This is a genomic window from Olivibacter sitiensis DSM 17696, from assembly GCF_000427965.1.
GTDB classification, from domain to species: domain Bacteria; phylum Bacteroidota; class Bacteroidia; order Sphingobacteriales; family Sphingobacteriaceae; genus Olivibacter; species Olivibacter sitiensis.
The window spans coordinates 1-50,514 of sequence record NZ_ATZA01000044.1 but is presented as its reverse complement, the minus strand read 5'-3'; the positions used below and the strand labels follow the sequence as shown (position 1 = coordinate 50,514).

Annotated in this window: 43 protein-coding genes; 23 read left to right on the top strand and 20 right to left on the bottom strand. The window is 46.0% G+C overall.

What is annotated here, in order from left to right; genetic code table 11:
• Positions 1-218 (top strand): transposase (locus A37S_RS0118415; RefSeq protein ID WP_028298265.1); only part of this gene is annotated, 218 nt, incomplete at its 5' end.
• A gap of 106 nt (positions 219-324) precedes the next feature.
• Here A37S_RS0118415 and A37S_RS0118410 read toward each other — a convergent pair.
• Positions 325-2,892, bottom strand: a complete 2,568-nt coding sequence (locus tag A37S_RS0118410) for an ATP-dependent Clp protease ATP-binding subunit (protein WP_028298264.1) — start codon at positions 2,890-2,892, stop codon at positions 325-327.
• Positions 2,893-3,091: 199 nt separating this feature from the next.
• Here A37S_RS0118410 and ettA point away from each other — a divergent pair, with 199 nt between their 5' ends.
• Both ettA and A37S_RS0118400 read left to right on the top strand, forming a co-directional pair.
• Entirely contained in the window at positions 3,092-4,771 is a 1,680-nt protein-coding gene (gene ettA, locus A37S_RS0118405; RefSeq protein WP_028298263.1) for an energy-dependent translational throttle protein EttA, read from the top strand.
• Positions 4,772-4,812: 41 nt separating this feature from the next.
• Positions 4,813-5,379, top strand: a complete 567-nt coding sequence (locus A37S_RS0118400; protein WP_028298262.1) for a helix-turn-helix domain-containing protein — start codon at positions 4,813-4,815, stop codon at positions 5,377-5,379.
• Between the two features lie 8 nt (positions 5,380-5,387).
• Here A37S_RS0118400 and A37S_RS0118395 read toward each other — a convergent pair whose 3' ends face one another.
• Together A37S_RS0118395 and A37S_RS0118390 are read right to left on the bottom strand one after the other, a co-directional pair.
• Positions 5,388-6,023, bottom strand: a complete 636-nt coding sequence (locus A37S_RS0118395; protein ID WP_028298261.1) for a substrate-binding domain-containing protein — start codon at positions 6,021-6,023, stop codon at positions 5,388-5,390.
• Positions 6,024-6,151: 128 nt separating this feature from the next.
• Positions 6,152-6,964: a hypothetical protein gene (locus A37S_RS0118390; RefSeq protein WP_036603135.1), complete on the bottom strand. Its 813-nt coding sequence runs from the start codon at positions 6,962-6,964 to the stop codon at positions 6,152-6,154.
• 244 nt (positions 6,965-7,208) lie between these two features.
• Between A37S_RS0118390 and A37S_RS0118385 the strand changes: the two genes are divergently transcribed.
• Positions 7,209-7,682, top strand: coding sequence for a ribonuclease H-like YkuK family protein (locus tag A37S_RS0118385; protein ID WP_028298259.1), 474 nt, complete (start codon positions 7,209-7,211; stop codon positions 7,680-7,682).
• Between the two features lie 124 nt (positions 7,683-7,806).
• Here the strand turns inward: A37S_RS0118385 and A37S_RS0118380 are convergent, their stop codons facing one another.
• The 5 genes from A37S_RS0118380 to A37S_RS0118360 form a co-directional block, all read right to left on the bottom strand.
• A complete protein-coding gene (locus tag A37S_RS0118380; protein WP_028298258.1) occupies positions 7,807-8,859 on the bottom strand; it encodes an ABC transporter ATP-binding protein in 1,053 nt (350 codons plus the stop codon).
• 74 nt (positions 8,860-8,933) lie between these two features.
• Positions 8,934-11,627, bottom strand: coding sequence for a cation-transporting P-type ATPase (locus A37S_RS0118375; RefSeq protein ID WP_028298257.1), 2,694 nt, complete (start codon positions 11,625-11,627; stop codon positions 8,934-8,936).
• A 163-nt stretch (positions 11,628-11,790) separates the two neighbouring features.
• Positions 11,791-12,723, bottom strand: a complete 933-nt coding sequence (locus A37S_RS25250) for a PorT family protein (protein WP_157278835.1) — start codon at positions 12,721-12,723, stop codon at positions 11,791-11,793.
• A gap of 21 nt (positions 12,724-12,744) precedes the next feature.
• Entirely contained in the window at positions 12,745-13,575 is an 831-nt protein-coding gene (locus A37S_RS0118365; RefSeq protein WP_028298256.1) for a hypothetical protein, read from the bottom strand.
• The gene (locus A37S_RS0118360) at positions 13,556-14,119 is read right to left on the bottom strand and encodes an RNA polymerase sigma factor (protein ID WP_028298255.1); all 564 of its coding nucleotides are present in this window, start codon (positions 14,117-14,119) and stop codon (positions 13,556-13,558) included. Before A37S_RS0118360 ends, A37S_RS0118365 begins: the two co-directional genes overlap by 20 nt.
• Before the next feature lie 160 nt (positions 14,120-14,279).
• Between A37S_RS0118360 and A37S_RS0118355 the strand changes: the two genes are divergently transcribed.
• The 4 genes from A37S_RS0118355 (at position 14,280) to A37S_RS27820 (ending at position 17,250) form a co-directional block, all read left to right on the top strand.
• On the top strand, positions 14,280-14,945 hold the full coding sequence (locus A37S_RS0118355) for a YceH family protein (RefSeq protein ID WP_028298254.1): 666 nt from the start codon (positions 14,280-14,282) through the stop codon (positions 14,943-14,945).
• A 2-nt stretch (positions 14,946-14,947) separates the two neighbouring features.
• Complete coding sequence (locus tag A37S_RS0118350; protein WP_028298253.1) at positions 14,948-16,138, top strand: DUF5009 domain-containing protein; 1,191 nt, start codon at positions 14,948-14,950, stop codon at positions 16,136-16,138.
• A gap of 131 nt (positions 16,139-16,269) precedes the next feature.
• Entirely contained in the window at positions 16,270-16,563 is a 294-nt protein-coding gene (locus tag A37S_RS27825; RefSeq protein WP_211229820.1) for a hypothetical protein, read from the top strand.
• A 6-nt stretch (positions 16,564-16,569) separates the two neighbouring features.
• Positions 16,570-17,250 (top strand): family 20 glycosylhydrolase, encoded by a 681-nt coding sequence (locus A37S_RS27820; RefSeq protein WP_211229819.1) that lies wholly within the window; start codon positions 16,570-16,572, stop codon positions 17,248-17,250.
• 35 nt (positions 17,251-17,285) lie between these two features.
• Here the strand turns inward: A37S_RS27820 and A37S_RS0118340 are convergent, their stop codons facing one another.
• From A37S_RS0118340 to A37S_RS0118330, 3 genes are all read right to left on the bottom strand, one after another.
• Positions 17,286-17,909 (bottom strand): SprT-like domain-containing protein, encoded by a 624-nt coding sequence (locus A37S_RS0118340; protein WP_036603107.1) that lies wholly within the window; start codon positions 17,907-17,909, stop codon positions 17,286-17,288.
• A 16-nt stretch (positions 17,910-17,925) separates the two neighbouring features.
• Positions 17,926-20,034, bottom strand: a complete 2,109-nt coding sequence (gene feoB / locus A37S_RS0118335; RefSeq protein WP_028298251.1) for a ferrous iron transport protein B — start codon at positions 20,032-20,034, stop codon at positions 17,926-17,928.
• Between the two features lie 63 nt (positions 20,035-20,097).
• The gene (locus A37S_RS0118330; protein ID WP_028298250.1) at positions 20,098-20,322 is read right to left on the bottom strand and encodes a FeoA family protein; all 225 of its coding nucleotides are present in this window, start codon (positions 20,320-20,322) and stop codon (positions 20,098-20,100) included.
• 355 nt (positions 20,323-20,677) lie between these two features.
• Between A37S_RS0118330 and A37S_RS27565 the strand changes: the two genes are divergently transcribed.
• A complete protein-coding gene (locus tag A37S_RS27565; protein ID WP_028298249.1) occupies positions 20,678-20,869 on the top strand; it encodes a hypothetical protein in 192 nt (63 codons plus the stop codon).
• Between the two features lie 574 nt (positions 20,870-21,443).
• The gene (locus A37S_RS0118320; RefSeq protein WP_281169878.1) at positions 21,444-21,752 is read left to right on the top strand and encodes a TfoX/Sxy family protein; all 309 of its coding nucleotides are present in this window, start codon (positions 21,444-21,446) and stop codon (positions 21,750-21,752) included.
• A gap of 114 nt (positions 21,753-21,866) precedes the next feature.
• On the opposite strand, the gene A37S_RS0118315 is transcribed toward A37S_RS0118320, so the two are convergent.
• A complete protein-coding gene (locus A37S_RS0118315) occupies positions 21,867-22,166 on the bottom strand; it encodes a winged helix-turn-helix transcriptional regulator (RefSeq protein WP_036603130.1) in 300 nt (99 codons plus the stop codon).
• 143 nt (positions 22,167-22,309) lie between these two features.
• Here A37S_RS0118315 and A37S_RS0118310 point away from each other — a divergent pair, with 143 nt between their 5' ends.
• From A37S_RS0118310 to abc-f, 11 genes are all read left to right on the top strand, one after another.
• The gene (locus A37S_RS0118310) at positions 22,310-22,909 is read left to right on the top strand and encodes a nitroreductase family protein (protein WP_028298246.1); all 600 of its coding nucleotides are present in this window, start codon (positions 22,310-22,312) and stop codon (positions 22,907-22,909) included.
• Positions 22,910-23,173: 264 nt separating this feature from the next.
• Positions 23,174-24,280 (top strand): Fic family protein, encoded by a 1,107-nt coding sequence (locus tag A37S_RS0118300; protein ID WP_028298244.1) that lies wholly within the window; start codon positions 23,174-23,176, stop codon positions 24,278-24,280.
• 156 nt (positions 24,281-24,436) lie between these two features.
• Positions 24,437-24,592 (top strand): helix-turn-helix domain-containing protein, encoded by a 156-nt coding sequence (locus A37S_RS28230; RefSeq protein ID WP_342663611.1) that lies wholly within the window; start codon positions 24,437-24,439, stop codon positions 24,590-24,592.
• A 51-nt stretch (positions 24,593-24,643) separates the two neighbouring features.
• Positions 24,644-25,513, top strand: coding sequence for a helix-turn-helix domain-containing protein (locus A37S_RS0118295; protein WP_028298243.1), 870 nt, complete (start codon positions 24,644-24,646; stop codon positions 25,511-25,513).
• Positions 25,514-25,670: 157 nt separating this feature from the next.
• Entirely contained in the window at positions 25,671-26,717 is a 1,047-nt protein-coding gene (locus A37S_RS0118290) for an NAD(P)-dependent alcohol dehydrogenase (RefSeq protein WP_028298242.1), read from the top strand.
• A gap of 278 nt (positions 26,718-26,995) precedes the next feature.
• Entirely contained in the window at positions 26,996-27,826 is an 831-nt protein-coding gene (locus tag A37S_RS0118285; RefSeq protein WP_028298241.1) for an SDR family oxidoreductase, read from the top strand.
• On the top strand, positions 27,823-28,320 hold the full coding sequence (locus A37S_RS25240) for a nuclear transport factor 2 family protein (protein WP_157278833.1): 498 nt from the start codon (positions 27,823-27,825) through the stop codon (positions 28,318-28,320). The genes A37S_RS0118285 and A37S_RS25240 overlap by 4 nt, the downstream gene beginning before the upstream one ends.
• 111 nt (positions 28,321-28,431) lie before the next feature.
• A complete protein-coding gene (locus tag A37S_RS0118275) occupies positions 28,432-29,334 on the top strand; it encodes a helix-turn-helix domain-containing protein (protein ID WP_028298240.1) in 903 nt (300 codons plus the stop codon).
• Between the two features lie 210 nt (positions 29,335-29,544).
• On the top strand, positions 29,545-29,919 hold the full coding sequence (gene crcB, locus A37S_RS0118270; RefSeq protein ID WP_028298239.1) for a fluoride efflux transporter CrcB: 375 nt from the start codon (positions 29,545-29,547) through the stop codon (positions 29,917-29,919).
• Positions 29,920-30,029: 110 nt separating this feature from the next.
• Complete coding sequence (locus A37S_RS0118265) at positions 30,030-30,584, top strand: GNAT family N-acetyltransferase (RefSeq protein WP_028298238.1); 555 nt, start codon at positions 30,030-30,032, stop codon at positions 30,582-30,584.
• A gap of 275 nt (positions 30,585-30,859) precedes the next feature.
• Positions 30,860-32,461, top strand: coding sequence for a ribosomal protection-like ABC-F family protein (gene abc-f, locus A37S_RS0118260; RefSeq protein WP_028298237.1), 1,602 nt, complete (start codon positions 30,860-30,862; stop codon positions 32,459-32,461).
• A gap of 71 nt (positions 32,462-32,532) precedes the next feature.
• Here abc-f and A37S_RS0118255 read toward each other — a convergent pair whose 3' ends face one another.
• Complete coding sequence (locus tag A37S_RS0118255; protein ID WP_028298236.1) at positions 32,533-33,093, bottom strand: DNA-3-methyladenine glycosylase I; 561 nt, start codon at positions 33,091-33,093, stop codon at positions 32,533-32,535.
• Between the two features lie 330 nt (positions 33,094-33,423).
• Here A37S_RS0118255 and A37S_RS0118250 point away from each other — a divergent pair, with 330 nt between their 5' ends.
• Positions 33,424-34,464 (top strand): MBL fold metallo-hydrolase, encoded by a 1,041-nt coding sequence (locus tag A37S_RS0118250; protein ID WP_211229817.1) that lies wholly within the window; start codon positions 33,424-33,426, stop codon positions 34,462-34,464.
• Between the two features lie 12 nt (positions 34,465-34,476).
• Here the strand turns inward: A37S_RS0118250 and A37S_RS0118245 are convergent, their stop codons facing one another.
• The 7 genes from A37S_RS0118245 to A37S_RS25225 form a co-directional block, all read right to left on the bottom strand.
• The gene (locus A37S_RS0118245; RefSeq protein WP_036603120.1) at positions 34,477-34,881 is read right to left on the bottom strand and encodes a VanZ family protein; all 405 of its coding nucleotides are present in this window, start codon (positions 34,879-34,881) and stop codon (positions 34,477-34,479) included.
• Between the two features lie 72 nt (positions 34,882-34,953).
• A complete protein-coding gene (gene gcvH, locus A37S_RS0118240; RefSeq protein ID WP_028298233.1) occupies positions 34,954-35,334 on the bottom strand; it encodes a glycine cleavage system protein GcvH in 381 nt (126 codons plus the stop codon).
• Positions 35,335-35,511: 177 nt separating this feature from the next.
• Entirely contained in the window at positions 35,512-42,525 is a 7,014-nt protein-coding gene (sov, locus tag A37S_RS0118235; RefSeq protein ID WP_245586422.1) for a T9SS outer membrane translocon Sov/SprA, read from the bottom strand.
• An 89-nt stretch (positions 42,526-42,614) separates the two neighbouring features.
• The gene (locus A37S_RS25235; protein WP_051293282.1) at positions 42,615-42,986 is read right to left on the bottom strand and encodes a response regulator; all 372 of its coding nucleotides are present in this window, start codon (positions 42,984-42,986) and stop codon (positions 42,615-42,617) included.
• Between the two features lie 320 nt (positions 42,987-43,306).
• Positions 43,307-45,760, bottom strand: a complete 2,454-nt coding sequence (locus tag A37S_RS25230; protein ID WP_245586421.1) for an OmpA family protein — start codon at positions 45,758-45,760, stop codon at positions 43,307-43,309.
• A 28-nt stretch (positions 45,761-45,788) separates the two neighbouring features.
• Entirely contained in the window at positions 45,789-46,796 is a 1,008-nt protein-coding gene (locus A37S_RS0118220) for a PorP/SprF family type IX secretion system membrane protein (protein WP_036603101.1), read from the bottom strand.
• Between the two features lie 81 nt (positions 46,797-46,877).
• Positions 46,878-49,913, bottom strand: coding sequence for an Ig-like domain-containing protein (locus tag A37S_RS25225; RefSeq protein ID WP_281169879.1), 3,036 nt, complete (start codon positions 49,911-49,913; stop codon positions 46,878-46,880).
• Between A37S_RS25225 and A37S_RS27230 the strand changes: the two genes are divergently transcribed.
• On the top strand, positions 49,861-50,082 hold the full coding sequence (locus A37S_RS27230; RefSeq protein ID WP_157278829.1) for a hypothetical protein: 222 nt from the start codon (positions 49,861-49,863) through the stop codon (positions 50,080-50,082). The genes A37S_RS25225 and A37S_RS27230 overlap by 53 nt on opposite strands.
• Positions 50,083-50,514: the final 432 nt, after the last annotated feature.

The following is a 50,514-nucleotide window of genomic DNA, read 5'->3' as shown; positions in this document are numbered from 1 at the left end:
TCACCGAGAAATCGGACGCCAAAACCACCAAGGAAACGCTCAAATGGGTACATATCGCTATCAGCAATGCAAAACGGACATTGCTGGGCAACTACCATAAAATCAAAAGGAAGTACCTCCAGCTCTACCTCAACGAGTTCATTTATAAGCTCAATAGACGGTATTTCGGAGACAAACTGTTTGACAGAATGGTCATTGCAAATATAACAGGTGCGTAAACGGAGAATCAGTAAATAGTTAAACAAATCTCAAAAACAAGAAAGCGCCATCCTGCAAATATGCAGAACGGCGCTTTGAGATTTATCAAAAACTAAGACTTAGATCTTACTTTTTCTGTTCTTTGTCACCATTGTCACTTTCTTCCTTTTCTGCCACATCCGTTGGCTTGGAAGCTTGAGCGTGCGAACCATGTATGGTAATTTCCGATTTTTCCTTGTCGAAATCGACAACTAAATCGTCTCCATCCACCAATTCGCCTTTCAGGATTTCTTCCGCAATGGGGTCTTCCAAGTATTTCTGAATGGCACGCTTGAGTGGCCTGGCTCCAAAATTGCTGTCGTACCCTTTCTCTGCGATAAACTCCTTGGCATCATTGGTGAGCTGGATGGTATAGCCCAATCCCTTGATACGTTGGAACAAAGACTTCAATTCGATATCGATAATTTTGAAGATGTCTTCTTTACCGAGCGAGTTGAACACGATGACATCGTCTACCCTATTAAGGAATTCGGGAGCAAAGGCTTTCTTCAAAGCGTTTTCTATCACGCTTCTGGAGTGTGAATCTACTTGATTGCTTCTTGCCGCGGTTGTAAAACCGACGCCTTGACCGAAATCTTTCAATTGTCTAGCACCGATGTTAGACGTCATGATAACGATGGTATTTCTAAAGTCCACCTTACGTCCTAAACTATCGGTCAACTGTCCTTCGTCCAATACCTGAAGCAACAGGTTAAACACGTCCGGATGTGCCTTCTCTATTTCATCAAGCAGAACCACGGAATAAGGCTTACGACGCACTTTTTCTGTCAACTGGCCTCCTTCTTCATATCCAATGTATCCCGGAGGCGCGCCGACCAAACGCGATATGGCAAATTTTTCCATGTACTCGCTCATATCTATTTGGATAAGGGCATCCTCACTATCGAACATGAAACGCGCCAGCTCCTTGGCCAATTCCGTCTTACCTACACCTGTCGGGCCAAGGAATATAAATGACCCAATAGGCTTTTTAGGATCTTTCAAGCCTGCACGTGTCCTTTGGATAGCCTTAACCAATTTTTTTACCGCTTCATCCTGGCCAATAATACGTCCTTTCATAGACTCGGCCATACCCAATAGCTTTTGGCTATCAGATTGCCCTACACGCTGAACAGGGATACCAGTCATCATAGAAACGACCTCTGCTACATCGTTTTCAGTCACGGTATAGCGTTTGGTTTTGGTTTCACTTTCCCAAGCTGCTTTTTCTTTTTCGAGCTCTTCCAGCAATTTTTTCTCCGTGTCACGCAGCCTGGCAGCCTCTTCGTATTTTTGGCTACGCACCACCTTATTTTTCTCTACCTTAATATCCTCTATCTTCTGTTCGATATCGATGATACTTTGAGGCACATGGATATTGGTAAGATGCACGCGAGAGCCTACTTCATCCAAAGCGTCTATAGCCTTATCAGGCAAGAAACGATCGGTGATATAGCGAGTCGTTAAATTCACACATGCCTCGATGGCTTCGTTCGTGTAGGTCACGGCGTGATGCTCTTCGTATTTATCCTTGATACGGTTGAGTATTTCTATTGCTTCATCATGCGTCGCTGGTTCTATCATCACCTTCTGAAACCGACGATCCAAGGCTCCGTCTTTCTCGATATACTGGCGATATTCGTCCAAGGTTGTGGCACCAATACACTGGATTTCTCCACGGGCCAACGCTGGCTTGAACATGTTAGATGCATCCAATGATCCTGAGGCACCGCCAGCTCCCACTATCGTATGTATCTCATCAATAAAAAGAATCACATCTGGAGATTTTTCCAGTTCGTTCATGACGGCTTTCATCCGCTCTTCAAACTGTCCTCGGTATTTAGTGCCTGCTACCAATGAAGCCAAGTCCAAGGTAACTACACGCTTGCCAAAAAGCACCCTAGACACTTTCCGTTGCACAATGCGCAAAGCCAATCCTTCGGCTATTGCCGACTTACCTACACCAGGTTCTCCAATTAGAATTGGATTATTCTTCTTTCTACGAGAGAGTATCTGCGATACCCTTTCTATTTCCTTTTCACGACCTACAATAGGGTCCAAACGACCTTCTTCTGCAGCCTTGGTTAAGTCTCGTCCAAAATTATCCAATACCGGAGTTTTGGATTTGATATCCGATACTTTCTTAGGTTGGCTAAAACTATCGTCTTCCCTATAATCGTCATCTCCTGCCGTGGAACCACTTGCCTGTCCAGTAATTTCCGACTTGCTCTGTTCCACTTCCGATTTGAACACATCATAGTTCACGGAAAACTGTTGTAATATCTGAGATGCTATATTGTCCTCATCTCGCAGAATAGACAATAGCAGATGCTCCGTACCAATGATTTCGCTCTTGAAAATCTTAGCTTCCAAGTAAGTGATCTTAAGCACCTTTTCAGCCTGTTTGGTCAACGGGATATTGCCAAGAGTGGCCGTTGTTGAAGTGGCACCTTTCACCGCATCTTCAATAGCGCGGCGCAAGCTGCCCGTATCCACACCAATCTGTCTCAACAGCTTTATTGCCAAGCCATCGCCTTCCCGGATTAAGCCCAATAAAAGGTGCTCAGTGCCGATATAATCGTGCCCGAGTCGTAACGCTTCTTCTCTACTATAAGAAATAACGTCTTTCACACGTGGCGAGAATTTTGCTTCCATTTAAATCTACCTTTCTTCTTTTAAAGGCTAATGTATAAAAATAAATCTTAAACATTAAACCAATACGTTATCTAAAAATATCAACAATTAAGCCATTTTGCCATTTAAGCGATTTTGACAGTTTCTACACCTTAAAATTAAAGCTTTATAATTAATATTCGCGATATTTGTGGATATTTTTACAAAATTTAACATATTTATGTCGGACGAAAAAGTTATTTTTTCCATGGCGGGAGTCAATAAGATCTACCCTCCACAGAAACAAGTACTCAAGAATATATATCTTTCTTTTTTTTACGGAGCCAAGATAGGCGTCATCGGACTTAACGGTTCTGGCAAATCTTCCTTGTTGAAAATCATTGCTGGAATAGACAAATCCTATCAAGGAGAGGTGGTATTTTCTCCGGGCTATAGTGTAGGTTATTTAGCTCAGGAGCCCGTTCTTGACAATAGCAAGACGGTGCGCGAGGTAGTCGAAGAAGGCCTAGCCAGCACCTTTGCACTACTGAAAGAGTATGAAGAAATCAACGAGAAATTTGCTCTTCCCGAAATATATGAGGATCCCGATGCCATGGACAAACTCATGGCTCGCCAAGGCATCCTCCAAGATGAGATAGACGCTAGCGAAGCTTGGGAAGTAGACAGTAAACTGCAACGCGCAATGGATGCACTCCGTTGTCCTGAGCCCGAAACACCTATTGTCAATTTGTCAGGAGGCGAGCGCAGACGAGTGGCATTATGTCGGCTTTTGCTGCAACAACCCGATGTGCTCCTACTTGACGAGCCAACGAATCACCTCGATGCCGAATCGATCGATTGGCTGGAACAGCACCTACAACATTATAAAGGTACAGTCATAGCGGTAACTCACGACCGCTATTTTCTGGACAACGTAGCTGGATGGATTTTGGAATTGGACCGGGGTGAAGGCATTCCATGGAAAGGCAATTATTCCTCGTGGCTCGACCAAAAGTCCAAACGCTTGGCACAGGAGGAGAAAACCGAGAGCAAAAGACAAAAGACCTTGGAACGCGAACTCGAATGGGCACGCATGGCACCCAAGGCGCGCCACGCCAAGTCCAAAGCCCGACTGGCAAACTACGAAAAGCTGGCTTCCGAAGAGACAAAGGAAAGAGAAGAGCGCCTGGAGCTGTTTATTCCTCCGGGGCCACGTCTGGGCAATACCGTTATCGAAGCGAGCAATGTATCCAAGAGCTACGGTGATAAGGTATTGTTCGATGACCTTAGCTTTTCCCTGCCTCCCGCGGGCATAGTAGGCATCATCGGTCCAAACGGGGCAGGCAAGACTACGCTTTTTAGGCTTATCACCGGACAAGAAAAACCTGACAATGGCAATTTTCGCGTCGGCGAAACCGTAGCGTTGGGATATGTAGACCAGCTGCACCACGACCTCGACCCAGAAAAAACCGTATGGGAAAACGTAACCGGCGGCCATGACAACGTTGTCTTGGGAAACAGAACCGTCAACTCGCGCGCTTATGTTTCCAAATTCAATTTCAATGGTGCGGACCAACAAAAGAAAGTTGGCATACTATCGGGTGGTGAACGCAACCGAGTACACTTGGCCATCACATTGAAGCAAAGTTCCAATGTGCTTTTGCTCGATGAGCCCACTAACGACATCGACGTCAACACCTTGAGGGCACTGGAAGAGGGCCTGGAAAATTTTGGCGGATGTGCTGTAGTCATCTCACACGATCGCTGGTTCCTGGACCGTATCTGTACGCATATCTTGGCGTTTGAAGGAAATTCGCAAGTCTATTTTTTCGAAGGCAACTATAGCGAATATGAGGAGAACAGAAAGAAACGTCTTGGCGATACGGAACCAACACGTATTAGATACAAGAAATTGGTATAAAAATCGCTTATGCTATCTTGTTTGACCAAAAGGATCAAGAAATGAAACTCCATGTCAAAAATATGGTATGCCCACGTTGCATCATGGCAGTGGAACAACTGCTGAGCGAGCAAAACATCGACTTCAGCAAAGTAGATTTGGGCCTAGTGGAGCTTCCCTATGCCGCTATCGAGGATGAAAAAATAAGCCGCTTTCGTGCTGGACTTGTTCAGCTTGGCTTCGATCTGATAGATGACCACAAAACTCAATTGATCAACCAAGTCAAACAATTGGTAATAAAACAATTAAGGGATGACAGTTGGAGAAGTCATAGGATGAATTTTTCCGATGCTATCACCTCTGCCATCCCTTACTCCTACAATTACGTCAGTCAGGTATTTTCCGAAAACGAAGGGCTCACCCTGGAGAAATTCATCATAGCCCAAAAGATAGAAATGGCAAAAGAGCTATTGAGCTATGGAGAGTTGTCTCTCAACCAGATTGCAGACAAGTTGGACTACAGCAGTAGTGCGCATTTGAGTGCGCAATTTAAAAAAGTGACAGGCATAAGCCCCAGCGAGTACAAAAAGCTTGAAAAACCGGACAGAAAGGCTCTGGACAGCCTTTAGAAAGAATCCTATTTCCCAGATAGGTCAAACTGCATCCAGCTATCTCCCGCATCTTCATACACAAAATACTGTGGAAAAATCATTTGCGCTAGCAACTCCACTTGTTCTGCCAAGAATATACTGGGTTGTATGAGACCACGTTCTTCCTCAACCAGGTAAACTTTATTGTTATGCACCGCATCGCTGTCCTTCCATTCGGGAAGTGTCAGAAAAGCGGGTAACTCCCCAAGATAAGAGAACATTGGCTTATCCAAGGCTATGATCAGTAACATGCCTGGCCGAAAACCCTCGCTCCCATCCCATACCAAACCACCAGCCAATTGGATGAGGTTATTAAGGTAATCATTTTCCACAAAACCGTGAGAAGAAAGGGAATTGAGCACAACCACTTGTGGTCGTTGTGACCTGTCAATGAACTTCAACTTGTGGGTGATGATGTCCAACCTTTCTTCCGTACTTTCCCGCCATTGCAGCACAGACTCCTGTCTGTCCAATTGCTCGCCGGCTTGATCCAGCATCGCAAATAGCGCTCCTACCGATCTTATCGGTTTATGGTGTATTGATTTGACAAATTCATCCCAGACAACGCTTTTCTCCTTTGACGCCAGCAATTGTTCCAACTCCCTGATCAGGTCACTTTCCATATTTCTTTTTCCCGTTTTCGACTAGGCGCAAAGGTAAAAAAAATGGGCCAAAGGTTTGGATTACCTTTGGCCCATAACTTCTGTTCGCAAGAACCTATGACTTACTACATATAACTTTAATACGGACGTTACTCTGTTAATGTCACCTTGCGCTCAATAGACACATTGTCGCCAGAAAGCGCATTGCCGTCAGCTCCAAGCAAGGTGAGCTTCACGGTAGTTTCCCCTTTTGGCAAGCCCTTTATTTCATAAGGGCCCCAATTGTCCAAAACAAATTCTTCACCATTGACATCTGCCTTCACTTTATTGCCATCGGCACTCAATGTAGTATTTACTAAGTAGAAGTCCAGCAACAAGTTTTCCGTGTCTTTTCCTTTATATTCCCCTTTTGGCCTGCTATAGAACAAACTTGGTTCTGTAGGCAAAGGCAATTCCTCATATTTACCATCGTCCGTTATCTTAAAATGCTTCAACACGTAGGCTTTTGGTTCTTTGATGGACTCATGATACGAGCGAGAGAGAAAAGACAAGAGGTAGTGTTCTGTGCCTTTCTTTACCGTCGCGCTATTGGTAGGTTTGTACAAAGCTACATAGGGCGTGTTATCCAATATGAAATGGATATGCTGGCCTTCCGCAGAGTTTGCCATATGATCTGCATTGTGGTCATCGGTATGTTCGGTGAGCGTAAAATTCTTCACATCATAGTTTACCGTGAACTTTACCGAATCGTCTCCTACGTTTTCGGTAGTAATACCACTAACGGCCAATTCTGCACCCGGGAAAGCCTTGGAGTCGGCCACGGGAGTGACCGTAATGGCGCTGGCACTATCTACATCTAGGCTATCTGTCGTGTCGCTGGTTTTTTCACCAGATCCGCCACAAGCGGCAAACGAAGCAGCCACTAAAATACCTGCGGCTAACATCCAATTTTTCGATTTCATTATCATTTCTTCTTAATTTTTTTTAAAGCTATAAACATTTACAATACATCGCAATGCCCCATTTGTTCTGTCACATCTTTAAAACAAGATACAAAATGTTGATAACAAACAATTTGTGCATAATTTTTTAACATAAAAACTATTGCTTGTTATCTTCATTAGACCTTATCTTTATGCCAATTGATTTTAATATGACAAACAGAACTATTTACACAACAATAAATTCATCCAAAAATCAAACCTTATGTCTTGGAAAAAGTTCAGTGGCGAACCGATTCGCCAGCCCCTTATCGAGGAGGTGGGAAATGCAATAGCCCGTGAATATAACCTTGGGAACAAGCTGAAAGTATGTATCGGCACCGACTCCCAAGTAAAAGGAGCTATTACCGATTTTGCCACGGTTATCGCCTTTGTGCGAGAAAAAAAAGGAGGGTTTATGTACATCCATCAGGACAAGACTCCCATCAAAATGTCCATCAAAGAAAGGATGCTGGCAGAAGTTCAACGCTCCATAGAAACAGCCTATGCCCTCTGCGACCTATTAGACCGCTACCAAGTAGAACTCGAAGTACACGCCGATATCAACACTAATCCCATGTTTAAATCCAATCAGGCCCTGCACGAAGCAATGGGTTATATCCTTAGCATGGGATTCGTTTTCAAGGCTAAGCCCGAGGCCTTTGCCAGCTCGGCCTGTGCCAATAAGGTGGTTCAGTAGAGGACTAGAGCGGAGAGACTAAAGCTTAACCGCAGTAGCCAGGATGTGAGGAATTGCCTCTTGTCGATTATAAGTTTTAACAGTGCCTTTGGATAGTCATTATGGAATCTCTCACGTCTCTCATCTAGTCCAGTTCCACAAAACGCTCGGCCGTCACCTTTACGGTTTGCCCTAAGGCATATTGCTTAAGGTGTGTGTTGAGTACCCGAAGGGTTAATGGTCCGTGACGCAGAAACAGTTCTTCATAGAATCCCTTAAACGCGATATGTTCTATGACGAATATGGGATCACTCTTATTTGGCTCATGGAGGCTCAACCATTCCGGGTGCACTGCCACCACCTCTTTCTGCCATTGGGCAGACAATAACGAGCCATCTGCTTTATGGAGTATATTGCTTTTGCAAAGGAGGCGTGCAACATAGGTGTTTGGAGGCGACATGTAAATCTCCTCTGGCTTGCCAAAGGCCATCAGCTTGCCCGCTTTGATAACTACTAGGTGCTGCGCCAAGGAGAGGACTTCGCTGGGGTCGTGCGAAACCAAGATGACTGTCAGTCCCGTATTGTCCACAATATGTTTAATATCCTGCTGCAATTGATCCCTGAAGCCGGCATCTACTTGATTGAAAGGCTCATCCATAAGCAAGATAGCAGGTTCGGTGACCAAAGCGCGCGCTATGGCTACCCGTTGCCTTTCGCCCCCACTCAAATCTACTACACGCTGGTCTTTCAGATGACCAATGCTTAATTTTTCTAATGCCCTTTCAGTTTTACTTTTCTTGGCTGCCAGATCCGTATTGGACAGCCTGCTCGCAACATTATCCCACACTTTAGCATAGGTATTCAAATCATCAAAACCCTGCGAGACCATACGCATGGACTCATGTCCAGGAATCAGCCTCTCCTCGGGTCTCGGCACAGGAATGCCATCAACGTAAACCTCGCCATTGTCAGGCCCTAAAAGTCCATAGATTAGGCGCAACAAGGTGCTCTTGCCGCTACCGCTCTCGCCAATAATAGCCGTGATCTCGCCTTTATTGACCCCAAAAGAAAGCTCCGAGATGCCACGATCTGAATTGTCAGAATCGCCAAAACCCTTATAGAGTCTGTCTACAAAAATATAGGGAACACCTTCTTTATGCTCCTTTATAGAAGGAACTACACAACTATTTTCAGCCATATGCTATTCAAATACGGTACACCAAAGTGCAAACGAGAGGGCCAAATTACGTATTTTTTACCGCACCCATACCATCAAGAGCGGTCAATGATTCGCGCGACAGCTTTTTCTATTTCTATGACCACAAAGACGATAATGCCCAAGTAATAGGGGTAGCGCCATTCTGCTACCCTAAGGCCTACCGTTCCAAACACCTCATTCATGAATGGTATATAAGTGATACTGAACTGCAACAGGAAGAGCAGGGCAGCAACCACATAGATAGCCTTATTGGAGAAGAAGTCGTTATTGAATGCATTGCCCCTTATGGTCCTGCAATTGAACAGGTGAAAAAGTTGCGTGATGACAATGGTTTGCAAGGTAATGGTTCTCACCTTGTCATCCGAAAGCCCAATATCTTGCAAGTACAAGCTCAAATAGAGCGTACCTCCTCCTATGAGGACAGAAACAAACAATATACGCCAGATAAAATATCCGCTCAGCAAGGCTTCATTTGGAATACGGGGAGGGCGTTTCATGGCATCTTTTTCAATCGGCTCGAATGCAAGCGCCAGCGACACCGTAACCGAGGTCACCATGTTCACCCAAAGGATCTGTATCGGGGTAAGGGGCATCATGGTGCCAAACAGAATACTCGCTATAATCAAAAAACTTTCCGCCCCATTGGTGGGTAAAATAAATAGAATAGTTTTCTTGAGATTATCGTATATCCTACGCCCCTCTTCCACTGCATCTACTATCGTCCTAAAATTATCATCTGCCAGCACCATTTCGGAGGCATCTTTTGTCACCTCTGTTCCCTTTATCCCCATTGCAACACCCACATCGGCCTTTTTCAGGGCTGGTGCATCGTTTACGCCATCGCCCGTCATGGCGCAAATGGTACCATTGGCCTGTAGGGCGTTTACCAGTCTGAGCTTATGCTCGGGGCTGGTACGGGCAAAAACATGGTATTCTGCCACGGCACCCCGAAGGTCTTCATCGCTCATAAGCTCTAGGTCTTTGCCCTGCAAGGCCCTGCTACCATCTCCGATCCCCATTTGCTTTCCGATGGCTTTTGCAGTATCAGCATGGTCGCCCGTAATCATTTTGACGACGATGCCCGCCTCTTTACAATATCCAATAGCCTGTATTGCTTCTTCCCTCGGTGGGTCGATAATGCCAGCCAACCCCAAGAAGACGACGCCACTTTGGATGTCGCTATGGTCTATGCTCGTCGTCAATTTGTCTACTATCTTAAAACCTCCGCCGATAATCCGCTGGCCCTTGTTGGCCAGCTCCGTAATCTTTGCTTCCCAAAAAGGTCGCTCAAAACCCACTATTCCTTGCCTGCTATATTCTTTGTCGGCCATATCCAACAGGCGATCTGGCGCTCCTTTTATATAAATGATATTGTGATCTTCGGCTTCCACCAATACAGCCATATATTTGTACGCAGAGTCGAAGGGGAGTGTAGCCTTTCGCGGTGCTTTTGTGTGAGGCAAGTTCGATTTATGAAATAAGGTTATCAAGGCGCCCTCCGTAGGCGCCCCCTTTACGGACCATTCCCCTACTTCATTTTGACCTAACGAAGCCTCATTACACTCGTAGAAACAACGTATCAAGCGCTCTAGTACAGGCTCGGAAATTAGGCTTTCCACAAGCATACCCTCTCTAAAAACCTCCCCCGTTGGCGCATAGCCGATGCCAGTAACCATATAGTCGATATCATTCACCACAAGGTGTTGCACGGTCATTTCATTTTTGGTGAGTGTGCCGGTCTTGTCGGAACAAATAACCGATACGGATCCCAATGTCTCCACCGAAGGCAAGTTGCGGATAATAGCGTTACGCCTTGCCATATTTTGTACGCCAACGGCCAATATAATGGACAAGATCGCGGGCAAACCTTCCGGTATGGCCGCCACGGAAAGCCCAATGACGGACATGAGCAGTTCATCGCTATCATAACTTCGGAAAAAAAAGCCGAAAGCATAAGTAGCTACCGCCAAAAAGATGGTGAACACGGCTACCGTTTTGCCAAACTTGGCCGTTTGTCTCAGCAAGGGTGTAGTAAGTACTTCCACCCCAATCATCATTTCGTTGATTTTACCGATTTCGGTGTTCCTTCCTACCTCAACAACAACTCCTCTGCCCGTACCACTACTTACGGTAGTACTGGTAAAGGCCATGTTTGTACGGTCTCCCAATGAGGCATCTTCGGGCAAAACCCCCACCTCTTTACTGCTAGATATCGATTCGCCCGTGAGAGGCGACTCCTCTATCTTTAAGTTATCTGCCCTGATCAAACGTAAATCTGCAGGGATCTTATCACCTGGGTACAATAGTATGATATCGCCTACCGTGATTTTATCTGCATCAGCTTCCTCAACCTGGCCATTTCGCAATACTCTGGCCTTCAGAGAAAGCATCCCCTTGATGCTTTCCAAGGCTTCTTCAGCCTTGTTTTCCTGAAAATACCCTATACATGCATTCACTATAGCGACCACCACGATGACAATAGTATCTGTATAATGGCCCAAAAAAGCGGTTATTACTGCGGCAAAAAGTAAAATGTAAATCAGAATATCGTGAAAATGCTTCAAGAACCGGATAAGTTTACTTTCCTTTTTTTTATCAGGAAGCCGGTTTGGGCCAAATTTCTCCAGTCGCCGGGCAACATCTTCCATGCTGAGACCAAGCGAAGTGTTTACCTCCAATTGGTCCAGCAGGACATCCTGTTCCAATGCATACCATTTTTTTAAAGTTTGTGTTTGGCTTTTGCTCATAGGTCCTGACTTTTTGGTACAAAAGGTCGAATATATGTTTTTTCGCTAATTTGGCCGCATAATACGCAAAAAAGCACTTCTAGAAGTGCTTTTTTGCGTATTATAATGCTATTTTAAGATTGCCATATGCGAAAGTATCGATATGCAATGGGAACGCCCATGCCTAGAAAAAGAACATGACCCCCATGGACAGGTTTTTCAGCCCTTCTTGTTGTGGACTATTTTCAAACACGTCGTTGAAATAATACTTGGCATAGAGGCCGAAGGAATTATATCCTACCCGGGCAAAGGCGCCATACCTAAATTTCGTGAAATTGAAATCTTCCCTCACCTTCACTTTTCCTTCTGGCCCTTTGTACAGCTGCGAACCGTGCATCAACAGACCACCAATGGGGCCATAAGCGACCTTGAAGCCTCTGCTCGGACCAAAACGATGCTCCAAGGTAAGCGGCAAACGGATATAGGCCGATGTGAGCCTATTCATGTCGAAATGTTCATCCGCCCGCTCCGTATAGGTCAGCTCGCTGGCCCTAGGATCGAACACCACGTTTCTCCGCAAACGGTAATAGGTCCAGTCAAAGCCTGCTGAAAGGAAAATCTTGAACTTCTCATCAAAGCGATAACCCAATTGCAAGAGGTCGAAACCAAAATTCCACGTTTTCCAGGTGCGATAGCGGAGAAAATCGTTTTCCGGACTCAAGGTGAAGCTACCATTGTCCAGCAAGGTGGCAAAGCCAAAGTCCATGCGAGCGAAGGTAATCCCCGCTATGGCCTTAGATCTTTTTCGATTGTTGTAGGAATAGTTTTCCGACTCGGTATACTCAAAGTCATCGTCGTCCCTGCGCGATCTTTCCCTTGTTATTCTAACTCCATCACCTGTTTCGAAACGAACAACCAATTTCTTCTTTCCACTACCATCTGTCTTTTCCACAAGCAGTGTATCTGTTCCAATTACCTGCCCCCTTTTTTCCATGGGCAGCTCCTCCCCTACTTTCAATGGCTTTCGTGTAGTGTCCTGTCTATTATCTTGGCCCCATACGCCTTCACCGTGCAGCACGCAAGCCATCGCGGCAATTAATAATGGTAGTCGTTTCATATTGCTTTTATTGTTTATCTGTTAGTTTATGTATTCTTGTTTCTTCTTGCGGAGCGATCTGAAATTGAGAGCTATGGAAATAGAGCCTTCATCGTCACGCTTAAAAGCCAGCACCTTATCCTCACCTTTGTCGACCACACCTACCACATAGTTGAGCACATGGCTCACATCAAAATTCTTTTTCCCCAAAGCATTGGCCTCTTCTATCACTATGGGCTCTTCAGGAGTGGCATCCAACATGGCATAGGTATTTTCCTCAACGACAATAGTTTCTATTCTATTTACCTGAGCGTCCACCTCTTCCTCGCGCTGCATGTTGGTATTATGGGCGAGCATCGGCCCTTCCTCAACTAGCTCCATCTCATCGGTTTTCTCCACCTTTCTTTCAATTGACTGCTTTATAATGTCAGACATGCCTTCCGATTTTCTTTCTTGACGCGCCATGACAGGAATTTCGCTTTTTCCTTCCTCGCTGCTATTCGCTTGCGCATATTGCCCGGCAGACAGTTCCCCAATCTCACCTTTATTTTCTGTGGTTTCTACCCGATCAACAGCCCGTTCCCGAAACTGACTGCCGGCATTAAGGTAGATAACTTCTTTGGGCCTGTTCATCCATACCGCACTTATTCCAAGCAAAAGGGCTATTGCTGCCGCATAGCGCCACCACCTATTTCGAAGTAATTTCTTTTCCGGCACGAGAGCCATGATATGCCCTCCACCAGAGACCTTCTCCTGGCCGTCCTCCAATTCTTTGCTTATGCGTTCCCACATGTCACCAGGAACACCAGCCGTCAAGTCTTCCAATTTATCGCGAAAGAACTGATCAAATTCCTTATCTCGTATATCTTTCATACAATCCTCCTTCCATCATTTTTATTTTTTCCTTAAGCCAGGTGCGCGCCCTAGAGAGCTGCGATTTCGAGGCTCCTTCCGATATGTCCAACTGCTTGGCGATCTCGGCATGCGAATAGCCTTCTATCGCATAGAGGTTGAATACCATCTGATAACCAGCGGGCAGCTGTTGCACCAGTTTCATCAAATCTTTTGCTTCCAACTGCGCCATATCTATCGTGAAATCGCCCTGGTCGTACACCGTATCAATGTCTACAGTCTGCACCGACCGCTGATTTTTTCGATAGATCTCTATGGCCGTATTCACCATGATCCTCCGCATCCATCCCTCAAAGGAACCAGCTCCTTCAAAGGTGGCCATCTTGCTGAAGATACGCACAAATCCGTTCTGCAACATGTCCTCCGCCTCAAAGGTGGAATGGGCATAGCGCATACATACCGCCATCATCTTTGTTGCGTAGGATTCGTATAGCGCCTTTTGCGCTTGCCGATCGCCTTTTTTGCATCCTGCCAACAAATGTTCTATCGTGTATGCGTGCTTCAAAATATTGCGCTTTTATATGCTCTTTGAATGTTAGATGTTCAAAGGAACGAATTGGTTGCAGCAGTTTCAAATTATTTTTTTTACTTTCAGGCACTGAAAAAGACCATTTGCCTAAGATGTTCTAGGTGAACAGTTTCTTGAACATAGTCCGATTAACAACATGGAAAACGAAAAAACATTGCCTTTACTCAATAACGAAGAGCTCAGGGTGCTGGGATCCTTAATAGAAAAAAGCCGCACCACTCCCGAATATTATCCGCTGACACTGAACAGCCTCAACGCCGCCTGCAACCAAAAGTCATCGCGCAAACCCATTGTCAATTACGACGAGGGCATAGTGGTACAGGCACTAGACAGCCTGAAGAAAAAAGGGTTGATAGCCACCGTAGTGGGTGGTGGTAGCCGCGTTATCAAGTACAAGCACAACCTAGCAATCCACTATCCTCTCATCCCAGCGGAGCTGACTATTATAGGCTTGTTGATATTGCGTGGGCCACTGACGGTGGGGGAAATAAACAGTAATTCGGGCAGGATGTACAATTTTGACTCCTTGGCAGAAATACAGCAATACGTGGATGCCTTGATGGAAAGCAATGACGAAAGGCCAGCCATGCTCACATTGCTGCCCCGCAAGTCGGGACAAAAGGAGGTGCGCTATATGCATTTGCTGGGAGGCATTCCCGAACCGGAAGTGGAAGAGTATTTCTCCGAAAACCGCAGCGATGTATCCTATCAGGAACTGGCCGATCGGGTACACAAATTGGAGGAAGAATTGGCTGAGACCAAAGAGAAGCTGGATATGTTGATGAAAGAGCTGATGGGATGACTATGAAGACAAAGCAGCCTCGCCGTATCCAATCCATCGACATTATGCGGGGATTGACTCTTTTTCTTATGCTTTTTGTAAATGACATCTACGTACCGGGGGTACCTGGCTGGATAGGGCATACAAAAGCTGATGTAGATGGCATGGGATTAGCCGACTGGGTTTTCCCCGGTTTTCTTTTTATGGTCGGAATGTCTATTCCGTATGCCCTACACTCGCGCATTAAGCAAGGACAGTCTAATTTGAAGATACTCGCGCATATCTTTTCAAGAACCATCAGCCTCCTTCTAATTGGCGTATTGATGGTCAATATTGATAGGCTCGATGAACAGCTCACCGGCATGAACCGCAACCTCTGGGCGATACTAATGTATATAGCCATTTTCTTAATATGGAATCAATATCCAAAATCCATGCGATGGAATTGGCTCTTCAAAGTTTTAAAAGCCTTAGGCCTTGTCGGTTTATGTGCCTTAGCGCTTCTATTTAGGTCTGGCGAACCTGAAAACACGTGGATGACAACCAGTTGGTGGGGTATATTGGGGCTAATCGGTTGGGGCTATTTCGTGGCTGCCATTGCGGGCTTATGCGTAGGCGAAAAGCCGTTAGCTGCTTTAGGGCTGTGGCTGATTTTTGTTGTCGTCAACATCCTTTCCCAGTTGGGCATGCTAAACGAATTGCAATTTTTAAACCCCGTTTTTGGGGTCATTATCGATGGGCACGTACCTTCCGTAGTCCTTGCTGGCCTCACTGTCAGCCTTATCCTCCGTAAGGCACCGGAGCCCACGATACGCACGGCACTAAGGGTTGCTATATCGGGACTGATATGTCTGGTTATGGGTTTGGTACTCCGCCATTGGTTCATCATTTCCAAAATATACGGCACACCAAGCTGGACGATGATTTGCAACGGCATTAGCCTTCTATTGTATGCTTCCTTATATATCATAGTCGATTACTTAGGCAAAAGCAAATGGGCCAATCTGTTCCAAGCCGCCGGAAAAAACTCCTTAACGACTTATCTGGCACCAGACATCATCTATTTTACCTGTTGGGGTTTGGGAATTCCACTATTCTTTTATAAGCAAGCCGCCAGTCCACTATTGGCCATTGGTGGATCACTTGGCTGGGCCTTTGCCATGATTTGGCTTGCCATATGGCTATCAAAGATTAATATTCGTCTGAAACTATAACAAAACACAAACCATTTGATCCATTGAAAATTATGTATGCAAAACGTATCTTAACCTATTTTCTTATACTTTGTACGTGCCAAATAGCCGCTGCACAACGTCCACTGTCAATAAGGGGATTTTGTATTGCCGTGCCAAGTCCCGAACGGCTGGATGACTTTGTAAAATTCATTGACGAAGAACTAGCCCCCAGGGGGGTAAACACCTTGATACTTCGTGTAGATCATAATTATCAGTTTGAAAGCAGGCCGGAGTTGCGCGATGAAAACGCATTATCAAGGGACGAGGTGAAGAAACTGGTAACAATCTGTCGCAAACATGCCATACGGATCATTCCTCAGATCAACTTATTGGGCCATCAATCTTGGGCCGAGAAAACTGGAAAACTCTTGAGCGTATACCCACAATTTGACGAAACACCCTAGGTACAGATGCCAGAAAAATATACGTGGCCCAATCCAGATGGTCTTTATTGCAAAAGTTATTGCCCCTTACATCCGGAAGTTCACAATGTAGTCTTCGATCTAGTGGACGAAATCTGTAGCGTCTTTGAAGCCGATGCTTTCCATGCGGGAATGGATGAGGTTTTTTACATCGGCCATGACAGCTGTGCTCGCTGCGCAGGGTTGGATAAGGCGGAGCTTTATGCCAATGAAGTGAACAAAATCGCTAACCATCTCGCTCGAAATAATCGTAAGCTATGGATCTGGGGAGATCGTCTCATCGATGGAAAAACTACTGGAATAGGTATGTGGGAGGCTAGCATGAACAATACGCACAGGGCCATCGACCTCATCAACAAGGATGTGACGATTTGCGACTGGCACTACGACCGTCCCGATCAAACTGCCGTATATTTTGCTATAAAGGGATTTTCCGTAGTGACCTGTACCTGGAAAAACGGAAAAAATGCCGTCGTCCAATTGCAAGACATGGTACGTTTCGGACAACAGGCCACTGATGAGTTGGCACCGCGCTACCAAGGCATGATGCAGACGGTTTGGTCTGGTGCCAACTCTTTTCTAGACAAGTTTTATGATACAAAGCCAGCGATAGCGGAAAGCGAAACCGAATGCTTCAAGACATTGTTTGATGAAATTGGAAATTTGTAAGCGAGTAGTATAACTACTTGCTTACAGCAATGTATTTATGGTTTTATTAGCCTGACAGTCGCCACCGGACTGAACAAATAGATACGGCCTGTAGCTGCCTCTACGCACTGGTACCTTTTACGGAGCTTATTCCCTTTTCGGAATACGCGGCCATTTTCCATAGCAAAAAGAGCCTCTTGCGGAATATGTTCGACATTTGTCCAGTGTTCATCACGTTTATCGTAAGATTGCAGCGCTCGGAAAAGGTGCAGATCGGAACAGCTGGTAGCCGCAGGATTGTTCATATAATTGGTGATGGCCCTATGAATGTCTTGCGGAAAAACATTCAATCTAAAAAAATATTGCATCAGTCCCTTGAAGTTGCTTTTCCATTCCTCCCCGTGTGGTTTTACCTTGCTCTTGTATTCATTCCAAGTCTTGAGGTGGGCAAATTCGTGCACAGTAGTCACCAAAAAAGCATATGGATTGAGGTCATGATTGACCGATATGCGATGCCCCTCCCCTCTGTAAGGGGCTCGATAATCGCCAAACTTGGAAGAACGCTTGCGCGAAATACGAAATTGGCAGGGGGCATTATGTATCCATTTGGCAATAATGGGTGCTGCCTCGTGCGGCATATATTTTTTAAGGGCTGCAGTTGTTTTCTCTATTCCTTCCATTCAGCTGATTTTTTGCTTAGCGGAGCAACTGATAGACCAACAAACTGGCGAGATAGGCCATTGTGGTCATGTAAGCGATCTGAATGAGCGGCCATTTCCAGCCTTTGGTCTCGCGGTACACGACAGCCACGGTGCTCATGCACTGCATGGCAAAGGCATAAAATACCATCAGGGAAAATGCCGTGGCCGTGGTGTAAACTTTCTCTCCAGTATCGGCAAAGCGGGCGGCCTCCATTTTCTGCCGGATGGTGCTGGTGTCGTCCTCCGGTTCTTCCACGCTATAGATGGTGGCCATGGTACCCACGAAGACTTCCCTGGCGGCAAAGGAAGTGAGGAGCGCAATGCCGATCTTCCAGTCGAAGCCCAAAGGGCGAATGACAGGTTCTATGGCTTTGCCGACGATGCCTATATAAGAGTTTTCCAACAGCTCGGCGGACTTCATGTGCTCCAGCTCTTCTTCTGGATACTCGGCAAGCATGGTCTCCGATGCGTATTTCTCCTCAACGGCCTCAAACTTGGCCGGTGGCCCATAGCTTGCTAGCACCCACAGTACGATAGAGATGGCGATGATCACCTTACCCACTTCAAATACAAAGGTCTTCACTTTTTCGTACATGGTGAGGAACACGTTCTTCCAGCGTGGCGCACGATAGATGGGCAGTTCCTGTATGAAATAGGATCGTTCCTTGGTCTTAATGATGAGCTTCATGACCCAGGCAACCACGATGGCTGCTACCACGCCCAGCAGGTACATGGCCATCAGGGCCAGTCCCTGAAGGTTGAAAAAGCCCCATACCTTTTCGTTCGGTACCACAAGGGAAATGAGCAGGGTATAGACGGGCAACCTGGCAGCACAGCTCATGAGCGGGGTCACCATAATGGTAATGATGCGGTCTTTCCAGTTCTCAATATTCCTGGAGGCCATGATGGAGGGCACGGCACAGGCCAATCCACCGATGAGAGGAACAACCGACTTGCCATTCAGCCCCACCTTTCGCATCACCTTGTCCATCAAAAAGGCAATACGAGCCATATAGCCCGTGTCTTCCAATATGGCAATGAAGCCAAATAGGATGGCTATCTGTGGAACGAATACCAATATCCCGCCGAGACCAGCTATTATCCCATCAAGTAACAAGCTGGTAAGCGCTCCCCCTGGCAGGTAGCTTTTACCCGTTTCCTCTACCCATGCAAAAAAATCTTCGATAAGCCCCATGGGATAATCGGCCCAGGCAAAGATGGCCTGAAAGATAAATAACAATATCAGGAAGAAGCTGACAAAACCCCACACACGATGCGTGAGGATAAAGTCCAGCTGATTGGTGACCTTGTCCTTTTGATCTGACAGCGGCGTGCGCACTACCGCTTTTTCCAGCACCTTGTCGATACTCTGATAGCGTTGCAGTGTTTCCTTGCGTTGCAAGCTATCCCTATCTATCGTCTCTTCTTCAATAAGTTCATCAAACTTCACTTGTCTTTCATGGGGTAGGAAACTGACTAGATCGTGCCCTTTGAGCAAAAGAAGACCGGCATAGCTGCTTTTCTGGGCAGCAAGGGTAGAAAGCTTTTCGCGAACCTTGGGAGCCAGAAAAGCGTCCAGGTCTACCAGCTCTTTCTGAATGGCAACGGCAGGCGCATTGGCTATCGCCTGCTTCATGAGGTCTATGTTCTCACCTTTTCGGGCACATATAGGGACAACCTGAACACCCAATTCCTTTGCTAGCTGATCCACGTCAATGGTGATCTGCTTTTTGCGGGCTATATCGATCATGTTAAGGGCCAATATGACGGGAATATGCAAATCGGCCACTTGGCTATATAGCAATAGATTGCGCTTGAGGTTGCTCGCATCGGCTATGACCACAATGAGGTCAGGATGGCTGCTATTATTCTCATCTACCAGCACGTCCAGTACCACTGCCTCGTCCTTGCTTTTGGGATAAAGGCTGTAGCAACCAGGCAGGTCAATGATCTCTATGCTGGAGCCATCGGGCAATTTGCAGTGGCCTGTTTTCTTGTCGACAGTGACGCCGGGAAAATTACCGACTTTCTGGTTTAGGCCCGTCAAGGCATTAAATAAGGTAGATTTTCCGGTATTAGGGTTGCCTACTAATGCTACTTTCACGCTTGTTGTCTTTTCTTTTTTAGGTGCTTGTATATGATATAATGAAGTTGATGCCGCAGACTTTTAAGGTTGCCTTTCTATCAGGATAACGGCAGCCTCTTCTTTGCGCAAGCATAGTTGATAGCCGGAGATGGAAATGGCTATGGGGTCGCCCAGCGGAGCCACGCGGTCAAAACTGACAATTTCGCCTGGCAAACAGCCCATTTCCATCAGTTTGATGGACAATTCGTGGTCTGCAAAATCCCTTATTTTTCCTTTTTGCCCGATTTTCAGATCTGTGAGATTCATTTTTGATAAAAATTTTTACTTTTCGTAGGCAAGACTAATGTTGTCCACAAAATAATCTCCCAAAAGTACAATTATTTAGATTGTTTCCAAAGTCTGTCATTTTACATTTGCCCCGTGTTGGGTATATTTTGCCAGCTAGGATCAGGGCAGTGTATATGCTACATTTGGGCTGACGGTTTTCACGGCTCAAGAAGTTAGCGGACAGGAAACCTATTGGACTTCATTAGCGTAATTAACTTGACAACAGATAGACAAAAAAGGCTGATTTTCGCATACATATTAGGTATGATAACATTTACATTTTCAGCAGTATATTTGGGATCTTTAATTGATTGGTTAATAAAGCATTAAAAAAATGAAACATAAAATAGGCTTCAACTTATTTCCTGCACTTCTTGCTTTTTCAATAGGGTTAGCATTGCTTCGAGAATTTGACTTCCAAAGTTTCACATTTAGAAAAACAGCATTAGGAATTCTTTACCTTATTGTATTTATATTTTTAATTTACCTAACATTCAAAAAGAATAAAAAGCAACCTGAAAAATAAAAAACTGCCACTAACACAAGGGTTTGGCGTCAAGCGGAGTTGAACGGCTTCGATGCTTTCTGCAATACGCGGCCCGTTGTGCGACATCCATAACGTACGTCCGTAAAGAACTTTACCGTAACAAATGAGCAAAGAATTAAGACAACATGTCGAAAAATCGTACCGCTGACAGATAGCAAGTTTGACTTTGTCCTTTCTCATTCACCTTTCACCGCCAAAAAATTCAAAAAACATCAACTTTTAGTTTAGGAAAACAATTACGTAATCGACGATTTTTGGGTGGTAAAAGGAATGGTAAAAGCATATCATAGCAACATTGCATAACAAGGATTTTGCAAGAGCGGTGCGAGACTGTTTCTGTTGAAACATTTTCGTTAAATTTGGACTTTCGGCCAAACCCCGAAACATTATAGGGCATTTTATGATGACGGTTTTCACGGGCCAAAAGCACTTTGGAAATCGGTAAGTAGGCACGAAACTTATTGGACCTCGTTAGCGGAATTTTTGAAAAAGATAACGTAACATTTTTAACATCGCATTTGACGAATTATTAGCAGTTAAAGTTAGGGAAGCCTTGATACATCAGGAAAATATATCCGAGAAAAAAATGTTTCAGGGACTTTGTTTTATGGTCAATGATAAAATGTGCATTTGTGTCAGAGACAAAGAACTAATGTGCCGTATTGACCCTGAAAAAGTTGAACTCGAATTGGAAAAAGGAAATAGCAGGGAAATGATACACAACGGTAAAATGATGAAAGGATATATTTTTGTAGATGAAGGCGGCTACAGAAACCCGAAAGACTTTAAACGACTAATTGACCTGTGTCTGGAATTCAATAAGATGGCCAAAGCGACAAAAAAGAAGAAAAACGCCCAATAGTGGCGATCGTAACGAACAACGTTAAACCAAGAAGTACCGAATAAAAAACATTACGATGAAATATACAGTCTCGGACGGATTTCCATATTATATTGAATTGTTGGGAAATACAGATTACTTGATAACTTTTATCCGCTTATTTGTTTTTGCCGTTTCTTTTCCCCAATCGGCAATGGCATTTAGCACAGGAATAAGCGTTTTCCCAAACGCTGTCAGTTCATATTCCACTTTTAAGGGCGGCTTGCTTGTGTAAACGGTTCGTTTAATCAAACCGTCTTCTTCCAACTCTTTCAGTTGGAGGCTTATTGTCCGTTCCGTAACCATCGGAAGTTCCTTTCTCAATTCGTTGTAACGTTTTTTTTCAATTAAATGAATGAGAATTACCGCTTTCCATTTACCACCTATGTAATTCATTGTCAGGCTTGTGCTGCAAGGAAATTGTTTATCGTCTATACAATACATCGGATACTATCTGTTTTGACCGTTATTGCAAAGATAGTACACTATACATAGTTTTGTAACAATAAAAAGTATAGTATAATAAAATTTTTAGAGAAATGAGTTTTTTAGACCTTGCAAAAAGCAGATACACCACGAAAAGGTACAATGCAAACGAGAAAATCGCTGATGAAAAAATTCAGCAGTTAAAAGAGATTTTACGGTTAAGTCCGTCATCTATCAACAGCCAGCCTTGGCAGTTTATTTTCGTATCGGACGAAAAAACAAAAAGTGAATTGGCAAGTGTTTCTTTCTTCAACGAACAAAAAATCAATGAAGCAAGTCATTTGGTTGTGTTTAGTGTCATTGACAGTGTTGAAAAATTTGAAGAACAAATTCGCCAAAACTTGCCCGAAGGTTCGGTTAATTACTACAACAATTTTCTGAAACCATTGCCCGAAACCGAAATCAAATCCTGGTTGCAACGTCAGGTTTATCTTTCGCTTGGATTTTTCCTTTCGGCTTGTGCGAGTTTGGAAATTGACAGTACGCCAATGGAAGGGATTAAAACCGAAGAATACAACAAAATCCTGCAACTGAACGGCTACAAAACTTTGTTTGCCGTTGCTATCGGTTACAGAAATCCCGAAGACACCAATCAGCCGTCCGTTAAACCAAAATTTCGGTTGGAGTTAGAAAACATCATCAAATCAATATAAGACAATGAAAAATACATTCATCATAATAGGCGTTTTGCTAAACATAAATGCATTTTCTCAAACCGTGAACTACGAGGTTTTTGCCACAGTCGAGCAATCCGTAGGAAATATTGCATTTACACATAAAGGCGATTTGGTGTATAGCCACCACCCTTTTTTCAATCCGAAATTTCGGGTTGTGAAATTTGCGGTAAAAAACCAAAACATTCACCGCAAATTTGCGGTAAATAATTCGTACATTTGCCGCATAATTGATTTGGGGCAATGTCAAAATACATCTACGAGCATAAAAATTGGACAAACTTTTCGTGGCAAGACAAAGCCATCAATGCTGTATTTGGCGAAGTAAAACTAATGCAGGGCAAAATAATCGGGCAAATGAACGCTTTGGGGTTTTCAGCCAAAGAAGAAGCCACACTTACCGCTCTTACCTTAGATGTAGTGAAATCGAGCGAAATTGAAGGAGAATTGCTCAACTACGACCAAGTGCGTTCGTCCATAGCAAGGCGTTTGGGTATCAACACCGCAGGGCTTGTTCCAAGCAGTCGCCACATAGAAGGCGTGGTAGAAATGATGCTCGATGCTACCCAACGCTATACTTTACCCCTAACTGAAAAGCGTCTGTTTGGGTGGCACGCTGCACTTTTCCCCACAGGTTACAGCGGACCTTATGCCATAGAAACAGGCAAATACCGCACGGGCGAAATGCAGGTCGTTTCGGGTGCAATGGGCAAAGAAAAAATACACTACGAAGCCGTGAAACCGAAATCGGTAAAAGCCGAAATGGACAAGTTTTTGGATTGGTTCAATAATGATAATCAACTCGACCCCGTAATAAAAGCCGCCATTGCTCACTTTTGGTTTATCATCATTCACCCTTTTGATGACGGTAACGGACGCATCGGGCGAGCCATAACCGATATGTTGCTTGCCCGTGCCGAAAGTAGTGGCGAACGTTTTTACAGTATGTCGAGCCAAATTTTAGTAGAACGCAAACGCTACTACGAAGTATTGCAAAAAGTGCAACACAGTACGGGCGACATTACCGAATGGCTTGAATGGTTTTTGCATTGCCTTAAAAACGCAATGCTTGCTACCGAGCATACCACGCAACGCATTTTACGCAAAGCCGAATTTTGGAAACTGCACGAAAACACAGCAATCAACGAACGTCAACGCACCGTTTTGAATAAGTTGTTTGACGGATTTGATGGAAAACTACAAACCTCAAAATGGGCAAAGATTACCAAAGTTTCGACAGACACGGCATTACGTGACATAAAAGACCTGATAGAAAAAGGCATTTTACACGAAACCAACGAAGGCGGACGAAACGCCAATTACGAACTCGCAGACTTTACACTCGAATAGCCACAGCCCATAACAAGGATTTTCGCTATAGCCACTTCATAAAGGTTTGCCAACGGTTCAGTTTGTAGCCAATGAAGTTAATCTTTAGCCCAGTTATTTAAGCGACCTGCTGCGAAACACGACTGATAAGAACGCCCAACAATACATTCAAATCATTTGATAGAAAAAGCAAAAGAATTATTAACAACCACCAATTGTAGCATCAGCGAAATAGCATACCAATTAGGTTTTGAACATTCGCAGTCGTTCAGTAAACTTTTCAAGACAAAGACAAACCTTTCACCTTTGGCATTTCGGGCTTCGTTTAACTGATATACAAAACCGACGCTACATGGTCTTATTTGATTTTCTTAACTTTGTACAATGGAAAAGTTGAAAGAAGATTGGATTGCCAAGTCAGAACCTATTCTAAAAAACGTTGGCTTTAATGTGTATCGGGTGGAAGCTGCTTCCAAAAAAGCTGTAATCTATAGTAGGAAGGACTTTTACAAAATATGTCTTGTGACAGGAAAGAGCATTATTGAATACGCAGATAAGGGGATTAAAATACAAGGGACAACTTTATTTTTTGGCACTCCGCATATCCCTTATTCCTGGGAAACGGTCTCAAGGGAAAAAGAGAGTTATGCTTGTTTGTTTACGGAAGAGTTTTTGAAAACGAACAACAACTCTGAAAGTTTGCAGCAATCGCCTTTATTCAAATTTGGCGGAACTCCAATTTTCCCCCTTAGTGATGAGCAAGAAGCATATATTAGCGACATTTTTAAAAGAATGCTTTCTGTTTACGATACAGAATATCTATTCAAGAACGACCTTATCCGCAATTATGTCAACCTGATTATCCACGAAGCATTGAGATTGCAACCGTCCGAAAATCTTGTAAGACACAAAAATGCTTCAGAGAGAGTGGCATCGTTGTTTCTTGAATTACTGGAACGCCAGTTTCCGGTGGAAGATTACAATCATCCGCTAAGCTTGAAAAGCCCGAATGATTTTGCACGAAGTCTTGCTGTGCACGTAAACCACCTGAACCGTTCTGTAAAAAGTATTACGGGAAAATCGACACGTTCTCATATTTCCGAAAGGGTCATCACAGAGGCAAAAGCATTGCTTAGGCATTCTGATTGGAATGTTGCCCAGATTGCATATGCCCTGGGCTTTGAATATCCCACCTATTTTAACAACTATTTTAAGCGGCTTACAGGTACTACGCCCACCGCTTTTCGTAAATGAAATACATTTCATTCCTTATTGTCCGTCCAAGGCCCATCTTTTTCCTATTCTCCTGAAATTGTTTGAATTTCTTAATCTTTAGCTTGATTATCATTAACGGGCTATCTATTGGTAAAGCTATTTTTGCATAGAGTTACTTAATTAAAAATTCAAAAATATGATTCGGACAAAAGGTTATGCGGCTCAAAACCCAACGACAGATTTAGCTCCTTGGGATTTTGAACGCAGAGAAGTGGGACCGCACGATGTGCAATTTGATATTCTTTATTGCGGCGTCTGCCATAGTGATTTGCATCAAATCAAAAATGAATGGTTTGATGGGGTTTTCCCGATGGTTCCGGGACATGAAATTGTCGGCCGGGTGGTAAAAGTGGGAGATGATGTTACCAAATTTAAGGTCGGTGACCTGGCCGGGACAGGCTGTATGGTTGATTCCTGCAGGGAATGTGAAAACTGCCAGGACGGCTTGGAACAATATTGCAAGAATGGCAATATACAGACCTATAACAATGTCAATAAATATACGGATGGAATGCCCACTTATGGCGGTTATTCAAAAACCATCGTGGTAAATGAAGATTTTGTATTACACATTTCAGAAAAACTGGATCTAGCTGCAACAGCTCCATTGTTGTGTGCCGGGATTACGACTTATTCACCGTTGCGGCACTGGAAAGTCGGCAAGGGGCACAAACTGGCGGTGCTTGGTTTGGGCGGTTTAGGACATATGGCAGTAAAATTCGGAGTTGCTTTTGGTGCGGATGTCACCGTATTGAGTACCTCTCCCAAAAAGGAAGAAGATGCAAAAAAATTAGGGGCACATCATTTTGTGGTTACTTCAGATCCCGAGCAATTAAAAGCGGTGAAGGGCACTTTTGATTTTATTTTGGATACGGTCAGCGCACCACACGATTTCCCGCTTTATCTTTCTTTGCTCAATACAAACGGTGTGCATATCTGCGTTGGTGTACCAACGGTGCCAACCTCATTTCCTCCTTTTTCTCTTCTTGATGGAAGAAAAAGTCTCGCAGGTTCCGGCATCGGTGGTATTCGGGAAACGCAGGAAATGCTTGATTTCTGTGCAGCACACAACATTGTCTCTGATATTGAATTAATTGACGTCAAGAATATTACCGAAGCGTATGAACGTATGTTAAAGGGGGATGTCCGCTATCGTTTCGTAATTGATATTGCAACGCTGTAAATATTCCGCCTTGGTTCACTACAGTTCGACCAAAAGGATTGGAAAGTAACTTGTAATGCAATTAATTAGTGGCAATATGATATAGTACAAAGCAAATGGCTGTTCCGTCGGGACAGCCATTTGCTTATCTCCAAGTGTACGCAAGTAACCGTATAAAGCCGGGAAAATTTATTCAAGTTCATTAACTTCTGGGAAAAGTATAAGTAATCCCAAGAAACGTATAAATCCAATCCTTCCATTCATCTGACCTTTGCATTATAAATAAAATTGAAAAAATAATGGCAAAGACAGTATTGATCACAGGCAGTTCTTCTGGCTTCGGAAAAGAGGCCGCAAAATTATTTCAAAAAAATGGTTGGAACGTAATCGCAACAATGCGTTCGCCTGAAAAAGAAACGGAACTAAACACACTGGAAAATGTGTTGGTTACAAAGTTAGATGTTCAAAATATTGACAGTATTCATTCAGGTATCAAAGCCGGTATTGAAAAGTTCGATAAAATAGACGTGGTGGTAAATAATGCAGGCTACGGCACGTTTGGCGTTTTTGAAAACGCAACGGACGAACAGATCAGGCGACAATTTGAAGTCAATGTTTTTGGCTTGATGAACGTAACGAAAGCAATATTGCCCAATTTCCGGGAAAATAAAAACGGGCTTTTTATCAATCTTTCGTCAATGGGTGGGAAAATTACATTGCCGATGATGAGTTTGTATCACGCTACAAAATTTGCAGTGGAAGGTTTTACGGAATCGTTGTTTCACGAGTTATATTCGCTCAACATTCACGTTAAATTGATTGAGCCGGGCGGTGTTGATACAAACTTCGGAAAAACTTCTATGGATTATATTTCTAATACCATCAAAGATTACGAGCCTTTCCTCGAAAATGCCAACAGTTATATCCAGAAATTCCTGGCTGAAAGAAAAGTCGCAACTGTTGAAGATGTTGCCCAAACGATATTCAATGCGGCAACTGACAATAAAGAGCAATTGCGTTATGTAATAGGCGATGACGCACAAAAACTCATCGACCATTTGCAACCGCAAAATGACCAGGAATATGTGTCGTATATGAAAAATCTTTGGGGAACAAAAAATCAATTATGATGAATAAGGTTAAACTAACAGTTTCCATTTTCGCATTCTTACTACTTTCGTTTTCTTGTTTCGCACAAGTTTCAGAAAACGTTACTGCTACCAATAGAGCAATCATCAAACAAGGATTTGAAGATTGGGAAAATGGCGTCGGGAATTTGTTTCCAATAGTAGCTGACGATGTAAAATGGACGATAGAAAATTATACGGAAAGTACCGAAGGTTTTGAAAGCAATCCTATTGTTTACAACAGTAAGGAGGCATTGCTTAACAGCGACCTGAAAACTCTTTATGCAAAACTGGAGGGCATTATCAAACCTAAGCTTATCGGTATTTACGCAGACGGAAATACGGTAATTGCTCATTGGCAGGGAACGGCAATGACAAAAGATGGCTTACCGTATATCAACACCTATGTTTGGCTGATGACGATGAAAGACGAAAAAATCGTAGAACTCACAGCCTTTTTGAATATGAACGTAATGAATAAGTTATTAAACAAGTAACAGCTGCAACAGAAAGAAAATGTTGCTGCGTTACTATGTGGGCGACGAACGAAAAACAGCGAAGCTGATTTACTGAAAACATTACGCCATTTATTTGTAAATTTATTCATTATGCCACAAAAAATAATAGACATAAAATCCATCAGTGAACTGAATGAAATTTACGAGCACGAAAAGCCCAAGCATCCGTTGATTTCAATAATAGATCTTGCGAAAGTCGGCAGACAAAGGATTCAAACCAATGCCATGTACCGTCTGCATTTTTATTCCGTTTATTTAAAGACAACGAAAGGTGCGATCAAGTATGGAAAGGCGCATTACGATTTTGATGAAGCCACGCTGATCTTTGTTGCGCCCGATCAGACAATTGCAGCGAACCCCAACATTGAGCTCGAACAAGGTTGGGGCTTGTTTTTTCACCCTGATTTATTGAACCGAACAGGGCTGGGAAAAAGCATTGGCAAATATTCGTTTTTCAATTATGATGCTAACGAAGCCCTGCACGTATCAGAAGAAGAAAAAAACACATTGGAAAATTGCATTGAAAACATCAAAAAAGAGTACTCGAAAAACATTGATAAACACACGCAAAGTTTGATTGTAAGCAACATCGAACTGTTCCTGAATTATTGTGATCGTTTTTACGACCGGCAGTTCATAACCAGAGCTAAAGTAAATAATGATATCGTGCAACGCTTTGAGCATCTTCTCAAAGATTATTTTGTACAGGAAACATTGATCGAGACGGGCTTGCCCGATGTAAAACATTTTGCATCGAAACTGAATTTATCGCCTAACTATTTATCGGATTTATTGCAAAAATATACGGGGAAATCAACGCAAGAGCATATTCATTTACAATTGGTAGAAAAGGCCAAAATATTATTGTGGAGTACCAACAAATCCATCAGTGAAATTGCATTTGATTTAGGGTTTGAATACCCCTCCCATTTCACAAAGATTTTCAAAAACAAAACGGGTAGATCACCAAAAGAGTTTAGAAACCTAAACTAAAACAGCCAATGCGCGTAGGCACTTGCCCTTAGTATCCGTTTGGCATTATGGCGGCCTGCCACCAAAAGTATAGCCCTGCATCAGACCAGACCTTTCTGTTGACAGTTTTTCGTAGATTTGAATCCCGATGACTGGAGATGCCGAAGGCCAAGCGCCAAACTGCTGCCCGATAGGTACCGCATCACAAAACGGCAACGATAAACAACAATAATGATGAGAGCAATAATTCTAGTGGGAATTGGGGGTGGACTTGGAAGCATTCTTCGCTACCTGACTTCTATGTTTGTAAGCAAACATTTTCCTGCAGCTTTTCCATTTGGGACACTAGCGGTCAATATGATAGGCTGCCTGATTATCGGTATATTACTCGGGTGCTTTGAACGACAGCAACTGACAAATCCTGACTTGAAATTTTTGTTCGTTACGGGTTTTTGTGGTGGCTATACCACATTTTCAGCTTTTGCGTCGGAAAACATCAACCTGTTTCAATCGGGCAACTCGCTGATTGCGTTCCTTTATATCGCAACTAGTGTTCTCATTGGTTTATTTTCCGTTTGGCTTGGATTATCGCTGGCCAAATTGTAATGAAAAGCTATTTGACAAATGAAACATCAGCTATCTTTAAGGAGTTTGGATCAAATGTGGCGGAAGTGCTCTGTATAAAACTTTGAGGAACAGAAAAACAAAAAAATGAGATGACTGTAAGAAAAGCAGTTCCAAAAGACGCGGAGTGGATTGCAACATATATTTTGCTGGCAATGAAAGACATTGTCTACAAGTTTATCGGTGAAAAAGATGAAAACAAGGCAAAAGAATTTATGCTTTACTTTACGAAAAGAAAAAACAATCAATACTCTTATGAAAACTGTTGGGTTGCCGAAGACGAAAACAAAGTGGTAGCTGCTGCTATTTTGTATGACGGGGCAGAACTAAGTGAATTGAGAGAACCAGTATTACACTATATAAAACATCAATTCAACAGGGATTTGGACCTGGAAGACGAGACACAACCGGGAGAATATTATATCGATTCCTTGGGGGTAAATCCAGATCAGCAAGGCAAAGGAATAGGCTCGAAAATTTTACGGTTCTTAATAGAAGAGTATGTAAACAAAGACCGGCAAACCTTGGGCCTGCTGGTGGATGACGACAATCCAAATGCGAAAAAACTATATCAAAATTTGGGTTTCCAGCTTGTTGAAAAGAAAGCCTTTGCCGGTAAAACCATGGAACATCTTCAGATAAGATAATTTATTGGCAAGAGACGGGCAAAATTTCACAGAATGTGACAAGGGTAAACCTGACATTCAGGACAATAATAGGTTAATAAAGCAGAAAAAGAAGCATAAGGAAAAACAAGGACATGGAATATCCACATGCATGCATCTTAAATCTTTCGTATATTTGCCAAATCAAGCATAAAAAGACCAGTTAATGTAGGATATAATTTCTTTCGGATAAGATAAATAATATAGCAAAACCGCTATTGGTTTGCTATGGTTTTTCACTCCTTAAGAAAGGAATTATGCTTACTTTACAAAACATCTCATACAGACATCCCAATAACAATTTGTTGTTTGACAATGTTCATCTAACTATCAAGAGACATGATAAAATAGCCCTGATCGGCAATAACGGCGTGGGAAAATCTATCCTATTGAAAATCATTGCCGGTGAATTGCATCCGTCTGAGGGGCAACGGATAGTTGGTACAGAACCTTATTATGTGCCTCAAATTTTTGGGCAGTACAATCAGCTTACTATCGCACAGGCTTTGCAAATTGAAGACAAACTCAACGCTTTGAATGAAATCCTAAGTGGCAACGTAACGGAAAATAATCTGACCGTACTTAATGACGACTGGACCATTGAAGAACGGTGCAGCGAAGCGCTCAATTGTTGGCAGTTGAAGGACGTTACTTTGATGCAAAAGTTGGGGACACTAAGCGGTGGACAAAAAACTAAGGTTTTCCTTGCGGGTATTTTCATCCATCGGCCAGAACTTGTTTTATTAGACGAACCCAGTAATCATTTGGATACAGCGAGCAGGCAATTGCTGTACGACTTCATTGAGTCCACGTCAAGCGCCTTAATTGTGGTAAGCCACGACAGAAAACTATTAAATCTCTTGGATACGGTTTGCGAATTGAGCCAACGAGAGATAACGGTTTACAGCGGTAATTATGATTTTTATGCAGCGCAAAAACAAATAGAAAACCATGCGCTAAATCAGGACTTACAAAGCAAGGAAAAGGCACTGCGAAAGGCCAAAGAAAGAGAGCGTGAAACGGCAGAACGGCAGCAAAAACGGGACACCCGCGGAAAAAAGAAACAGGAAAAAGCAGGTGTCGCCCGAATAATGATGAACACATTGAGGAACAATGCCGAAAACAGCACTTCAAAAATAAAAAATGTTCACGCTGAAAAAATTGACGGTATTTCACAGGAGTTGCAGGAACTACGCTTGACTTTGCCCGATATTGATAAAATGAAATTCGGTTTTGACAACTCGGCATTGCACAAGGGCAAAATACTATTTACCGCAAATGACATCAATTTCAGTTACAACACACAAGCACTTTGGATAGAAAACCTGAATTTTCAAATCACAAGTGGCGAACGCATAGCTTTAAAAGGCAAAAACGGTTCAGGAAAAACAACGCTGATAAAATTGATTTTAGGCAACATAGAAGCACGAACAGGAACAGTTTACAGGGCTGAGAACAACTCGGTTTATATTGACCAAGACTATTCGTTGATTGACAACAAACTAAAAGTCTACGAACAGGCCCAACAGTTCAATACTTCGGCATTGCAAGAGCATGAAATCAAAATCAGGCTCAGTCGATTTTTATTTACCAAAGAACATTGGGACAAATCTTGCAACGCTTTGAGTGGCGGAGAAAAAATGCGTTTAATGTTGTGTTGTTTAACAATCAATAAGCAGTCGCCTGACATGATCATTTTGGACGAACCAACCAACAATTTGGACATACAGAACATTGAAATCCTGACGGCCGCCATTAACGAATATCAGGGAACATTGATTGTGGTCTCGCACGACGAACATTTTCTGAAACAGATAACTATTGAAAGGACAATATCCATGGCATTCCCGCACACCTAGTTTTGAGGCAATTAAAATAAATCATGATGCTTCAACAATTTTGGGTGTCGTTCCTCAACACTTGTTTCTAATCAGCCCTGGTTGACCATCGACCACATGGGACGCTGTTTCAATATTTCTTTATGTACCAGGCAGTCCAAAGAGTGAGCTCCTGCCAAATAACCGATGCTCATCAAAAACTCATTCACGATTTCACCACCCGTAAACTTGAATGTTTTCTTGAATAGCTTCACCCATTCTTCCTTGGCCTTAGGATGGTGGTGTTCGAGCCATTTTTCAAATGAGCCATATTCATCTTGAATCCGTAAAATGACCTTAGCATTTTCAATAGCCGCATTGATTTTCAAACGATTGCGAATTATTCCCGCATCCTGTAAAAGCCGTTCTCTGTCTTTTTCTGTATAGGCCGCTACTTTTTTTATGCTGAAATTATCGTAAGCCTTTCGGAAAGAAACTTCCTTCTTCAGAATGGTTTCCCAACTAAGTCCAGCCTGGTTTATTTCCATGATCAGGCGCCCGAACAGTTCATTGTCGTCATGTATCGGGAAGCCATAATGATTATCGTGGTAATTTTTATGCAGGGCCCTTCTTTCTTCGGGCCGCATAGTTTCTATAGCATTACAATAAGACATAAGGTTCTAAGTGTTAGAATTTTTATTTAGACGCTAGGGGCATCGGATATGCTCTCTTCCTTAGCATTTTAATTTAGCATAGCAATCCCGCATTAACCCTGCTTTCTATACTGCTAATTTAAGAATAATCCTTGATAGCTGCATTAGTATTCTTCCTTATTGTAAAACGGTCCGCACATGGCCGTCAATAAAGAAATTCATTACCAAAGCATAACAAACCTGCAAAATTTTCGAGCTACCTTTGGTGAGATGATTTTTAAAGCAGCTAAGCGAATGATAATTATTTTATTAGGTCTCATAATATTTTTAGTTATTGCCACTTTCTTGTACATGCGCCAAGAAAAATTCGGACAGGCTCCAAGCGGAAAACGATTAGAATTGATTAGGCAGTCGCCCAACTACAGAGACGGAAATTTCCAGAACGTGCACTTTACCCCTACCCTTACGGAGGGCTACAGAATGACAGGCGTTATGTTCGATTTTTTATTTACGAAATTCCCGAGGCAAAAGCCCGTAGACACCATTCCTTCCGTCAAAACAGATTTACTGCATCTTCCTGCCGATAGCAATATCTTGGTATGGTTTGGCCATTCATCTTATTTTATGCAGATAGATGGTAAGCGATTTCTGGTCGATCCTGTTTTCAGCGGAAATGCCTCTCCTATTCCCGGCACTAACAAATCGTTCAAAGGTACCGACATTTATACGCCAGCCGATATGCCGCCCATTGATTATCTGTTGATGACACACGATCATTACGACCATTTGGATTATGAAACCATCATAGCCCTAAAAGACAAGGTAAAAACCGTCATATGCGGACTGGGTGTGGGTGAACACTTTGAATACTGGGGCTATCCATCGGAAAAAATCATAGAAAAAGACTGGAACGAAAGCATAGCGCTGGATGATGGCTTCACGATCTATACGGCTCCCGCAAGGCATTTCTCGGGAAGGGGATTTACACGAAACAATACCCTTTGGCTTTCCTTTATCTTACAGACCCCCACGCTCAAAATATACATGGGAGGAGATAGTGGCTATGACACCCATTTTGCCGAAATAGGCAAGAAGTATGGGCCATTTGACTTAGCCATTCTCGACAACGGCCAATACAATGTGGCTTGGCAAGCCATACATGCTTTGCCCGAAGAAGTATTAAAAGCTGCGGCCGACTTGAAGGCAAAACGGCTATTTCCCGTACACTCCTCCAAGTTCAAACTGGCACAACATCCTTGGGATGAACCCTTGAAAAAAATCACGGAACTGAATAAAGGCAACATCCCATTGGTGACGCCTATCATTGGCCAGAGCGTTTACCTGGATGACAACGCACAGGTCTTTACCGAATGGTGGAAAGGAATAGATTAATGCCAGGCAATACTACCTCTCTTCATGTGAATGTAAGACGGACTTATTGCTGAAATCGCGATGTAGCAACAGATAGGCAAAAAGTCCCATACCCGTACCCACGGTATCGGCAAAGAGATCCCACCAATCGCCGCTACGATAGGTAAAAACAGCGTATTGAAGTAATTCTACCAAGCCGCCTAAAACCGTGGAAATGAGAAAAACGGCTATTAACGGAATCCAATGTACAGTAGTGGTATTGTCCTTACGAGACCAGCCGTACAAAAGCAATACCGTAAAAACAAAAAAGGAACCTGTGTGCACCAGCTTATCCATTCCTTCAAATGTAGGCACTTTCTTCTCTGCACCATCCATAGGCATACAGGTGGTCACCAACACAAAAATTCCCCAAAGGATGGCCCAAATAAAATGTCTCATAATAGCGATTACATAAAAAAAGCATATATCCATATTTTTATGAACATATGCTATCCCCGAAAAAAAACGGAACTAGGCTCCTACCAATTCACTATAGGCATCGGCGCTCAACAACTCTTCGACAGTGCTCACATCCGAAATTTTTGCCTTTATAATCCATCCTTTTCCATATGGATCATTGTTTACGAGTTCTGGTTCTGCTTCCAAAGCATCATTGACGTTCAATACCGTCGCCGTTACCGGCATAAAAAGGTCAGATACGGTCTTGACGGCTTCTACGGTACCGAAAACCTCATTTGCTTCTATCGTATCTCCCACGGTGTTTACTTCAATGAATACGATGTCACCAAGTTCCCTTTGAGCAAATTCGGTAATACCAATGGTAGCCTCATCGCCTTCTACCTTAATCCACTCGTGATCCTTGGTATACTTTAATTCTGATGGAAAGTTCATTTTACGCTATTAATTTATATCTATGCCCGCTTTCTGGACGTTTCAAAACTTTCACCAAAAATATCACAATAACCCGAATAAGCAAAATTCCTGCAGACAACAATTCAAATTGATAAATAGAAGGAGACACTGGCATCGGATTAAGAACAATTTCAACCCTCTTTTGAGAAGCGACCCTTACTGCAAAAGAATCTTAAAGTTGAAGCCGAAATTGACATAAGAGGTTGCAAAAGTTTGTGATGTATAAGGCCTCATCATGGTACTATCATAGAACAACCTAATATTGAACCTTTTATTGATTAAATAATCGATAGACGGTCTTAATGTAATGTTTTTGCTACCAGCGGAAATTTCCACGAAGCTCACGTCCGAACGAAACACCTGTGTCTTCATATCGTTGAGCGCAAAATCAACCTTGAAATTGACGTCATTGCTTGTTTTCATGTGTCCAAACAGTCCAAATGGCATTTGCATATTGGTCATTCTATAGCCAAAACCAAACACAAAACCTTCATCCAGCAGCTGTGCTAGTTGCCCGTTTTGCATACTCAGGCTAAGCGTTCTGGATCTTCTGTATTCTCCATTAGCTGTCATGCTGTTTTTGAATCGGGTATTGATTCCTATCAATGGCAAAAACTGCTCCTGCAAGGTCACCTGTGTAATCTGATACTTCGGCAAGAAATTGTCGTTAAAATCCCTGATCGAGCTTGCACCATTGTTTTCGGCATAGCGCAACAAGGTGCTGTAACCGTTCACATTGTACGAGCTTCGGTATCCATGTTTGATTTCCATGGACTGCACCAATTCCGACAGCAAGGGGAGCTTACTCAATCCAGTATATGAAATATTCCAATTAGGTATAGGAAAGCTGGGAAATGGGTTTAAGCTTTGTTTTTCGACGCTTTTCCCTGTATAGGCGGATAAGAACGAAGCCAATAATACCTCTTGCGAATTCTCGCCATACCCGTCTGCGTATCCATCTATTTGGCCAATGGAATTGGGATTGGCACTTCCCAACCTGGTAGATGCTTGAGGCCTATTTGCCTGAAATTGCTCGAACAATTCGGCATTGCTTTTGAACGCCGTTTTGAGCGCAAAGGACGACACGCTATAATCGCCAGATTCAAACGAAGATACACTTTCCAACCCATCTATAGCTTCATTGAACAGAAACTGCGAACTTTGGCTTCTATTCTTTATTCGACTGGCCAACAAATCAATACGCAAACTTTTTATAGGTTCCAAACTTGTTCTTGCACTTAGATCCTCCCTCAAAGAATGGATATACAATTGCGTTTGTAGACTATCGTAGGTTATCCAATTGTTTGCGATGGCTTTGGCCCTAATATCGCGCTGACTTCCCAATATGAAGCCCCAGCCAGGTGCATTTCTATCAAAATCATAGCCAAGGATATCCGAATTGCCTACATAACCCGGCAAAAATGTTCCTTCCACTCGGGTAAACGCTGCAGTCACCTGCCTTATACTGGTAATAAACTGTTTGAGGATATCCAGGGCAGGCTGTGCCGTTGGGCCTTTCTGCGGCCTAAAGAAAGACCATTTATTGTATAAGGACGACAAGTTCAAAGTGGGATTCAGCTGAATATTTCTGGAATTTTGTATGGTATTGCCGAGATTGATATTCGGATCATTCAAGGTTAGCAGCGGTTCCGTTTGCCATACAAACTGCGACCCATAGCGTGTAGTAAGACTAACCCAATCCAAACCAGGCAACTTGTTGATGGGAACATCATAGGTAAAATTGATCATGTGGTTGTAGTTGGTATTCCTACCCAATCGCAGAAAATTACGCCACATCGTGTCTCTTTGCGCAGAAGTAAGCTGCCCTTCGGCCTCGTCCACGACAGACAAATTGGTTGCATTGAAATCTAACCTCAGCGATCGGGTCAAATTCCAGCTAAACCCATATAACCTGGAAATAGTGAAATTCTTATTGTAAAGAGTCCCGATATTATTATCCGATACATAGTCGGTAGTTACCCTATCTCTGTAGGTATTTTCGGCATACATACGCTGCGCATCTACCCTGAAATTAATCAACGAAGGTTTCAAATTGAAGTTGAACTCAGAAAGCAATTTGGTGTATTTACCCTTAAACAGCTTTTTTAACGGCTCGAAGTAATGTTCTTCGTTCTGAATATAATCGTAAGATAAAGATGCCCTATAGTTCTTTTGCACCGCGTTTTGCGTCAAATAATCCCTGTGATAATACTGATTGAAGGCATAGGAAGCACTAAAATTTTCTACGTCCCACAGCCGTACAGGTTTTTCGCTATCCATTCTCAACTTTCTCACATTCATGAAGCTGATTCCTCTCCGAACGGTATAGTCCTGAACCATTCTCAACAGGGAGTCCTGCTGGGTGCTGTTCAAGCGCTGCAGTGCGGTTTTCAATTCTATATCGGGCATCAACGGATTGTATTCCGGCGTACTTATTTGATTCGAATAGTTGAAATACATGGGTATCTGAATACCGGAAGTAGCAGGAAAGAACTTGCCCAATTGCATGGCCGTACTGATATCCAGCATTTGGATGTCACTGCGTTGTCGCTCCCATATACGCTTATCGATATCTCCAAAACCAATGGTACTCTTAGATCCGGCAATGGTCACATCGGCAAAATCGGCCAACTTTGCGTTTAACCTAGCCGCTGCCGCCCATCCCCCTTTTTGATCAAAGTCGGTCAATCTTAATTCATTGAACCATATGATACCCGATTTATCCAATCCATCGTCCGAAGAATTTGGCAATGCCAAGGGATTTTTAACGCCCAGCATATAAAATCTAATTTTGCTTAGATCTGGCTGCCCCTTGATGGTCACTTTATTGCTGCCATCCATAAAAGTGTACGGAACATCTATTGCCCAAGGGCTTCCGTCGGGATTTATAGCCCTATCCCTTGCCTCTTTTGCCTGTTGAAATAAATTAAGTTCTACATCAAAACGGTTTTCTTCCGGCCAGATCAACTCGGCATCTGACGTTCCGGACAAGGTGGTTGTTAAGGCTAATTCGTACTCATAGTAATTTTCTACCCCATCAGTTCCCACTCGTATAAAAGCATTCAAATCACCTGAGCGCAGGTACTCGCCCTCGGCATGGACAAACATGCGCAGGTTTTTATAAGCACGGAAGTCCGCTGTAGTTGTTTTATATGCCGCGCGACCGTAGCCGTCCCTCAGGTTCTTTACTTCTAAGGAGAGCGCCTGCTCGTTCAGCTGTACGTTCGTATTAAAATTGGCATTGTCATACTGCCTTTGTATACCCGGTGGTGTCACATAAGGTATAGGTAGGCGCGCCCCATTTTCTTCAATACTGACCGTGGCAATTTCCATTTCGGAATTGTCAACAGCTGGATTGCTAATGGAAGGATCGGCGATTACTTTATAGGGTGTTTTCTCAATGTTAAAATCGCGCCAATCACCCCGTACCAATTGGAATCTGGCCAAGCGAAGGATCGTGGTATCGGCAAAGTTGGTCATGAACGTGCGCATGAACCTAATAGACTTAAAATCCTGGATGTCGCCCACCCTGTTCACATAGTCATAGATCGGTATACGAATCTGATACCATTTCACACTGGTTTCCACTCCATTAGGAAGCTCTACGGGGGCTTCTATCATGTCAACCACATAATTTTTTCCTACTTGGAGATCTCCAGGCCTTATCGAAAGCTTATATTCATAATACTCGTCCGTCTGGTTCATCGTATTGTCGCGGTTCACATCTTCGCCATCGGGAGTCAAAGTGGATGCCGCTGTCTGTATGCCATCCTCACTCAAAGATTGCTCGGCAGTCTTGCTGTTCCCTTCCGTTCCGTTGAAATATTCGTACCGTTTCAATATCCCTGCATTTTCGTTGTCCCATTGCTGACCGCGGAAGTATTTAAAGTTATCTCCAGACGGATCTTCCAACAACTGCTGATAGGCCGGCGGTGCTAATAGTCCTTGTACATTGTTCAAAAAGTTGCTATGATGAATACGTTCATCGTCATCATTCAATGCATCCAAACCAACGTCTTGTATGGCTCTTGCAGCACTACTATTGTCAAAAGCCTGTGTAGACGGTTGCAATCTGGGTACTCGGCCCCAGCTAGTTAGGTCCATATTGGAATAGTCTCCATTACTGGGGATGCCATTCTCCACAGAACGCCTTCCATCTTTCAATATATCTTCGGAAATATTCCCCAAGTTGAAATAGAGGTCACCCCCTTCGGCATTGGGTTTATACGCAAATGGATCCATCATCCACAGCTCGATATATGCCACATTTTGGGCTTCAAAATCGGGTGTAGTTATCTGGCGAAATATCCCCCCCCATCGCGCTTTGGGATTTGCCAATGTCCCATCCATGTTGACAGCATTCGTTGAGAAGTTATACATGCCTCTCGACATCGGATAGTAGGCCAAGTCCAAGGTTGTCATAAACAGTGGTTGCCCTGTAGTTGTACTCTTATTGGGGAATACCTCCTGTTCCAAGACTTCACGAACATAATGGTTAGACAACTCAATAGGATTATTTCGAATATTGCTCGGAGTTGTAGCATCATTTGTCCTATAAAAAACGGGGTCTATGTTATAGAACGCCAATTTCGCCCGGTTATAACCATAAGCCAAATCGTCCGTAAGGGCATGCTCTGGAAACATTTGCGGGGTACCGGATATTTGCCAGGACAATGCTCCTTTCAGGTCAATTACTGATTTGGTATATTCAAAATCATCTATATAACTCACGCCTCTTTCGCCCCCAATCATGTCCAATGCGCTGGCATAGCCAGGCTTAAGCGCCGCAAATTCACCGTAAAATGAAACGGAAGACTCTTCTTTGGTATCCAGAAATGGGATTTTATCCACCATTCGGGTCAACCACCTGGAAGGCGAATTATAATTGACGTCGAAGCCGTACATGGAATTGTTTATGGGCTCCTGAGTGATGTTGACCTTTTGCGTAAGGGGCATTTCGGACAACTTGAGGTAGGTGCCGCCTAGCTGAAGCTTCTCATTGACCCTATAGTCTAGCCTTGAACCAAGGAAATTTCGTTGCTGCAGACCGAACAGTTCATTGTTTTCCAGCCTAATCTGTATAGGTTGTCCAGCACTCAATACCGACTGGTTTATTATACTGACGCTGCCTATATCGTAGTCAACGATATAGTCTGTTCCTTCCACAAGCGGAATATTGCCGGCCACTACACGCACTGATCCCCTAGGAACGTTGATGGCATTCAGCGAATAGCTGGATCCAGATTGCGACTCATATTTTCCTCGTATCAGATAGCGATTCTTATTGGCAAACAGCTGCTGCGCTATGACCTTAGTGGAATCATATAATGGATAATAAGTGTATTTTTCTATCAGTTGCGCTTCGGTATTGGGGTCAAACTGCTCGGCCAAGTCTCTACCAAAGGGTTCTAGTACAGGAAACATAATCCTGCCATGCTCCGCATCTATTGTAATGCCGGGCAAAAAGTCAAAAACACCATCGGGCTGCCTGTCTTGCTGCGCATTCAAGCGGTCAAGGCCCACTAGCTGTATCCAGGACTTATCTTTTAGCTGCTGCCCTTCAAACATAACCGATCTTTCGGCACCTGTTTCATCCTCCGTCCTCGTAATATTCATTACGAAATTGGTGGGACTCACTTGATATGCGCCCAATGAATAGATATTCTTCATCATCAAGTCCCAAACGGGCAGATTTGGTTTCAGAACATCACTTTTCAGCAATTTGGTAAAAAGCACTTGCGGATTAGTTGGCGTAACTGCGATGTCCGTAGAAAACTCCCCCACTTGATACTCCCTGCCATTGGCAATATACCTATATGCCACGGATACGACCTGATCTGCATTGAGAGGCATGTTCAATGAGATATAACCTAATCGAGCATTTAAGGTAAACTCCTGTTCGGTCAGCTTCCGCGCATTTGACAGTGTAGAATAATTATTGCTGCCACCACTATTTTGGAAAAAGGTAGATACCGCATTGGAAGACGAATAGCGTGCGTCGGTCTGTGCCAAAAGATTAAGCAGCTGATTGGAAGGAGCAGGGAAATTACCGTCTCCAGTTGGCCCCGCCGAAGGATATACACTGCCTCCACCACCTATTCCCTGATTATACGGCGTGTTTTCTCCCAAATCCATCAAGGCAACGATATCCCTATTGCCGTCAATCGTGTTGCTTCTATTAGTAATCCAAACCTCAATCTGTGTAATATTGATGTTAGAAACCACGACTGGAGCATTAGCTAAGGCCTTATTGTAATTGTCCCGAAAATACTGCGCCAGAAAAAAGTGTTTGTTTTGCTCATAATTATCGGCTGTGAGTATAAATTCATTGAGCTTTGATCCATTGCTAATATTGATGACCTTAGTTTGTGATCTTTGCTGTGACAAAACTCCCGTAAATTGCAATTTTCCGAATTTCAGTTGTGTCTTTACTCCAAAAAGGGATTGGCTGCCCGAGATAAGATTGGACGTAAGTGGCATACTGACATTCCCCACCTCAATTCGTTGTATAATATCGTCATCCTTACCTACATAGTCAAACTTAATTTGATTCTCGAAATCAAACTGTGCTTCGGTGTTATAATTGGCCATGACACGCATCCGCTCACCCACCTGCCCAGTTAGGTTCATTTGGATACGCTGGTCAAAATCAAAATTGAACTGTTTGCGCTGACGTTCTGTGAACATGGGATTCGTATTGTTGCTCTTTTGTCCCATGAGCGTCATATCTACGCTGCCTCGCGGCACGATATTTATCGTGTTCCCCCCGAAAATGCGTTCAAAACTCTCACTATTTATTCTTATCGGCGAAATCAGCCCTGAATTCAGGCCTTGTGCAGAATACTTTTTGGAAAGATTTGTCCAATTCTCCCTCTTTAGCAACTCGGCCTCATAACGTTGATATTCCTCCAATGAGAATATACGTGGCACACGGAACTGGCCATTCCCTATCCTTTCCCTTACTATGTATTGATTCGTTTTGGGATCATATTCTACTTCACGATAAATATTCGAAGGAGCAAAGCGATCAAAAGCCCTTCTAGAAGGGTAGAGATCTATGAAAGGTCGATCGGGAGAATAATAAGTGGTCTTGGCTGTATCCGATTTGGAAACTGCCGATTCTTCTACCTGCTGCCCATATAAAGGTGATAAATTTGATATGCAACACAAATACAGAATCCCAAGAACGCAAAAGTACAATTTCACTTCATGTGGTATATAAGTATCTAAGAATAGAACGAAATCCTTACGTGAAAAAACTAACCTAAAGTTTCCAGTGCGAAAGCACCCCTTACCATCCTATTAAAGGATGGGATATCAATAGGCTTATGTACTATGCCATATATATCAAGGTTATCCAATTCCAATTCTTGATAATAGGACGTCAGTGCTATTATTGGGACACCTACTCCCATCTTATCCTCTCTCAAACGTTCAATAAAATGAACCCCATCCATCACGGGCATAACTATATCGGTAATGATCAAGCCTGGAGTATGTCCTTCTTTCATCCATTTCAAAGCTTGTTCACCATTGGATTTGATTATTAATTGATAGTCTCTGTCCAATACTTTTTTCAGTAAAATCTGTGTAATCAAAGAATCATCTATGAGTAGAATTTCGTTTTTCATTCGAGGGATAATTGTTATTCTTATCTAAGTGATATTCATAAATTGTTGATGTAGCCGGTTATTCGTTGAAAACAATCCTATTTAGATTGATCTTGGACAAATATAAGTAGTATTTAACTTATTTCTAATCAATCGCCACATGAATTATCTCACTAATAAGCACAAAAAGAGCCAATTATCACATATATATCACATACAACAAAAGGCATTGTTGGCATCTTTACCATTCGCGCCCGGCACATGGCGCGAAAAGGCGGCAGACCTCCCGGTCGTGCCGCCTTTTAGTTATGTCCTTGGCCCGGCGCCCTTGGGCCGCCGCCTCATTTCTTCAGTATCTTCACCTCCACCCTACGGTTGAGCTGGTGCTCTGCCGAGCTGCACTTGGAACCATCCGTGCAGCCGTTCACCGGCTGTGTCTCGCCGTAGCCCCGCGGGGTCAGGCGGCCGGCGGCTATGCCCCTCCTGACAAGGTAGGCCACCGCCGAGGCGGCCCGGCGCTCCGAGAGCGACTGGTTGTAGGCATCGCTGCCGCGGCTGTCGGTATGCGCCGACAGCTCTATCTCCAGCCCCGGGTTTTCCTCCAGCACGCGCGCCAGCCTGTCCAGCACGGGGGCCGCGTCCCCGCGTATGTTCGACTTGTCGAAATCGAAGTAGATGCCCTCCAGGCGGAAGCTGCTGCCTACCTCCAGGTCCGCCACCTTAGGCAGCTCGCCCCCCGTAGGGCTCACCAGCGGCCCGTTCAGGTCCGATACCGGCACGCCCCCGTCGTCGCCGTAGTCATGGCGCGACTCGGAAAGCACGCGGAACTCGGTACGTCGGTTCAGCTGGTGCTGTTCCTCCGTGCACTGCACCCCGTCGGCGCACTCGTTCACCAGCCTGGTCTCGCCGTAGCCGCGGGCCAGCAGGCGGTCCCTGGCTATGCCCCTCTTGACAAGGTAGTCGACCGCCGACTGCGCCCTGCGCTGCGACAGGGCGAGGTTGTAGGCGTGGCTCGCGCGGCTGTCCGTATGCGAGGACAGCTCGATCAGCAGCTCGGGATTGTCACGCAGGGTGGCAACGAGCGTATCGAGCACTTTGGCCGCATCGGGACGGATGTCGGACTTGTCCAGGTCGTAGTATATGTTCTCCAATTTGAATATCCGTCCCTCGCTGAGCCTGTCCAGGTAGATGGCCACGTCCAGGGTATCTCCCCCCTTCAGGCCGGAGGTGCTGGCCGAAGCCCGCCCGTCCAAGTAGCCTGTCTTGGTGCCGAGCAGCCCATAGCCGGTTTCCGGATCCACCTCGAAGAGGAAAGTCCCATCCGCCCCGCTGGTGGTGCGACCCAGCAGCTCACCGCCCGTGCCCTCAAGGCTCGCCCTGGCATCGGCCAGCGGCCTGCCGCTCACCTTGTCGTACGTGGTACCCCTGAGTATCAGCTTGGGAATGGCCCTTGCAAGGCTGAAGGAATAGATATCGTCGTCACCGGCGCCGTCCTTGCGGTTGGACGACAGGAAGCCCACGTCCGTATAATCGGTCGTGGAGACCAGCGTATAGGAGAAGTCGTCACCGGCAGAGTTCACCGGGTAGCCCATGTTCCGCGGAACCGTCCAGCCGCTCCCGCTCCCCTCGGAGCTGAATATGTCAAGGTTGCCCATCCCCGGGTGCCCATCACTGGAAAAGTAAAGCCTCCCGTCGGTCCCGAAAGTGGGGAACAGCTCGTCGCCGCCGCTGTTTATGGCCGTTCCCGCGTTCTGGGGTTTCCCCCAGGATCCCTCGGCACTGCGCTCGCAGTACCAGATATCGGTGCCACCCTGCCCACCGGGCATGTCCGACACGAAATACAGGAACTTCCCGTCCGGACTCGGTGCGGCATGGCCCACCGAGTATTCCTTCACCGAATTGTAGGCAAAGGGGCGCTCGCGCCAGCTCTCGCCCTCCCTGACGTACAGGTACAGTTCGAGGTTCCTCGTACGGTAGCGCTCCTTGCCCTGTTTTTCCTTCTTGGCGTCCTTGCCGCCATAGGTCCTGGTCACGTACAGCGTGCGCCCGTCGGCCGAGACGGCCACAGGCCCCACGTGGTAGCTGCCGGAGGCAAAGGCCTCGCCCGTCCTGCCCTGCGGCAGGAGCCTGCCACCATTGTCCTTACCAGCGATGTTGATGCCCAGGAAGCCCTTTCCCGTCCAGCCGTAAACGGCCTTGCCCGTACCCGGGGCCTCCTCGGCCACGTAGTACACGCTGTCGCCCATCACTACGGGCGAGAACTCCGCAAGTACCGTGTTCAGCGCACGCTCGTTGGCCACCCTGTGCCCCGTGGGGCGCGCCATCCACGCTATCGCCGAGTCGCAGCCGGCGATGGCATCCACCACCTCCTCGCCGCGGCCCGTCGCATCGGCATACCTCTGCAGCACCCGCTTGGCCTCCACGTACTTCCCGTTGCCCTTCAGCACATCGGCATAGGCCAGCAGCTGGACCGGCTTGCTATCCTCCGATCCCACCACGCGGGCGTACCAGTTCTCGGCCACCTCGTAGCGGTTCATCCGGCGGTAGCACTCGGCAAGGTACTCCAGGTGCTCGGTCTTTGGACGGTCCCTGTCCACCAGTACCTCGTATATCTCGGCCGCCCTGGCATATTCGTATTGCCCGTACAGCTTCCTGGCCCTGTCGGCAAGGGAGGCCTGTTCCTGCCCCTTTGCCATGGGAGCGAAAAAAAACAGCAGGAGGCATGCCAGCGGCATAAACCTGCCCGCGGCAGACCCCGGATGCTCCTCTGTGCGCTTGCGTATCGTCATGTTCATCTCTTTATCGTTGAATGGGATAGAATTGCTAAAAAAACCTCGGACTGATAAGGCGCTCGCCGCGCCGTGGAAACGTCAGTCCCAGCGTGATCTCGTGCGTGCCGTTCTGCACCGAGCTAAGCTTGCTCAGTATGTGGTCGTAGGAATAGCCCACGCGCAGGCGGTCCGTCACGTATACCTGTGCTATGCCCGAGAAGGAGTTGCTGCGCTGCAGGTCTTGCCCCGCGGCATAGGCCCTGTCCCAGACGTTCAGGCTCATGCGGTAGCCCCCGCCAAGCCACAGCTTGCCCGCGAAGATGAACATCGCGTTCAGGTCTATGTTCGTCGGCCCCCGGAAATCCTCCATCACCATCACGCTGGGCCGAAGCTTCAGCCCCCCCTCAAAGTCCACCAACGCACCCCCTATCAGGTACATGTGCCGCTTGCGCATCAGGTTGGTAATGGAGTTGGCATCCCAGCGGAAGATGTTGTTCGAGCCGTCGCCAGACAGCAGGTCCATCACCGATGCCCCCAGGTACCACTTGGGCGCATAGTAGTACACGCCCACCCGTATATCGGGGATGAGGTTGCTGATCTTGCCCACGGGTACCGTAGGGTCCACGGGGTTCACGCCCAGCAGCTTCTCCCCGTCCAGCCCGTACTGCGTCACCCCCGCACCGATGCCGAAGCTCAGGCGCTTGGTGTCGTATGCATCCAGGCGCAGCCGGTAGGCATAGTTGGCGTATGCCGAGGTGGCGCTCTGCGCCCCCAGCCGGTCGGACGTTACCTGCAGGCCCACGCCCGTGTTCTTGCCCGCGCCCAGTACCCCGTCTACCGAGAACTGCCCCGTTCGCGGAGCACCGTCTATCCCCGACCACTGGTCGCGGAAGGCCATCTGGGCAAACCACTCTTCCTTGTAGCCGGCATAGCCCGGGTTGACGCTCAGCGAATTGAATATGTACTGCGTGAACTGGATGTTCTGCTGCGCCCCGGCCTTACCGATGGCCAGCCATAGCATCGCCGCTATCGCGACGGCCCTCATTCCTTGCTTGTCCATGTATATCTCTTTCTGTCTCCTGTTTTCCTGTTTTCCTTAAAAGGGCCCGGGGGGCCATTGCAATCCCCCGGGCCCGTGGGCCTAGCGCCGCTTGAGCAGCACCCAGCCCTTATGTACTTCCGTCCTGCCTTCCCTGTGGGTCTTGATCAGGTAGTAGTACGTACCCTCGTTCAGGTTGTTGCCATCCCATTCGTCGCGGTAGTTCTCATTGCTGTATACCTCGCCGCCCCAGCGGTTGAACACGTTCAGCTCTATGCGGTCGAACTGTTCCCTGCCGACTATCTGGAAGCGGTCGTTTATGCCGTCGCCGTTCGGCGTGAACACGTTCGGGATAAAGAAGCCCGTCACCTCCACCCTTACCGTGGCCTCGTTGCTCACGTTGCCGTTGGCATCGCGTACCGTATAGCCGAAGCTGTCACTTCCGGTATAGCCTGGTTCGGGCGTATAGGTTACCGTGCCGTCCGCATTGACCACCACCGTACCGTGCGATGGGCCGAAAGTGATCGTAACGCTGCCCGGATCCAGCGGCGAGACGTCCGCCTCGTCGTTGGCCAGTACGTTGACGGTCACCGGCGTGTTGAACTCGGTCGTGGCGCTGTCGTCATTGGCGACAGGAACCGTTGGTCTTACGGTAATGCCCACCGTGGCCTCATTGGATACCTTGCCATCCTCGCCCGCTACCGTGTAGGTGAAGCTGTCGTCTCCTGTGTAGCCCTCGTTCGGCGTATAGGTCACCGTGCCGTCGGCGTTCACCGTTACCGTACCGTGCTCCGGCTCTACCACGATGGTCACGCTGCCCGGATCGAGCCCGGTGCTGCCCGCCTCGTCGTTGCCCAGTACGTCTATCGCAACCGTGCCGTTCTCCGTTACCGTACCGGTATCGTTATTGGCGACAGGCGGCAGCGTTGCCTCTACCGTGATGTTCACCGTCGCCTCGTTCGAGGTCAGGCCGTTCTCGTCGCTCACCGTGTAGGTGAAGCTGTCGTTTCCGGAATAGCCCTCGTTCGGGGTGTAGGTTACCGTGCCGTCGGCGTTCACCGTTACCGTACCGTGCTCCGGCCCGGTCACGATGGTCACGCTGCCCGGTACGATCGGGCTGCTGCCCTCCTCGTCGTTGCCCAGTACGTCTATCGCGATAGTGCCGTTCTCCGTTACCGTACCGGCATCGTTATTGGCGACAGGTGGCACCTCTGGTACGGAGGCCTCTACCGTGATGTTCACCGTCGCCTCGTTCGAGGTCAGGCCGTTCTCGTCGCTCACCGTGTAGGTGAAGCTGTCATCACCGGTATAGCCTTCGTTCGGCGTATAGGTTACCGTACCATCGGCGTTCACCGTTGCCGTGCCGTGCTCCGGCCCGGTCACGATGGTCACGCTGCCCGGTACGATCGGGCTGCTGCCCTCCTCGTCGTTGCCCAGCACGTCTATCGACGTCGTCCCATCGTTTGGCACCGTTACGGCATCGTCATTGGCAACAGGTCCGTCCCAGACGGTTACCCGAACCGTTGCCTCGCTCGTCTTGCTAGGATCCAGCAAGTCGGTAATCCGGTACACCAGTTCGTACTCGCCGGCCGGTGTGCCCGGTGCTACCACCACGTCGGTGCCATTCAGCGTGATGCCGCTGTGCGAGCTGCTCACCTGTTCTATGCTCACGTTATCGGTAGTGGCGCTGCCCGGCGCCCCGCCGTTGTATATGTCATTTGCCAGTACGTTGGTCACCGCAGTGCCTCCCGCCTGTCCGCCTACGCTACCTTGGTCATCAACAGCCTCCAGCTCATCCGTGGTAACGATGACCGTTACCGTGGCCTGTTGCCTGTTCGATGGGTTTGCAAGGTCGGCTATCTCGTATACCAGTTCGTAGGTGCCCGCCGGGGTGCCCAGGGCAACAACCACCGAGGTTCCCTCGAGCGTGATGCCACTATGCGTACTGCTCACGAAGCTGACATCTACGTTATCCGTTGTTGCCGGAGCTCCGCTCAGGCGGTCGTTATCCAATATATTGCTTACCGCGGTACCGCCCGTATGGCCGTTGGCGCTACCTTCGTCGTCCACGGCCAGCACACCGGTAGCTACGATCGTTGGATCACCTACCTCAGGCGTGGTCGGGTCGTCCGAGTCAACAGGGCCGACCGAGCCGCCATCAGGATCCTCGCCCGTAACGGTGGCCTGGTTAACAACCTGGCCCGCCACAAGCTCGTCCTCCGTAGGCGTGTAGACAGCCGTGCCGGTCGTGCTAGCGCCAGGAGCAAGCTCCGTGGCACCCAGTTCGATCGCAGCCGCTATCTTGTCATCGCTGACGGCGATGCCGCTGATCGTGACGTTGCCCGTGTTGGTAACCGTGAACGTGTATGCTATCGTGCCGTCGGACTCCAGCGTGCCGACCTTCTCCAGCAACAGGGACGGAGATGCGATTGGTTCTGGCGTCACCGTAGATTCGTTGTTGTCGGGGTCAGGGTCGCTCGTCGGAGAGCTCGCAACCGCCGTGTTGGCGTAGCTGCCCTCCTCGTCAACGGTGGCTGTGAAGCTTACAGTCGCCGTGCTGCCGGCCGACAGCGTGCCGACCGACCAGGTGATCGTGCCGCCCGTTTCCGTGCCGCCATCGTTGATCGTGCCCAGCGTATAGCCCGTAGGAAGGGCGTCGCTCACCGTCACGGAGGCCGCTGGCGATGGGCCCGCGTTGCTAACCGCGATCGTGAAGGTAACCTCCTCGCCCACGTTCGGGCTCGCGTTGCTAACCGCTTTCACAACGGACACGTCCGCGCACGCCGGCACGGTCACCGTTACGGTAAAGGTGGCACCGGCACACCCGCCGGTCACCGACGTAGGGGTGACCGTATAAGTTACAACCTGCGCGGTAGTGCTCGTGTTGATCAATGTCTGGCTTATGGTCGATCCCGATCCAGCGGACGCACCGCTAACGTTCGGGTTGCTGGATACCGTCCATGTAAAGGTGGAGAGAACCGTATTGGCCTCCATGGCATTATCTACGTTTGCCTGTAGGTTGTAGTTCAGCTCTCCCGTGCAATCTACGCTCGTATTATCGTCAGAGCCGACAGGATTTGGATCTATGACTAGATCGATCGCATTGGAGATAACCGAACAAGTTCCGTTGGATATCACCACCCTGCCCCTGGCGTCAAATGACTCATGCAACAGGCCCGCGGGGATATTGCTCAAGGTGGCCGTGGCCGTGTTTGCTCCCACAACCGTTACTCCCTCAGCAGCCAGCGACTCCGCAGGGAACCATTCCCCTGCGTTTACCGTAGGATGGCTGATCTGCCACTGGTAAGTCAGCGTGCCGGCGTCTCCTCCGGGAAGGGAGGCCGTCACCGATGCACTTACCACGTTTATGTCGGCACAGATACGCACATTTTGAGGTTGCGTATCGATCACAGGGAAGGCGTTAACCGTCACCGTCGCTACGTCCGAAGCTACTGGCTCACAATCGCTGCTTACCACCACGTAGTAGTAGTAGGTGCCCGAGGTGGCCGTCGATGGCGTATAGGTAGCGCTGGTGGCTCCGGCTATCGCCGTGCCCCCTGTGGTGCTGGCCGTCGTGTTGCTGTACCACTGGTAGCCCAAGGTGCCCGTGCCGCTGGCCGTTACGACAAGCGCCGTGGCGCTCTCGTCAACGCAGTAGACCGCGCTCGCCTGTGGCTGGCCGGTGATGGTCGTCTCCTCGTTTACGGTAACCGTCGATACCGTTGAGCTTGCCGTGCCA

What these genes read in the sequence shown, in the direction of transcription:
- A37S_RS0118410 (WP_028298264.1), bottom strand. Translation starts at nt 2,892, where the DNA reads ATGGAAGCAAAATTCTCGCCACGTGTGAAAGACGTTATTTCTTATAGT.
- ettA (WP_028298263.1), top strand. Translation starts at nt 3,092, where the DNA reads ATGTCGGACGAAAAAGTTATTTTTTCCATGGCGGGAGTCAATAAGATC.
- A37S_RS0118400 (WP_028298262.1), top strand. Translation starts at nt 4,813, where the DNA reads ATGAAACTCCATGTCAAAAATATGGTATGCCCACGTTGCATCATGGCA.
- A37S_RS0118395 (WP_028298261.1), bottom strand. Translation starts at nt 6,023, where the DNA reads ATGGAAAGTGACCTGATCAGGGAGTTGGAACAATTGCTGGCGTCAAAG.
- A37S_RS0118390 (WP_036603135.1), bottom strand. Translation starts at nt 6,964, where the DNA reads ATGAAATCGAAAAATTGGATGTTAGCCGCAGGTATTTTAGTGGCTGCT.
- A37S_RS0118385 (WP_028298259.1), top strand. Translation starts at nt 7,209, where the DNA reads ATGTCTTGGAAAAAGTTCAGTGGCGAACCGATTCGCCAGCCCCTTATC.
- A37S_RS0118380 (WP_028298258.1), bottom strand. Translation starts at nt 8,859, where the DNA reads ATGGCTGAAAATAGTTGTGTAGTTCCTTCTATAAAGGAGCATAAAGAA.
- A37S_RS0118375 (WP_028298257.1), bottom strand. Translation starts at nt 11,627, where the DNA reads ATGAGCAAAAGCCAAACACAAACTTTAAAAAAATGGTATGCATTGGAA.
- A37S_RS25250 (WP_157278835.1), bottom strand. Translation starts at nt 12,723, where the DNA reads ATGAAACGACTACCATTATTAATTGCCGCGATGGCTTGCGTGCTGCAC.
- A37S_RS0118365 (WP_028298256.1), bottom strand. Translation starts at nt 13,575, where the DNA reads ATGAAAGATATACGAGATAAGGAATTTGATCAGTTCTTTCGCGATAAA.
- A37S_RS0118355 (WP_028298254.1), top strand. Translation starts at nt 14,280, where the DNA reads ATGGAAAACGAAAAAACATTGCCTTTACTCAATAACGAAGAGCTCAGG.
- A37S_RS0118350 (WP_028298253.1), top strand. Translation starts at nt 14,948, where the DNA reads ATGAAGACAAAGCAGCCTCGCCGTATCCAATCCATCGACATTATGCGG.
- A37S_RS27820 (WP_211229819.1), top strand. Translation starts at nt 16,570, where the DNA reads ATGCCAGAAAAATATACGTGGCCCAATCCAGATGGTCTTTATTGCAAA.
- A37S_RS0118340 (WP_036603107.1), bottom strand. Translation starts at nt 17,909, where the DNA reads ATGGAAGGAATAGAGAAAACAACTGCAGCCCTTAAAAAATATATGCCG.
- A37S_RS0118330 (WP_028298250.1), bottom strand. Translation starts at nt 20,322, where the DNA reads ATGAATCTCACAGATCTGAAAATCGGGCAAAAAGGAAAAATAAGGGAT.
- A37S_RS27565 (WP_028298249.1), top strand. Translation starts at nt 20,678, where the DNA reads ATGAAACATAAAATAGGCTTCAACTTATTTCCTGCACTTCTTGCTTTT.
- A37S_RS0118315 (WP_036603130.1), bottom strand. Translation starts at nt 22,166, where the DNA reads ATGAATTACATAGGTGGTAAATGGAAAGCGGTAATTCTCATTCATTTA.
- A37S_RS0118310 (WP_028298246.1), top strand. Translation starts at nt 22,310, where the DNA reads ATGAGTTTTTTAGACCTTGCAAAAAGCAGATACACCACGAAAAGGTAC.
- A37S_RS0118300 (WP_028298244.1), top strand. Translation starts at nt 23,174, where the DNA reads ATGTCAAAATACATCTACGAGCATAAAAATTGGACAAACTTTTCGTGG.
- A37S_RS0118295 (WP_028298243.1), top strand. Translation starts at nt 24,644, where the DNA reads ATGGAAAAGTTGAAAGAAGATTGGATTGCCAAGTCAGAACCTATTCTA.
- A37S_RS0118290 (WP_028298242.1), top strand. Translation starts at nt 25,671, where the DNA reads ATGATTCGGACAAAAGGTTATGCGGCTCAAAACCCAACGACAGATTTA.
- A37S_RS0118285 (WP_028298241.1), top strand. Translation starts at nt 26,996, where the DNA reads ATGGCAAAGACAGTATTGATCACAGGCAGTTCTTCTGGCTTCGGAAAA.
- A37S_RS25240 (WP_157278833.1), top strand. Translation starts at nt 27,823, where the DNA reads ATGATGAATAAGGTTAAACTAACAGTTTCCATTTTCGCATTCTTACTA.
- A37S_RS0118275 (WP_028298240.1), top strand. Translation starts at nt 28,432, where the DNA reads ATGCCACAAAAAATAATAGACATAAAATCCATCAGTGAACTGAATGAA.
- crcB (WP_028298239.1), top strand. Translation starts at nt 29,545, where the DNA reads ATGATGAGAGCAATAATTCTAGTGGGAATTGGGGGTGGACTTGGAAGC.
- A37S_RS0118265 (WP_028298238.1), top strand. Translation starts at nt 30,030, where the DNA reads ATGACTGTAAGAAAAGCAGTTCCAAAAGACGCGGAGTGGATTGCAACA.
- abc-f (WP_028298237.1), top strand. Translation starts at nt 30,860, where the DNA reads ATGCTTACTTTACAAAACATCTCATACAGACATCCCAATAACAATTTG.
- A37S_RS0118255 (WP_028298236.1), bottom strand. Translation starts at nt 33,093, where the DNA reads ATGTCTTATTGTAATGCTATAGAAACTATGCGGCCCGAAGAAAGAAGG.
- A37S_RS0118250 (WP_211229817.1), top strand. Translation starts at nt 33,424, where the DNA reads ATGCGCCAAGAAAAATTCGGACAGGCTCCAAGCGGAAAACGATTAGAA.
- A37S_RS0118245 (WP_036603120.1), bottom strand. Translation starts at nt 34,881, where the DNA reads ATGAGACATTTTATTTGGGCCATCCTTTGGGGAATTTTTGTGTTGGTG.
- gcvH (WP_028298233.1), bottom strand. Translation starts at nt 35,334, where the DNA reads ATGAACTTTCCATCAGAATTAAAGTATACCAAGGATCACGAGTGGATT.
- A37S_RS25235 (WP_051293282.1), bottom strand. Translation starts at nt 42,986, where the DNA reads ATGAAAAACGAAATTCTACTCATAGATGATTCTTTGATTACACAGATT.
- A37S_RS25230 (WP_245586421.1), bottom strand. Translation starts at nt 45,760, where the DNA reads ATGAACATGACGATACGCAAGCGCACAGAGGAGCATCCGGGGTCTGCC.
- A37S_RS0118220 (WP_036603101.1), bottom strand. Translation starts at nt 46,796, where the DNA reads ATGGACAAGCAAGGAATGAGGGCCGTCGCGATAGCGGCGATGCTATGG.
- A37S_RS27230 (WP_157278829.1), top strand. Translation starts at nt 49,861, where the DNA reads ATGACTAGATCGATCGCATTGGAGATAACCGAACAAGTTCCGTTGGAT.